Source organism: Micromonospora sp. NPDC049497, from assembly GCF_044465805.1.
Lineage (GTDB): Bacteria > Actinomycetota > Actinomycetes > Mycobacteriales > Micromonosporaceae > Micromonospora.
This window is the reverse complement of record NZ_JBITMC010000003.1, coordinates 172656-230326: the sequence shown is the minus strand read 5'-3', so window position 1 is coordinate 230326 and position 57671 is coordinate 172656. Positions and strand designations below refer to the sequence as shown.

Sequence of the window (57671 nt, the reverse complement as noted above, 5' to 3'; positions counted from 1 at the left end):
GGCGGATCACCTCGATCTGGTGCTCGACGTAGTAGCGGATGAACTGGGCCAGGTTCAGCGTGCGCGGCACGCCGTCGACAAGCGCCAGCATGTTGGCGCCGAACGTCTCCTGGAGCTGGGTGTGCTTGTAGAGGTTGTTCAGCACCACCTTGGCGACCGCGTCGCGCTTGAGCACGAGCACGATCCGCATGCCGGTACGGCCGGAGGACTCGTCGCGGATGTCGGCGATGCCGGCGAGCTTGCCCTCCTTGATCAGCTCAGCGATGCGCTCGGCCAGGTTGTCCGGGTTGACCTGGTAGGGCAGCTCGCTGACCACCAGTGCCGGACGGCCGCGCTTGTCCTCCTCGACCTCCACCACGGCGCGCATCCGGATCGAGCCGCGCCCGGTGCGGTACGCGTCCTGGATGGCCTGCTGCCCCACGATCAGGCCGTAGGTCGGGAAGTCGGGGCCCTTGACGATCTCCAGCAGCGCTTCGAGGGTGGTGGCCTCGTCGACCTCCGGGTTCTCCAGGCACCACTGCACGGCCGCGCCGATCTCGCGCAGGTTGTGCGGCGGGATCTTGGTGGCCATGCCGACCGCGATGCCCTCGGAGCCGTTGATCAGCAGGTTGGGGATCCGCGACGGCAGGATGGTGGGCTCCTTGGCCCGGCCGTCGTAGTTGTCCTGGAGATCGACGGTGTCCTCGTCGATGTCCCGCAGCATCTCCATGGCCAGCGGGTCGAGCTTGCACTCGGTGTTGTGGCTGACGAAACCGTCGGAGACGAACGAGTGGTCCTCGGTGTCCACCCGGATGCTGTAGACCGGCTGCACGCCGGCGTCGGCCAGCTCAGCCACCTCGGCGTAGTAGAACCGGCCGTCGACCAGCGGCTCGACCACGTCGAGCACCTCGGTGTTCGTGATCCGGGCCGCGATCTCGTCGCGGTCCCGCTCCCAGCGCTCGATCCGGTCGACGTTGTGCCGGCGCAGCCAGTCCCGCTCGGTCCAGCGCGTCGCGCCGTGCTCCCGGATGAAGTCACCGACCAGCGGCACGTGGTCACCGGAGAGCGCCGTGCTGGTCGCCGGCACCGCGGCCAGCTCCGACTCCAACTTCGCCTGCTTGCGGCCGAGGAAGCCGACGTGGGCGGCGAAGATCCGGGCGTCGCGGCGGTTGGTCACCACGACCTTGATCTCGCCGTTGTCGTACCGGCACTGCCGGCTGACCACGCCGAACTCCAGCAGGAGCTGCTGCACCTCGCGGGCCAGCCGCTCACTACGCGTGGAGTACGAGATCTGGATGGTGTTGCGCGGCAGCAGCGAGGACGAGCCGTCGCCCTCGAACAGCGCCTGGAGGAACGCCCGCTTGACCGCTGCCGGCCCCTGCCAGATGAACTCGGGGACGAACTTGGCCGCGCTGCGCGCCCCGACCATCTCGCCGAGGACGCTGGCCCGCAGAGCGGTGAGCTCCTGCACGTCGAGTTCGTGCAGCGTGCTGCCGGAGGCGATCACGCGCTCGCTGACGTACCGGGAGCCACCGACGGCCAGGTCGTAGGCGGCAAGGACACGGACGAAGAACTCCCGGTCGACGGTGTTGAAGCCCGCCCGCGTCTCTGAGACCCAGCCCTCGCTGACGAAGGCGCCCGCGAGCACCGCCGCCTCCACGTGCTCCAGCATCGGGTAGCCGATCTCGTCCGGCACCGTGCGCTGGAGGACCACCCGGTCACCCGGGGAGATCTCGGCGAGCAGCTTCCACAGCAGGGTCGGCACGCCGGCCACGTCCACCAGGCAGAGCACCGGGTGATTGTGGGTGCCGGTCAGCTCGTACCCCTCGCGGGTGCGCAGCCGCAGCGTCGGGTGCTCGCCGGAGTGGAAGAACCTGGAGGCGCGGACCAGGTCGCCGTTGCGGTCGCGGACCTTGAGCTCGATATCGGTCTCGCTGCTCGGCGCGGCGTCCGGCACGATGTCGCCGACCCGCACGCTGCCATCGGCGGCACGAATCCGGACATCTCCGGTCAGGCAGTAGCGCATGGCGGCAGCCGGGTCATTACCCGGCGAGCCGAAGTTGCCGTTGCCGTCGACCAGCGGGTAGCGCAGCGACCATGGCTGCGCCATCCGGACCAGCGCGTCGTAGATGGCCGAGTCGCCGTGCGGGTGGAACTGACCCATCACGTCGCCGACCACGCGGGAGCACTTCACGTAGCCGCGGTCCGGCCGGTACCCCGAGTCGAACATCGCGTAGAGGATCTTGCGGTGGACCGGCTTGAGCCCGTCCCGCACGTCCGGCAGCGCCCGCCCGACGATGACGCTCATCGCGTAGTCGAGGTAGGAGCGCTGCATCTCCACCTCGAGCCCGACCGGTTCGATCCGGTCGTGCGCGACGACGGCGGCGAGGGTCTCGGGAACCTCGGGTTCGTTCGGTGTGGACTCGGGGGTATCGGTCACTGTTAACCCTTATCAGACTCAGAGTCGGTTTCGTGCTGTGGATAACCGCTGTGGATAACGGCCGCGCTGTGGATAACTCTGTGGATCGGCGGGCCGCCCGGTGGATGATGACCGGGCCGGCCGCCAGCGTCCGTCAGATGTCCAGGAAGCGGACGTCCTTGGCGTTGCGCTGGATGAACGACCGGCGCGCCTCGACGTCCTCACCCATCAGCACGCTGAACAACTCGTCGGCGGTCGCCGCGTCGTCGAGGGTGACCTGACGCAGCGTACGCGTCGCCGGGTTCATCGTGGTTTCCCACAGCTCGGGGTAGTTCATCTCGCCGAGACCCTTGAACCGCTGGATGTCGTCCGGCCGGGCGTTCGGCTTCTTCTGCTGGCGCAGCGCGATCAGCCCGTCGCGCTCCCGGTCGGAGTACGCGTACTGCGCGTCGTCGCCCTTCTTGTTCCACTTGATCTTGTAGAGCGGCGGGGCGGCCAGGTAGACGTGGCCCAGCTCGACCAGCGGCCGCATGAAGCGGAACAGCAGGGTGAGCAGCAGCGTCTGGATGTGCTGGCCGTCGACGTCGGCGTCGGCCATCAGCACCACCTTGTGGTAGCGCAGCTTCTCCATGTCGAAGTCGTCGTGGATGCCGGTGCCCAGCGCGGTGATGAGCGCCTGGACCTCGTTGTTCTTCAGCACCCGGTCGATCCGGGCCTTCTCCACGTTGAGGATCTTGCCGCGGATCGGCAGGATCGCCTGGGTGCGCGGGTCGCGTCCCTGCTTGGCCGAGCCGCCGGCCGAGTCGCCCTCGACGATGAACACCTCGGACTCGCGCGGGTCGGTGGACTGGCAGTCGGCCAGCTTGCCCGGCATCGACCCGGACTCCAGCAGCGACTTGCGGCGGGCGAGCTTGCGCGCCTGCTGGGCGGCGATCCGGGCGCGGGCGGCCTGGGACGCCTTGGTGATGATGGTCTTCGCCTCGGCCGGGTTCCGGTCCAGCCAGTCGACCAGCCACTCGTTGCAGACCCGCTGGACGAAGCTCTTCACCGGGGTGTTGCCGAGCTTGGTCTTCGTCTGGCCCTCGAACTGCGGGTTGGTCAGCTTCACCGAGATGATCGCGGCCAGGCCCTCGCGGATGTCCTCGCCGGAGAGCTTCTCGTCGCCCTTGAGCAGCTTCTTGTCGGCGCCGTAGCGGTTGATGACGCTGGTCAGCGCGGCCCGGAAGCCCTCCTCGTGGGTGCCGCCCTCGTGCGTGTTGATCGTGTTGGCGAAGGTGTAGACCGACTCGCCGTAGGACTCGTTCCACTGCATGGCGATCTCGACCGCCATGCCCTCCTCCACGTCCTCGGCGTCGAACTGGACCACCGTCTTGTGGATCGGGTTCTTGGAGGCGTTGAGGTGCCGGACGAAGTCGGCGATGCCGTCCTTGTAGAGGAAGGTCACCTCGCGCGGCTTGCCCTCCACGCCCTCCGGGACCCGCTCGTCGAGGAGATGGATGCTCAGACCGCGGTTGAGGAAGGCCATCTCCTGCAGGCGCCGGTAGATGGTCTGGAAGTCGAAGTCGACGGTCTCGAAGATAGCCGGATCCGGCCAGAAGGAGACCGCAGAGCCGGTGCGGTCGGTGGTCTCGCCCTTGTCCAGCGGGGACGGCTTGGAGTTCGTGTACTGCTGCCGCCAGACGTGGCCGGACTTGTGGATCTCCACCGCCATCCGGGTGGAGAGGGCGTTCACCACGGAGACGCCGACACCGTGCAGGCCGCCGGAGACCGCGTACGCCTTGCCGTCGAACTTGCCGCCCGCGTGCAGCACGGTCAACGCGACCTCGACCCCCGGCTTCTTCAGCTTGGGGTGGATGTCGACGGGGAAGCCACGGCCGTTGTCGGTGACCCGGACACCGCCGTCGGCCAGCAGCACCACGTCGATGGTGTCGCAGTGCCCGGCCAGCGCCTCGTCCACCGCGTTGTCCACGACCTCCTGCACGAGGTGGTGCAGACCGCGCTCGCCGGTCGACCCGATGTACATACCCGGCCGCTTCCGGACCGCCTCCAGACCTTCGAGGACGGTGATCGACTCGGCGCCGTACTCCTGCTTGTCCTGCGCTGCCACCCTCGGCCACTTTCTCGCGCCGTGGCACGCCTCACGGCGTGCCGGGCGCGGGTTCGGCGGACAGGACGCGACGTCGGCGCGCGGACCGGCACCGGGGACAAGCCGGGGTACGGGTCGAACGCGCCGGTCGCCGCGGTTGCCCGCGGATCGCGATCGGCTCGACCCGACGTGGACAATGATCACGGGCCCGCACCGGGCCCGGGTTTCGTCGCACCGCACCGGGTCTTCGTCTCTCCGTCAATCTTACTGTGCGCGAACGACAGAACCACCACTCGGCACCCCTGCGAGGCGTCTGAGACCTCCGTAGCCGGCCGAACGTCGCCGTCCGCGACTCCCCCTACACGCCACGGCCCGATCGGCGGCGCGACCGGCCGAAGACCGCGCGTTGCTTCGCACCACGTCCGGGGTACGGTCACGGCGCGACCGGAACCGGCCTTGATCTTTGGCGGTCTGAACCGGACGATCGACCCGATCTACCCGACACGGCTTGAGAGGTGACGCCAGATGGGGCTGGACAACGTCGCGGTGCACTGGCCGCGGACCGGCCGCTTCTACGATCCGGTCGCGCCGGCCGAGTTCGTCGACTTCGGCGAGATCGTGGACATGCCCCGGATCTCGGCGCCGACCGCGGCGCTCGCCGAGCTGATCGCGAAGACCGGAACGGTGCGGGCGACCGCGTACACCGAGCTGGTCGACCTGCTGCTGGGCCTGGAGGGTGTGCTCTACGCCACGGACGCCGCCGCGGAGGACGAGGACCCGGTGATCGACCCGGACGGGTGCGCCTGGATCGCCGGGGGGATCGAGCGGTTCGTGGCCGGGCACCGCCAGCACGGCGAGACCGTGACCTTCGAGTCGGTCAGCGAGGTGCTGCGCGGCCTGCTCGCCGACGGTCGCCTCGCCGAGCAGCAGCTCCGGTGGCTCGACAGCCGGCTCGACGCGCTGCGCGACGACGCCGGCGCGTCACCGCAGTGGAACTACACCTGCCCCGAGCTGAGCGTGCTGGCCGCGTTCTACCGGCGCTGCGCCGACCGGGGGTTCGCCGTCTACGCCGAGTCCGAGGCGCCCCGGCGGGCCGGTCAGCCGTAGGTGTCGCGAGGCCCGCGGCCGCGTACCCGCCGGGGGCCCCGGGACCACGACGGCGCCGCCGGGCCGTGGATGTGCAGCCGGCGCACGACGTTGTGACCCACCTCGCGGCCGATCTGCTGGAGCAGCGACCCGGCGAGCAGGCGCAGCTGGGTCGCCCAGGCCGTGGAGCGGGCCTCCACGGTCAGCTCGCCGTCCTCCAGCTTCACCGGCCGGCTGTGCTGCGCCACCTCCGACCCCACGACCTTCTCCCACGCGCCGAAGACCCGGGCCTCGGCGGCGGGCTGCTGCCAGCCGCGCGCCTTCATGAGCCGGTCGAGCACCGCGCCGAGCGGCTGCGGATCGCGCGGGTCCGGTCCGGGCCCGGAGTAGCCGCGCAGCCGCCGCTCGGCGCCACCGCCCTCGCCGCCGGTCCCGCCGCGCCGCCGGCTCTTCGCCGTCGACTCCCGCCGGGCCTTCGCCGCGTCGAGCACCGCCCGTGCCAGTTGCGGCCCGGAGGCGCCCTCCGCCGGTCCACCGGCCGCACCCGCGTCGCCCTTCGACCCACCGGAGGCCCCGTCGCCGGGTTGCGGTCCGCCGGCTCCACGCCCGGTCCCGGACGCGGCGTCCGCGCCGCTTCCGGCCGCCCGTGGCGCACGGCCCGTCGTCCCACCGGCTCCCGAGGAGGTACGCGCACCGCGCGCCCCACCCCCGGTCACCCGGCCCGAGGCGGGCGACCGCTCCGGGTCCCCCGCAGCGCCCGGTCGACGCGGTTCATCCGGCACGACGCACCGTCCCCTCACCGACCGCGTACCGGGCACCCCGCAGGCGGGTCGGCACGTCCTCGTCGACCGCGCAGGTGACGAGCAGTTGACTGGCCCCGCCGACCAGGTCGGCGAGACGTTCCCGGCGGCCGGCGTCCAGCTCGGCGAACACGTCGTCGAGCACCAGCACCGGCTCGATGCCGTCGGCGCGCAGCAGGTCGTACCCCGCCAGCCGCAGGGCCAGCGCGTACGACCAGGACTCGCCGTGGCTCGCGTACCCCTTGGCGGGCAGCGGGCCGAGCGTGAGGGTGAGGTCGTCGCGGTGCGGACCGACCAGCGTGGTGCCCCGCTCGACCTCGGATGAGCGGGCCTCGGCCAGCGCGGCGGTGAGCGCCTCGGCCAGCGCGGCCCGGTCGGTGGTCGGCTCCGTCAGCTCCACTGAGGGCCGGTAGGTGATCCCCGCCGCGCCCCTGCCGGCGGCCACCGCGTCGTAGGCCTTCGTCACGTGCGGGCCGAGCGCGGCGACCAGCTCCAGCCGGCCGGCGAGCAGCTCGGCGCCGTGCCGGGCGAGGTGGGTGTCCCACACCGCCAGGGTGGACAGGTCGCCGCCGCGCGAGCCGCCGGTCTTGCGGGCCAGGTACGCGGTGCGCAGCAGGGCGTTGCGCTGCTTGACCACCCGCTCGTAGTCGGCGCGCACCCCGGCGTACCGGGGCTGGCGGCTGACCAGGAGGTCGTCGAGGTAGCGGCGACGCTCGGCGGGGTCGCCCCGGACGAGTTCCAGGTCCTCGGGTGCGAACAGCACCAGCCGCAGGGCACCGAGCACGTCGCGGGCCCGGCGGGCGGGAGACCGCCCCAGCCGGGCCCGGTTGGCCTTGCCGGGGACGATCTCCAGCTCCACCAGGAGTTCCCGGCCCTCGTGCACCACCGCGCAGCGGATCACCGCGGAGGTGGCGCCCATCCGTACCAGCGGGGCGTCGGTGGCGACCCGGTGCGAGTCCAGGGTCGCCACGTAGCCCAGCGCCTCGACGAGGTTCGTCTTGCCGACACCGTTGGGGCCGGTCAGGACGTTCGCCCCCGGCTCCAGGTCCACGGCGACCCGCTCGTACGAGCGGAAGTCGACCAGTTCGAGCCGGCGGACGTACACAGGCTGTGGATACCGGTCAGCGCTTGTGGACGGCGTGCCCGCCGAACTGCTGGCGCAGCGCGGCCACGGCCTTCATCGCCGGCGAGTCGTCCTGGCGGGAGGCGAACCGGGCGAAGAGGGAGGCGGTGATGACGTTGAGCGGCACGGCGAGCCGGACGGCCTCGTCGACGGTCCACCGGCCCTCGCCGGTGTCCTCGGTGTAGCCGCTCAGCTCGGCCAGCTCCGGGTCCTCGTCGAGGGCCAGGTCGAGCAGGTCGAGCAGCCAGGACCGGACGACGGTGCCCTCGCGCCACGACTTGAAGACGCCCGGGACGTTGGTGACCAGCTCGGACTTGGCGAGCAGCTCGTACCCCTCGGCGTAGGCGTGCATCAGGCCGTACTCGATGCCGTTGTGCACCATCTTGGCGTAGTGGCCGGCACCCACCGGGCCGGCGTGGACGAAGCCGAACTCACCGGCCGGCTTCAGCGCCTCGAAGATCGGCATCAGCCGCTCGACGTGCTCCTGCGCGCCGCCGACCATGAGCGCGTAACCGTTCTGCCGGCCCCAGACGCCGCCGGACACGCCGACGTCGAGGTAACCGATGCCCTGCTCGTTGAGGCGCTCGGCACGGGGGGCGTCGTCGCTGAAGCGCGAGTTGCCGCCGTCGATGATGATGTCGCCGGCGCCGAGCACGCCGGCCAGCTCGTCGATGGTCGCGTCGGTGACCCCGGCGGGGACCATGACCCAGACGGCCCGCGGCGACTCCAGCTTCTCCGCCAGCTCCGCCAGGCTGGCCACGTCGCTGACCTGAGCGTTGTGGTCGAAGCCGACGACTTCGTGCCCGGCGGCGCGCAACCGCTCGCGCATGTTGCCGCCCATCCGGCCGAGCCCTACCAGGCCGAGCTGCATCTGTCCCTACCTCCGTGCGTTCGGGTCTTCTCGGGCGCGATCAGCGGGAGACGCGGATCGGCATGATGAGGTACCGGTACCCGGGCAGGACCTCGCCATCCTCGCCGGCGGGTGAAATCACCGCCGGCTTGAAGGCATCGACGAACTGGAGCACGGCGAACTGGGCCCCCAGGTTCGCGAGGCCGTCGATCAGGTACTGCGGGTTGAAGCCGATCGTCAGCGGGTCACCCGTGAAGGTGGCCTCCATGGCCTCGCTGGCGCGCGCCTCCTCGGTGCCACCGGCCTCGACCACCAGGCCGTCGGCGCTGAAGCTGAGCAGCACCGGGGTGGCCCGCTCGGCCACCAGGGCGACCCGCTTGACGACCTCGATCAGCGTGCTGACCGGCACCCGCGCCTCGGCGTTGTGGGAGGCGGGGAAGAGTGAGCGCACCGGCGGGTAGTTGGCGCCGTCGAGCAGCCTGCTGGTGGTGCGGCGGGTGCCACCGGCGAAGCCGATCATGCCCTCGCCGGCACCGCCCTGGGACAGCGCCATGGTGACGTGGCCGCCGATCGGGCCGAGCGCCTTGGCGGTGTCGTTCAGGGTCCGGGCCGGCACGAGGGCGTTGAGGCTGATCTCCGGGTCGTCCGGGTTCCACTCCATCTCGCGCAGGGCGAGCCGGTAGCGGTCGGTGGCGAGCATGGCCATCGTGCTGCCGGAAAGTTCGATGCGGACACCGGTCATCATCGGCAGCGTCTCGTCCCGGCCGGCGGCGATCGCGACCTGGGCGACGGCGGCGGCGAAGGCGGCGGCGTCGACGGTGCCGGCGCTCTCCGGCATGTCGGGCAGGGACGGGTAGTCCTCCACCGGCATGGTCGGCAGGGTGAAGCGCGCGCTGCCGCAGACCAGTTCGAGGTGGGCGCCGACCGCGGCGATGTCGACCGGCTTGGCCGGCAGCGCCTTGGTGATCTCGGCGAGCAGCCGGCCGGAGACGAGGGCGGCGCCGTCGGCGTCGCCCTGCACCTCGACGCTGACCTGGCTGGAAACCTCGTAGTCAAAGCCGGAGACCTGGAGGTTGCCGTCGGTGACGCGCAGCATCACGCCGGCGAGCACCGGTACGGATGGCCGGTTGGGCAGGCTCTTCGCGGTCCAGGCCACGGCCTCGGCGAGCGCGTCACGCTCTACTCGGAACTTCATCAATGCCTCCGCGTCGACGTCAGCGACAACTCTCTCATGCCGACCGCTGCCTACCGTCCCGCCTGACCGGCGGGTACCCATCGCACCTTAGGGCGCGTGGGCATCGGCTGTGCGCCCGACCCCGTGGATCCAGGTGCCGGGGCGACCGCCGACGGCGGTGTCCGGCCCGATCCACAGGAAGTCCAACGGTGGTGATTGGTTTTTGTTCTTCTTAGAAGAGATAACCCATCGTCTTCATCGCACCTGTGCAAACTGTGGAGAACCGCCGTCTGCGCAGGTCAGACAGGTTATCCACCGGTGGTTTCCCTGTGGAGAACCGGGGGTACAACTCGTGCCCCGGTCCACAGCCCGCCGTCGTCCCCAGGCTGTCCACCGTTGTCCACCGGTTGTCCACCGGTAATCCACCGACTTTCTCCCCAGGTCTGTGGACACGTGGAAGCGGCTCGATGACCCTTATCCCCAGAACCTTCAACAGCTTGCCCACAGGCGGACCGTCGTCGGTGGACAACGGCGTGGTTGTCCCCAGGCGTCCACAGCTTCGTCCCCAGGGTTTCTCCACAACCTGTGGGTAACTGTCGGGGGGACGGACCGTAGTTGTCCACCGGCTGTGGACAACGAGTTGTGGACAACGACCCGGGCGGTGGACGGACACGGCCTCGATCCTGTGGCCTACACCATGTCGAGGGTCAAGCCGCAGGACTGTGGAGAACCGTCGGGCGGCCGTTCCGGGTACCCCCCGACGGGTCCGCAGACGCCGAACGCCCGGCCGGTGGTCCGGCCGGGCGTCGTTCGTCACGGTGGTCCGCTCAGGTGGTCTGCTCAGGTGGTCTGCTTGATCCGGTTGGTGAGTTCCGCGATCTGGTTGTAGAGCGACCGGCGCTCGGCCATCTGCTGGCGGATCTTCCGGTCGGCGTGCATGACGGTGGTGTGGTCCCGGCCGCCGAAGGCCTGGCCGATCCGGGGCAGCGACAGGTCGGTCAGCTCGCGGCACAGGTACATGGCCACCTGGCGGGCGTTGACGAGCACCCGGGACCGGGAGTGGCCGCGCAGGTCCTCCAGGCTCACGCCGAAGTACTCGGAGGTGGAGACCATGATCTGGTCGGCGGTGATCTCCGGGCCGGCGCCGTCCGGGATGAAGTCCCGCAGCACCTCCTCCGCCAGCGACAGCTCGACGGTGGACCGGGTGAGACTGGCGAACGCGGTCACCCGGATGAGGGCGCCCTCCAGTTCCCGGATCGAGTTCGACACCCGCGAGGCGATGAACTCCAGCACGTCCGGCGGGGCGTACAGCCGCTCCTGCGCCGCCTTCTTCTGCAGGATCGCGATCCGGGTCTCCAGGTCCGGCGGCTGGATGTCGGCCAGCAGGCCCCACTCGAACCGGGTCCGCAGCCGGTCCTCCAGCGTCGCCAGCTGCTTCGGCGACCGGTCGGAGGTGATCACGATCTGCTTGTTGGCGTTGTGCAGCGTGTTGAAGGTGTGGAAGAACTCCTCCTGGGTCCGCTCCCGGTTCTCCAGGAACTGGATGTCGTCGATCAGGAGGATGTCGACGTCCCGGTAGCGGCGCTGGAACGCGCTGATCTTGTCGTCCCGCAGCGAGTTGATGAAGTCGTTCGTGAACTCCTCGGTCGACACGTACCGCACCGAGCGGGCGTTGCCCAACGTCGTCGCGTAGTGACCGATGGCGTGCAGCAGGTGGGTCTTGCCCAGACCGGAGCTGCCGTAGATGAAGAGCGGGTTGTACGCCTTCGCCGGCGACTCGGCCACCGCCACGCTCGCCGCGTGCGCGAACCGGTTCGACGAGCCGATGACGAACGTCTCGAACATGTACTTCGGGTTGAGCCGGTTGCCGCCGCCGTCGGCGCCCGCCCGGCGGTCGTCCCGGCCGCCCGGCCGGTGATCCGCGCCACCCCGGCCCGGGCCGCTGTCCGTAGCACCGTCGCGGGGCATGGTCCGGATCACGTGCTGGTCCCGGGGGGACACCGAATCCTCGCGGTAGCGGGCGTCGAAGCCCCGGCTCTCGCCGAGCGGCGGGTCCAGGCGGGCGGCCGGCTCCTCGAGGTCCCGCCGATCCGGGCCACGCCGACCGGCGGGCCGGTCCGGTCGCGGGGGTTCGGCGAAGGCGGTGCTGAACAGCGGCTCCTGACCGCCCCGGCCGCCCGGGTCCGACCGGTGCCCGTCGTCACGTGCGTGCGGGATCTCCGCCAGGTGGTCGGCCCGACGCTCGGGCTGAGCCTGCTCCGGGATCAGGGGAAGCTGCTGCCGCCCGTCGCCGGTGTCCGGCCGCTCGTCGAAGGAGTTCGCTCCTGGACCCGCGGCGTAGTCGACCGGTCCGCCGGCGTAGTCGACCGGTCCGCTCTCGGGCGCCGGCTCGGGGGCACTGCGGTAGACGGTGCCGGCCGGGCGGCCGGAGCCGTCCTCCGCCACGCGCACCGTGACCGCCACCTGTATCGGCCGGCCCAACCGGCGGGTCAACGCCTCGGTGATCGCCGGACGCAGTCGCGACTCGATGACGTCGCGCGTGAACGCGTCCGGGACGGAGAGCAGAGCGGTGTCCTCGACGATGGCGCGCAGCCGGGTCAACCGGAGGTACGCCCGCTGCTGCGCGGAGATGATCTCGTCGGCGAGCTCGTCGGTCGTCGCCGTCCACACCTCGGCAAGGTCGGTCGTACCGGCCACCGTCGTGCCACCCCCTCGCCTCTGCTCCCGGACGCCGTCCGTCTTCCCGGTCGGCCGTCCCGGGCCCGCCGCGTTGGAGCGGGTGGAACATCACCCCACCCGGACGGCTGACCGGTCCTCGTCCACAAGTTATCCACAGCCTGTGTACGCACCGATTGTGGCTGCCCGCCTGACGCGGGTCGGACCTGCCCCCCTACCTGAACGGGCGCTGAAGCGGGTTCACCGTGCCGAACGATCCACTACCCTGTCCGGTCTTGCCCCATCGGCGAAGACCGCACCTGCCGACGCCGACCGCAATCGGGCACGGTAGCAGCGTTGTCACCGCACCATCAACCGCCGACGCGCAGGCGCCCTTGTCGGCATCAGCGAAAACGGCCGCTTCGGTCGTGCCGCCGGTCCGATGTTCGACCTGGTGGGAGTGTTTGACGGTCGTTGCACCCCTGCGTAGGCTGGAGCGGCTGCTCTCTCGCCCTCTGCTAGGGTGATGGATGCTTGCTGTCCGCGGTCGCGTCCCCGCCTCACCGAGGTCTCGCGTCGCCGGGCAGCACCGATCGGGGGCCACCGCCGAGGTGGCCTGGACCACCACACGACCCCGGCGAGCCCCTCGCCCGGGGCGTACGAAAACGGAGAGCCTGACGTGAGCAAGCGCACCTACCAGCCGAACAACCGCCGGCGCGCGAAGACCCACGGCTTCCGGCTGCGCATGCGCACCCGTGCCGGCCGCGCCATCCTCTCGACCCGTCGCGCCAAGGGTCGCACCCGCCTGGCGGCCTGAGGCCGTCCGGGCAGATCCGGGGACGTGGGCAGTCGTGCTGGCGGCCGCGCAACGCCTGCGGCGCAGCACTGACTTCGCCGCAGCGGTCCGTGGTGGCCGACGCGTCGGCCGTGGCGCGGTCGTCGTCCATCTGACCCTGCCGGCGGCACCCGGCCAGCCAGACCTGTCGGAGCCGGCGCGGAGTGACGTGGAGCAAGCCTCCGCGTCCAGCCGCGCCGGCTTCGTCGTGTCCAAGGCCGTCGGGAACGCGGTGGTCCGCAACCGGGTCCGCCGTCGACTGCGGCATCTGGTCCGGGAGCGGCTCACCGAGCTGCCCGCCGGCAGCACCCTCGTCGTCCGTGCCCTGCCCGCCGCAGCGGACGCACCGTACGCCCGGCTCGCGGGCGACCTCGACGCGGCGCTCGCCGCCGCGCGGACGCCCCGGGGACGGCGGTCGCGGTGAGCGCGCCGCACGAGGTTCCGCCCCCGGTGACAACCGGTGCCCGGGTGCTGACCGGCCCCATCATCGCGTACCGTCGGTGGATAAGTCCGGCTCTGCCGGCCCGCTGTCGGTTCTACCCGTCGTGCAGTGCGTACGCCCTCGAGGCGGTGGCCCGCCACGGCGCGTTCCGGGGAGCCGGCCTGACGGTCCGGCGGTTGTTGCGCTGCCACCCCTTCCACCCAGGTGGATTCGACCCGGTGCCGGAGCCGGGCGGTCGCCGCCGTGCCGATGTGACTGGAGCCTGAGTGTTTAGTCTCGACTGGATCTACTACGCGATTTCGTGGATCCTGCTGGCCTGGCATGGGGCCTGGGACCGCATCGGGGTGCCGGACGGCGCGGTGCTCGGGACGAACTGGGCGTGGATCCTCGCCATCATCTTCCTGGTGGTCACCGTCCGGGTGATCCTGTTCCCGGTCTTCGTCAAGCAGATCAAGTCGCAGCGGGCGATGCAGGCGCTCCAGCCGCAGGTGAAGGCCCTGCAGGAGAAGCACAAGGGTGACCGGGAGACGCTCCAGAAGGAGATGATGGAGCTCTACCGGAAGGAAAAGGCCAACCCGCTCATGGGCTGCCTTCCGATGTTCCTCCAGATCCCGGTCTTCCTGGGCCTCTTCCACGTGCTCCGCCGGCTCGACCCGGCGAAGGAGAACAAGACCCTCTACGGCTGGACGGTCGACCAGTTCAACAGCGCCTCGCAGGCGAAGATCTTCACCGCGCCGATCGCCGGCAAGTTCGGCTCCACCGCCGAGGAACTGGCGCGACTCGACGCCGACGGCACCACGGTGAAGGTCATGGCCGGCATCCTGGTGCTGGTCATGATGGGCACCACCTACCTGACCAGCCGCCAGATGATCCTCAAGACCGGCTGGGCCGAGGACCCGCAGCAGCGGATGATCCAGCGCCTGATGCTCTACGGCATCCCCCTGTCGCTGCTGATCTCCGGCGCGATCTTCCCGATCGGTGTGATCATCTACTGGGTCACGAACAACCTCTTCACTCTCGCCCAGCAGCAGTGGGTGCTGCGCAAGTTCCCACCGCCGCCGAGCGTTACCGCCAAGTCCGGCACCTCGGCCCGCACCCCGGTCCAGCCCGCCAAGACCGGCGGCCTGCTCAGCCGCAACAAGCCGGCCGCCCAGGTGCCGGCCAAGCCGATCGCGCCGAAGGTCGCCGGGCCGAAGCCGGGCGCCAAGCCGGTCAACCCGAAGAAGGGCCGCCCCGCCAAGCGGCAGGGCTGACCCTCCGGGCCGTCGTCGGGTGACCGGCGGCGGCCCGTTCCGCACCGTGCTGCCGCCGTACGGCCGGCGCCGGGGCGGAACCACCGCGCGCGGCGCGGACACGGGCGAAACTGCCCGTACAGACGTGCCCGTGGGCACCGGCGACCTCCCGCCGGCCACGGGAGACCAGCGGACCCGACGGTCCGGCCGAGCGACTACGGAGATGACACCGTGACCGACACCAGCACCCCCCGCGCCGACGACTCCCTGGACGCCGAGGAGACCGAGGCGATCGGGGCGACTGTGGCGACCGGCGACGACGACGCCGACGAGACCGAGGAGACCGGCACCACCGGCACGGAGAAGAAGGCCGCCGGCGAGAGCGAGCTGTTCCGGCAGAGCGAGATCGCGGCCGACTACGTCGAGGGGCTGCTCGACATCCTCGACTACGACGGCGACATCGACGAGCTGGTCTCCGGTGGTCGTCCGGTCGTCGAGGTGGTCGGCGCGCGCCTGCAGAACCTGGTCGGTCAGCGCGGTGCGACCCTGGAGGCCCTTCAGGAGCTGGCGCGTCTCGCTGTCTTCCGGCAGACCGGCTCCCCGAGCCGGCTGCTGCTCGACGTCGGCGGCTACCGGGCCAACCGCCGCAAGGAGTTGGCCGCCGTCGCGCGCAACGCCGTCGAGAAGGTCAAGGAGCACGGCGAGCCCGTCCGCCTGGAGCCGATGTCCGCGTTCGAGCGCAAGTGCGTGCACGACGTGGTGAACGCGATGAGCGGCGTGGAGAGCGAGTCCGAGGGCGTCGAGCCGAACCGGCGCATCATCGTCCGGCCGGCGGACTGACCGGGTGACCCACGACGACACCACGGCCGGTGCCGTGGCCGGCCCGGGCGGCACGCCGTCCGGGCCGTCGCCTGTCCGTGCCTCCTCCGACGAGGAAACGGCCGCGCCGGCCCGCACACCGTCCCCGGAGGACGCCGTCCTTCCGCCCGACCTGGCCGAGGCCGCGCGCACGCTCTTCGGCGACCGGCTGGACCTGGCCGCCGCGTACGCGGAACTGCTCGCCACCGACGGAGTGGTGCGTGGCCTGATCGGTCCGCGGGAGGCTCCCCGGATCTGGGACCGGCACCTGCTCAACTGTGCGGCCGTGGCGGAACGGATTCCACAGGGCGCGACCGTGCTCGACGTCGGGTCGGGCGCGGGCCTGCCCGGCCTGGTGCTCGCGATCGCCCGTCCCGATCTGACGGTGACTCTCATCGAACCGCTGGCCCGTCGTACCTCCTTCCTCATCGAGACGGTGGAGCGGCTGGGCCTGGCAAAGATGGTCCGGGTGTTCCGGGGCCGTGCGGACGAGGCGGCCAGCGGTGCGAGCGGTGCCGCCCCGCTGACCGGGGACGTCGTGACCGCCCGTGCGGTCGCACCCTTGGATCGGCTCTCCACCTGGTGCCTGCCGCTGGCCGTCCGCGGTGGACGGTTGATCGCGCTCAAGGGCGCTTCGGTGGCCGAGGAGATCGCCGAGCACGCTGGCACGGTGACGCGGCTCGGCGGCGGTACGCCGGAGATCCACCGCTGCGGCGAGGGCATCATCGACCCACCCACGACCGTCGTCGAGATCGTGCGGGAACGCATGGTCGCGCCGGTGCGGCCCAAGGCGCCGAAGCGCTCGCGTGGCGGGCGGTCCCGGCGCCGCTGACGTCTGCACCTCGTCTGCCCTGTCCTGCCCCACTGTTGAGTCGTTGAATCGGTACGGGGTGGACCGAAGGATGAGAACCCGACGTGGACCGGCCACGCCCGTGCGCCGTAGGCTGGCCGCGCGTCGATAGTGTGGAGCGGGTGGCGACGGACGTTCATCGGATCCCGCCCGCTCCCGCCGGACCGTACGCTCGTCAGGCGCGAGCGCACATGCGTCCGGTTGACGGGGTGCGGACCGACCATCCGAAGCGGGCAGGGATGACAGGTGCATGACGACGGCAGGTACGACGATCCACGCGTGACCGGATCAGCGAGCGATCCTGTTTCACGTGAAACCGACCACCCGAGTTGGCCGCGCGAGGTGCCGAGCGACGCGTCGACCCGGCCGGCGGACTGCGATCCGGTGGCTCGCCGGGAGCCGCCGGCAACCGGCGTGGCGCGGCCCGTCTCCGGCTCGGCACCGGCGCCCGCCGTCCGGAACGCGCCCGACGACGGCGGGGCGGTCCCTGCTCGTTTCGAAGTGGCCGTACCGCACCAGCCGACGCCCGCCGGCGTACCGGACGCGGCACCCGACCCCGTGCCCGTGACCGACACAACCACGACCCCACCCGGTTCCTACGGGCGTGTCGCAACCGAGGACGCGTACGTTTCACGTGAAACCCCGACGCGCGAAGAGGATGACCCACCGTTGGCTATGGAGGCGATGCGCGCCGTGCAGATCCTGAATCCGAGTGGCGAGGTGACGATGCCTCGGCCCGAGCGGACGCGGGTGATGTGCGTCGCGAACCAGAAGGGCGGAGTGGGCAAGACCACCACGACGGTGAACCTGGCAGTGGCGTTGGCCCTGCACGGCAACCGTGTACTGGTGGTCGACCTGGACCCTCAGGGCAACGCCTCCACGGGGCTGAACGTTCCGCACCACACCGGCGTGCCGGACGTCTACGACTGCCTCATCAACAGCGAGCCGCTGGAGGAGGTGGCCCAGGCGGTAGAAGGCATCCCGAACCTCTGGTGCGTGCCGGCCACCATCGACCTCGCCGGCGCGGAGATCGAGCTGGTCTCGGTGGTCGCCCGCGAGTCCCGGCTCTCCCGCGCGATCACCGGCTACCCGGGGCACTTCGACTACGTCTTCATCGACTGCCCGCCCTCGCTCGGCCTGCTGACGGTCAACGCTCTCGTGGCCGCGCAGGAGGTGCTGATCCCCATCCAGTGCGAGTACTACGCGCTGGAGGGCCTGAACCAGCTCATCAGCAACATCAACCTGGTCCGGCAGCACCTCAACCCGCGACTCGAGGTGTCCACGATCCTGCTCACCATGTACGACCGGCGGACCCGCCTGGCGGACGCCGTCGAGCAGGACGTCCGGAACCACTTCGGCGACAAGGTCCTCCGGGCGGTCATCCCCCGCAACGTCCGGGTGTCCGAGGCACCCAGCTACGGCCAGTCGGTGATGACCTACGATCCCGGTTCGCGGGGTGCCACGAGTTACTTCGAGGCCGCGCAGGAGATCGCCGAGCGGGGCGTCAAGGAGCCGGTGGGCCGGAATGCGTAGTGGGGACGAGGCGCGGGGAGGCGTGGCATGAAGAACCGTCCACGGGGCGGTCTGGGGCGGGGCCTGGGGGCGCTCATCCCGACCGGACCGCCACCGACCGCCGGCACCGGCGTGGTCGACCCCGCCGACGGGCCTGCTTTCGACACGTCGGCCTCGCCGATCCCGGCGACGCCCGCTCCGGACGTGTCCGCGACCGCGGTCACCGTCGGCAGCGGCCTGAGCCCGGTTCCCGGTGCGCGGTTCGCCGAGATCCCGGTCGACTCGATCGTGCCGAACCCGAAGCAGCCCCGGCAGGTCTTCGACGAGGACGCCCTGGAGGAGCTCAAGACTTCCATTCAGGAGGTCGGCTTCCTCCAGCCGATCGTCGTCCGCCAACTCGACGACGAGAAGTTCGAACTCGTCATGGGCGAGCGGCGCTGGCGGGCCGCCCAGGCGGTCGGGCGGGAGAACATCCCGGCGATCGTCCGGGACACCCGCGATGACGCCATGCTGCGGGACGCACTTCTGGAGAACATCCACCGGGCCAACCTGAACCCGCTGGAGGAGGCCGCCGCGTACCAGCAACTGCTGGACGAGTTCGGCGCCACCCATGAGGAACTGGCCCGGCGGATCGGCCGGAGCCGGCCGCAGATCTCCAACACCATCCGGTTGCTCAACCTGCCCCCGCAGGTGCAGCGGCGGGTCGCTGCGGGCGTGCTCTCCGCCGGCCACGCCCGGGCCCTCCTCAGCCTCGACGAGTCGGACGCCCAGGAGCAGTTGGCCCTCCGCATCGTCGCGGAAGGGCTCTCGGTACGGGCGACCGAGGAAATCGTGGCCCTGTCGCTGAGCGACGGCTCGTCGAAGAAGGAGGCGGCGCGGCGGCGACCGAAGCCGCATGCTCCCGCGCTCACCGACCTCGCCGACCGGCTCTCCGACCGGTTCGACACCCGGGTCAAGGTGGACATCGGCCGGAGCAAGGGGAAGATCACGATTGAGTTCGCCACGGTCGACGACCTGGAGCGGATCGTCGGCATCATCGGAGTCGAGCAGGAGGAGTCCGCGGAGGAGTGACGCCCTCGGACGCCTACGCCGGCCGCGTGATCCCTTCCGGGAGCACGCGGCCGGTTCGTTTGCGGCCCCACAGGGCGGGGTCTGGTGCCCTGGTCCGGGTCGGTGGCTGCTGCAACGGCCGCCGCCGGGGGTCCACGGCGTGGTCCGGCCCTCGCACCGGCCTCGCTCTGGCTTCCACGTGACGACGCCGATCGGGCCTCCGCCCGCACGCCCGCCAGGAAGCCCCAGGCCGCGATCGGAACGTGGGAGGGCGGAGTTGCCCCGCCCCGCCTGGTTCGTGCCACCACGGGCACCACAGACGGGTTAGGGATCTGATGGTTTCGCCGATCGCTCCTGACCGGTCCCCGGCTCCCCGGCGGCCGGGGGTGCCGCTCCCCGGCCGTGGCGCCGCCGTGCGCCGGCTCGACCGCACCGGTCGTGGCGCTGTCGAGGTGAGTCGCCCAGGACATCACCGCCACGCGGCGGCGGATGGTGGGCGTTACCGGCGACGGCGAGCCGTTTCCACCCGCCGGCCGGCGGCACCGCGACGCGGCGGCGGATGGTCGGGGTCACCGGCGACGGCGAGCCGTTCCCACCCGCCGGCCGGCGCCACCGGGACGCGGTTGAGCGCGATTCATCGGCGACATCAGCTCGACAGGCCGCCGTCGGAGTGCCTACGCCGGCGGCGTCGCGTCCGGTCGCCGACCGCGTGCTGGGACGCGGCGGCGACCGGCGCGAGTTAGCGCGCCTTTGTGACGGCAGCCCGGGACGGTCGCCACGGACGGCCGCCCGCGATGGCCGCCCGGCACGGCCGCCCGGCGGATGCGGTGTTGGCGTCTTACCGGACATGCTCTCCCTGGACCGCCGGTCCCCGTTTCACGTGAAACGGGGAAGTAGGGGAAGCAGGGGAAGGATCCCTTCCCCTGTCGGAGCCGATGCCTTGAGTTCCCGCCGCGGTGTAGGCGTGTCTGCGCCGTCAGGGAGGTCGAGATCAGCTCCACGAGGAAAGCCGATGCGAGCCTTCCCAGCGCCTACCGTCGTGCCGCAGGTTGCGGCTGCAGGGCAGCAGAGGACGCGACTTCCGAGGTTGGGTTTCACGTGAAACAGAGATCAGGAAGCCCTCGGCCCCAACCAAGTCGACGGTGGCGGGTCGACCTCTCCGGCGAACCCAAAAGTTATCCACACCCGTTGTCCACAGGCAGCACCCGTTTCACGTGAAACAACGCGTGAAACAGGCCGCTGACCTGTGGATTACGCGGTGTGGCGGGTGTCTCAGCAGCCTGTGGATATCGCTGTTGAGGAGGGTTGTCGGGTGATCCGGGAAGCGGCGGGGGCCGATGAATCGGGTAGGGACAGTGGCCCCGGGAACGACTAGGGTCAGCGTCGTGCACGACACCCCTCCCTCAGTCCCGGACTTCACCCAGTGGCCGTCCTTTCCGTTCGAAGGTGACCTTCGGGTCAAGAAGCTCAACGATCCGGTCCCGGTCGAGCCGCCCCGCAAGGGTGAGGGTCACCGGGAATGCACCGCTTGCAACGCTCCCGACGACGCGTACATCTGGGTGGGCGAGCGGTGGCGGGTCCGCGCGATGGACCGGCCGACCGGCCTGCCCATGGTGCTGATCCTCGAATCCCGCTCACATCTCGACCTGGGCGACCTGCCCAATCTGCTGGCCGCCGAACTCGGGGTCATGACGGTACGGCTCGAACGGGCCATCCGGTCCCTCGACGGGGTCGGCCGGGTACACGTGAACCGTTGGGGTGACGGGTCGGCGCACCTGCACATGTGGTTCCTGGCCCGGCCGTACGGTCAGCTCCAGCTGCGGGGGACGTTCCTGTCCCTGTGGGACTCCATCCTGCCGCCGATCTCCGAGGCCAGGTGGCGGGAGAACCTGGCGATGGTGGCCGCCTGGCTGGCCGAGTTCGGCGGTCGGCCGCTCGCCGAACCGCCGCGCATCCAGTGGCAGGCCCCGTCGAGCCTCGCGGCGGCGGCAGCGGCCCCGGCCGTGCCGGCCGACGAGGAGGAGCCCGTGTCCGTGATCGAATCCGACGAGGAGACACCCCTGCCGCCGCCGGGCGAGGAGCCCCTGGCGTCGTCGGACGACAAGACACCCCTGCCGACCACCGACGGCATCGTCACGGCTGCCGCAGAGGTCGATCGCACGGCGGACTGAGGGAGAAGAGCAAGGACCGGGAGGTCGCCGCTCTCAGCGGCGGCGGGCAGCCGCCCGGGTCACCAGGGAGCCGATGACGCGGCCGAAGTCCAGGCCGGCCGCCTGCACCGCCAGCGGCAGCAGCGAGGTCTCGGTCATCCCCGGCGACACGTTCACCTCCAGGACGTGCGGCTGACCGGCCGGGTCGACGATGAGATCGACCCGGCTGAGGTCCCGCAGCCCCAGAGCCGTGTGTGCGGCGAGGGCGACCTCGGCGACCGTGTCGGCCACCGCCGGATCCAGCCGCGCCGGGGTGTGCCAGGTGGTCCGGCCGGCGGTGTAGCGGGCGGCGTAGTCGTACACCCCGTTGCGCGGCACGATCTCCACCGCCGGGAGCGCGCGCGGGCCGTCGCCCAGGTCGACCACGGAGACCGCCACGTCCATGCCCGGCACGTAGCGCTCGACGAGCGCCGTCGAGTCGTACGCGAAACAACCCACCATCGCGGCCGGCAGCGCCGCCGCGTCCCGGACCACGGCGGCGCCCAGACCCGACCCGCCCTGCGTGGGCTTCACCATGAGCGGGAGGCCCAGCCGGTCGGCGATGCGGTCGAGAACCGCGACGGCGCCCAACTCGGAGAAGCGGTCGTGCGGCAGGGCGACCCAGTCCGGGGTCGGGATGCCGGCCTCCCGCAGCACCGCCTTGGCGGAGGGCTTGTCCCACGCGAGACGGGACGCGCGGGCGTCGCAGCCGACGTACGGGACGTCGCAGAGGTCGAGGACCCCGCGCAGCGATCCGTCCTCGCCGGTGGCACCGTGCAGGGCGATCACGACGGCGTCGGGCGGGTCGGCGGCCAGCGCCGGCAGCAGAGCCACATCGGCGTCGCGCAGTTCGGCCTCGACGCCGACGGCCCGCAGGGCGTCGAGCACCCGACGGCCCGACCTCAGCGAGACGTCCCGCTCGTAGGAGAGGCCACCGGCGAGGACAACGACGCGCAAATCGGTGGTGACGGTGGGATCGGTCACGACGGAACGGTCGGCAGCGGTGGGACCCATGCCGGAATCATGCCAAGTCGGGACCGGGGGCGTCCGAGCCGGCCCGGCCGCGCCGCACACCGGGACGGCCCACCGCCCCGAACACCCGCCGCATGGCGATGTCCTGCTCCATCACCCCGGCCAGCCGGCGTACGCCCTCACGGATCCGCTCCGGCGACGGGAACGAGAAGTTGAGCCGCATGTTGCCGGTGCCGGAGCCGTCGGCGTAGAAGCCGGTGCCCGGCACGTACGCGACGCGGGCGTTGATCGCCCGGGGCATCATCGCCTTCGAGTCAAGCCCGTCGGGCAGGGTCGCCCACACGAAGAGGCCACCGGCGGGGGTGGTCCACGTGGTGCCGTCCGGCATCAGGTCGGCCATCGCGTCGAGCAACGCGTCGCGCCGCTCCCGGTAGACCTCGCGGTACACCTTGAGCTGCTGCCGCCACGGCATGGTGGCCAGGTAGGTGGCGACGGCGGCCTGCGCGTAGCCGCTCGGGCAGAGGATCTGCGCCTCGCTGGCGATCACCAGCTTGTCGCGGACCGCGTGCGGGGCGAGGATCCAGCCCACCCGCAGGCCCGGCGCGAAGGTCTTGGAGAACGTGCTGAGGTAGAAGACCCCGTCGCGGCGCCGCGCGCGCAGCGGCGCCGGCGCGTCACCCTCGAAACCCAGCTGACCGTACGGGTCGTCCTCGACCACCAGCAGGCCGGCGCGCTCGCAGATGTCGAGCACCCGCTCCCGCCGCTCGTCGGTCAGCGTCACGCCGGTCGGGTTCTGGTAGGTCGGGATGGTGTAGAGGAACTTCACCCGGCGGCCGGCCCGCGCCTGCTCGGCGATCGCCGCCTCCAGCGCCTCGGGGACCAGCCCGTCGTCGTCCATAGCGACGTGCACCACCTGGGCCTGGGCGGCCTGGAACACCCCGAGCGCGCCGACGTAGGTCGGCCCCTCGGCGAGCACCACGTCACCCGGGTCGAGGAAGAGCCGGGCCACCAGGTCGAGGGCCTGCTGACCGCCGACGGTCACCACCACGTCCTCCGGGGAGGCGCCGCACGCGGCGTCGATCCCGGAGAGCGCCATCACCTCGCAGATCCGTTCGCGCAGCTCCGGTGTGCCCTGGCCGATGCCGTACTGGAGGGTGGTGGCACCGTGCTCGGAGCCGAGCCGGCCGAGCATCTCACCGACCGCGTCCAGCGGCAGGGCCGCGATGTATGGGGCGCCACCGGCGAGGGAGACCACCTCCGGCCGGCTGGCGACCGCGAAGAGGGCGCGGATCTCCGAGGCGGTCATGCCCCGCACACGACGGGCGTACCGGTCGGTGTAGTCGTCGAGCGTCGTGCCGGTCATGACATCACCTCGATGGCTGCTCGGGTGGTTCCCGCCCCGGGGTACCCGGGACACCGGCGACCATGGGCGGCTCGGGGCGCCGACTGTCGATACTAGTCGCCCCGGACCGGCTGGTCGCGGTGCCGGCGTCGGCCGTCCACATGCCGGACCGGGTCCCGCCGACGGGTGGGGTTTCGCGCGTCCCCTCCCGTCGCGTCCGATCGCGGCGTACGATCGCTCGTCGGGGGCAGGGATCGCGGCGGTGTCGTTCCATGCCGGTCTCACCCCGAGCCTAATGTGGGGATGCGCCAATGTCGCGACGTCTGGTCAGCTTGACCCTCGACACCCTGGAGGACCTGCCCCGTCCGTGCCGGCAGTGTGTCTACTGGGAGCTCGACCCGGTCTCGGCGGACCGCGCCTGTCAGGCCGGTGACCCGGGCCTGGAGAAGGAGGCCTGGGTCTCGCAGACGCTGCTGGAGTGGGGGTCCTGCGGCAAGCTCGTCTACGTCGACGGGATGCCGGCCGGTTTCGTCATGTACGCCCCGCCGGCCTACGTGCCCCGCTCGATGGCCTTCCCCACCTCCCCGGTCTCCCCGGACGCGGCACTGCTGATGACGGCCAACGTGGTCCCCGCCTTCGCCGGCGGAGGGCTGGGCCGGATGCTGGTGCAGGGTGTCGCCCGGGACCTCACCAAGCGCGGCATCAAGGCGATCGAGGCGTTCGGTGACGCCAAGTTCGGTGACGCGGCCGACCCGACCGGCACCTGCGTCGCTCCCGCCGACTTCTTCCTCTCCGTGGGCTTCAAGACAGTCCGGCCGCACCCGCGTTTCCCCCGGCTGCGGCTGGAGCTGAGGACCGCGCTGAGCTGGAAGTCCGACGTCGAGTACGCGCTGGAGAAGCTGCTCGGCTCGATGAGCCCGGAGACGCTCCTCCGCCCGGTCCGCCCGGCGCCCGCGACCCGCTCCACAACGGGGTGAGGGGCGCGGTCAGTCGACCACCGTGCCGGCGGCGACCACGGCCCGCAGTTCGCTGACGTCGATCGAGCCGGTCGGCACGTCCCGCTCGATCGGGAAGTACATCCGCTGGACGGCGGCGACGACGGCCTCGGCCAGGGTGTCCCGGAACCGGGGGTCGACCAGTCGTGCCCGGTCGTCGGGCGAGGTGAGGTACCCGATCTCGACGCGTACCGCCGGCATGCGGGTCAGTCGCAGCAGGTCCCACGCCTTGGCGTGCGTACGGCAGTCGCGCAGCCCGGTACGCGCCACGATCTCCCGTTGCACCAGCCCCGCCAGCCGTTCACCGGTCGCCGAGGTGACCCCGTTGTCGGTGCCGTAGTGGTACGTGGCGACGCCCTCGGCCGCCGGGTTGGCGTGCCCGTCGCAGTGCAGGGAGATGAAGACGTCGGCGCCGAGCGAGTTGGCGAGGTGGGCCCGCTCCACGTCCGGCAGGCAGGCGCGCTGCGCCGGTCCCCGGGTGAGCTGCACCCGCACCCCGGAGGCGGCGAGCCGCCCCTCCAGCCGGCTGGCCAGGTCGTACACCAGGTCCGCCTCGGTCCACCGGAGCGGGCCGTCGGGCACCACCACACCCGGGTCGGTCCCACCGTGGCCGGGGTCGACGACGACGGTCCGGCCGACGAGCGTCGGACCGGACTGGCGGATGGCGTCGGACTCGCGCAGCCACTGCGGCCGGCCGCCGACGACCTTGCGGCCGAGGCGGCGTAGCGCGTTCATCGTGTGCGGCCCGCAGGTGCCGTCCGGGGTCAGCCCGACCTCCCGCTGGAACTGGGCGACCGCGCGGGAGGTCCGTACGCCGTAGATGGCGTCCGCGCGGCCCACGTCGTACCCCATCTCCAGGAGGCGCTCCTGGAGCGAACGGACGTCCTCGCCGGTGAGCGGCTCGGGCACCGCGTGGTAGAGCGTGCGGGCGCCGAGCCGCCAGCGGGCGGCGTCGAGTGCGCGCCAGGTCTCCGCGCCGACCCGGCCGTCGACGCTGAGCCCCCGAGACTGCTGGAAGGCCCGGACGGCGCGTTCGGTGTGCGCGTCGAAGTCGTCGGCGTCGGGCGCGGCCGCCGGCCCGAGCAGGTCGAGGGCGGAGAGCACCGTACGGATCTCGGTGACCGCGGGTCCACGGTCACCGGGTCGGATCGGACGCACGCACGACCCCCTCTGCACGGATGCTGGCTGGCCGGGCGGCCCCAGGCTTGAGGTTATGCGCTCGGTGGCCGTGAGGTGGGCGCGCCGGAAAAATGACGTCGACCCCGCACCCGGCGGACCGGGTACGGGGTCGACGTGGAGACGTCCGGGCAGCTCAGAGCGCGGATTCGATGAGCTTGACCAGCTCGCCCTTCGGCTTGGCGCCGGCGATGGACTGCACCGGCTCGCCGTTCTTGAAGACGGTGAGGGTCGGCACCGACATCACCCGGTAGGTGCGCGCGGTCTCCGGGTTCTCGTCGATGTTGAGCTTGACGATGGTGACCTGGTCACCCATCTCGCCGGCGATCTCCTCCAGCAGCGGAGAGACCTTCCGGCACGGGCCACACCATTCAGCCCAGAAGTCCACCAGAACCGGCTTGTCGGACTTGAGAACCTCGCTGGCGAAGCTGGCGTCGGTGACCGCCTTGGTTGCTCCCACTATGACCCTCCTTGGGGATGTGTAACTGTTGGTCAGCCCTGCAGCGTGGCGATGAAGCGCTCGGCGTCCAGCGCGGCCGCGCAACCGGTGCCCGCGGCGGTGATCGCCTGCCGGTAGGTGTGGTCGACCACGTCACCGGCGGCGAAGACACCGGGGATGCTGGTCCGCGTGCTGGGCGCGTCGACCTTCACGTACCCCTCGTCGTCGAGGTCCACCTGCCCACGGAAGAGCTCGCTGCGCGGGTCGTGACCGATGGCCACGAAGACGCCGGTGACGTCGAGGACCCTCGACTCGCCGGTGTGCACGTTGCGGACCCGTACGCCGGAGACCTTGCCGTCGGAGCCGAGGACCTCCTCGACCACGGTGTTCCACTCCACCTTGATCTTCTCGTTGCCCATCGCCCGCTCGGCCATGATCTTGCTGGCCCGGAACGAGTCGCGGCGGTGGAGGATGGTCACCGACTCGGCGAAGCGGGTGAGGAAGCTGGCCTCCTCCATCGCCGAGTCGCCGCCGCCGACGACCACGATGTGCTGGTTACGGAAGAAGAAGCCGTCACAGGTCGCGCAGGACGAGACGCCGTGGCCGAGGTACTCCTGCTCGCCGGGAACGCCCAGCGGCCGCCAGGCCGAGCCGGTGGAGAGGATGACGGCCTTCGACCGGTACGCGGTCTCGCCCACCCAGACGGTGCTCAGCGCGTCGGAGCCGGTCTCGCCCGTGTCCTTCAGCTCGACCCGGGTCACGTCGTCGGTGAGGAACTCCGCGCCGAACCGCTCGGCCTGCTTGCGCATGTTGTCCATCAGCTCGGGGCCGAGGATGCCGTCGGCGAAGCCGGGGAAGTTCTCCACCTCGGTGGTGGTCATCAGGGCGCCACCGGACTGCACGCCCTCGATGACGAGCGGCTTGAGGTTGGCGCGCGCGGCATAGACCGCCGCCGTGTAACCGGCCGGCCCGGAGCCGATGATGATCAGGTTGCGGACCTCGTCCACTGCCGTCTCCCGAAGTGTGTGTTCGGCCCCGGCGCGCGCACCGGTGCCGATCCGATGCCGACGCCTCGCGCGGGTGCCGGCAGCCTGATGTGCAAAACGTCATCGTACGAACCGGGGATTCCCGAGCCGGTCATCCGGTGGGTCACGTCACGTGGACGGCCAAAGGCCCGGTGACCGTGTTTTCACCCTACCCGCGTACGGAAGCGCGCGTCCGAGCCGGACCCCGGGACGCCGCACTCCGGACCGCTCACCCAGGACCACTTCGCACCGGCGGCATCCGTGAAGCGCACCACCAGCGCCGCCTCGCCCTGGAAGCGGGCGTAGTCGACCAGCTCCACCACGAGCGGGGCGCTGCCGTGCTCGGCGGTGATCGCGGCGAGGCAGGCGCCGAGCGCCGCGGGATCGTCCAGCCGGTAGAGCGAGGCCGGACCGGCGACCCGACCCTTGTCGGTCTGCGCGCCCGGTCGGTCGTCCGGGGCCACGCTGGCCAACGAGCGGCTCTGGGTGAAGGACGGGGCGGCCAGCACCTCGGGCGCGTACTCGGTTCCGCTGCGTTGCGGTGGCCCGACCGTCCGGAACGCCGAGCCGCCAGCGGGGGCGGCCGCCTCCGGGTGGACGGCGTCCGACGTCGCGATGTTGCCACCGTCGCGCCCGGCCACCTGCTGGAGACCGAGCCCGACCACCGCGAGCGACGCCGCGGCCAGCGCGATCGGCCCGGCGACCCGCGTCCAGCGCCGCTGCCGTCGCCCCGGACCGGTCGCCGTGTCCCGATCCGGAACGGGTCCGGGTACGCCCGCCGGGCGTCGCCCGCCGAGCGGCTGTGCCGGCACCGGGTTCCCGATCGTGCCGCGGACGTGTCGGCCGGTACCGTCGCGCCCACCGGAAACGGCGTCGACCGGCTCGGCCACGTCGGCGGCGTCACCGTCGGAGCCGGCGTGCGCGAGGACGGCGGAGAGCCGGTCGGTCACGTCCGGTGGCATCGCCACCGCCGCCACCCCCCACGCTGCCAGGTCGGCCCGAACGTCCGCGACGGCCGGGGCGAGCAGGGCGTACGCCTCGGCCCAGGCGGGCACCTCATCGACCAGTCGGGCGACGGTCGCCTCGTCCGGGGTGCCGTCCAGCGCCCCGCCGACATAGTCGGCGAGCAGGTCGTGGTCGACCTCGCGGAACTCCCCGGTCGTCACGCGTCCTCCTGTCTGGCGTCCCGCCGGGACCGCCCCGACCCCGATCCGACGTTGCCGGAGGGCTGCGGGTTCCCGGGCGTGACGGCCGGCACGGTCGCCTCGGTCGTCACCGCGCCGGTCGGCGCCTCCCGGTCGGGGGCGGACCGGGGCCGCAGGTGACCCAGCGACCGGGCCAGCCGTGCCCGGCCCCGGGCGCACCGGCTCTTGACCGTCCCCTCGGCCACGCCCAGGATCAGCGCCGCCTCGGCGACCGGATACCCCTGCACGTCGACGAGAATGAGCGCGGCCCGCTGCTCGACCGGTAGCGCCGCGAGAGCGTCCCGGACGACCAGCGCGGTGTCGTGGTCCGGTGCCGGTGCGGCGGGCTCCACCCCGCCGGTCGCGGAGCCCGACGCGGCATCGTGGGCGCCGTCCGGCAGCGGCACGGTCCGGTGCGTCCGCCGGCGCCGGATGCGGTCCAGGCAGGCGTTCACCACGATCCGGTGCAGCCAGGTGGTCACCGCCGAGTCGCCCCGGAACCGACCGGCCGCGCGGTGGGCCGACAGCAGCGCGTCCTGGAGCGCGTCGGCGGCCTCCTCGCGGTCGCCGACGGTACGCAGGGCCACCGCCCAGAGCCGGTCCCGGTGCCGGCGGAACAGCTCGGCGAACGCGTCCCGGTCACCGGCCACGTGGGCGTGCAGCAGGTCGAGGTCGGTCGGGTCCTCCGACGACGGGACCGGTGCGCCGCTCGTGCCGCCCACCGGTCCGGTCTTCCGCCCGCCGTCCACGCTCACCACCGCGTCCTGCGGAAGCGGTGGCCGGGACGGGCTGGCCGGATCACGACCCCTGGACCGTGATTTCCTCGACGTCGATCTGGTAGCCCCGGTCGTTCGAGGGCAACTCGGTGATCCACACCAGGAGGTAGCGGTACTTCTGGTCGGCGTTGAAGCCGTCGAAGTTCATCGTGGTGCCGGACTGCGAGCCCTCGAACGGCTGGCCGATCTGCGTGCGCTGGTAGCTCGTCACCAGAGCCTCGTCGCCGGCGGAGGTGGACGGGTGCGTCGTGGTGCCGGCGTACAGGACGGCGGACGTGCCCTGGGCGGACAGGTTGACCTGCACCGACTTGACGTTGTGCGGTGCACCCAGGTCCAGCCAGACGCCCATGCCGGCCTTGCGGTTGCCGAACTTGGCCGTGGTGTAGGTGTCGGTGCCCCAGACCTTGTCCGGGTCTCCGTCGATCACCTTGTCGGCGTCGTCCAGCTCGTCCCGGACCTTGCTGTCGGGGTCGATGATCCGGGCTTCCCGCACGGTCAGCTTGCGCACGGCGGTCGCCGCCGGGGTGGCCTCCCCGTTGGCCGGCGGGTTGGAACTCGGTGCCGCGACCGGGTTGGTGCCGGGGCTCTTGTCGTCCCCGCCCAGCACACTGATGCCGATCAGGAGGCCCACCAGGGCGACCGCCAGCAGACCCGCGATGCCGATGGCGACCTTCCGCCCGCCGGCCACGGCCAGCGGCGACGGCTCGTCCTCCGTGTCGGCGGCGAACCGCAGCGGCCCGGCGCTGTCCAGGTAGTGGTCGTCGGCGGGGACGTCCAGCCGGCCCAACTCCGCGGCGAGCACGTCGGACGGCGGCGGGGCGATCTCCACGTCGAGCAGGTCCATGGTCAGGTCGTCGAGGTACGCCGGCACGCCGGCCCGGACCTGTCGGGGAGCGGCCAGCACCCCGGCGGCGTCCCGGACGGAGTCCGGGATCGACGCGCGGCCGTGACCGGCGGTGGCACCGTGCAGCGGCACCTCGGTGTGCGGCCAGTGACCGGTCAGCGCGAAGTAGAGGACACCACCGACCGCGCGGACGTCGATGTCCTGGCTGTCGGCGCCGTCGGTGCGCGCGTCGGCCAGGACCACCCGGCCCTCGTCGCTGATCATGACGGTGCCGGGGTGGACGTTGCCGTGCACCATTCCGGTGGCGTGGACGGCGGCGAGGGCGCTGGCCACGGCGTTGCCGATGGCGGTGGCCCGGGCCGGGTCCAGCGGTCCGTCGGCGACCAGCTCCCGCAGGGACTGCCCGTCGACCCACTCGCGCACCACGTACGCCCGCTCGTCCTCGTCGATCGCGTCGTAGACGCCGACGAGGTTGGGGTGGATGACACGGCTGGCCGCGACGGCGGCCTGGAGCATCTCGGTGGCGGAGTCGCCACCCGGGTAGCGCAGCACGACGGCGACCGGACGGCGAAGTATGACGTCGACGCCCCGCCAGACCAGTCGGCCCGCGCTGTCGTTGTTGATGTGCTCGACCAGCTCGTACCGCTCGGCGAGGACTTCACCGGCCGTGGGAGCACCGAAGGTCATGACCGGCGGAGCGCTCTCCTCCGCCTCCTGACCCTCGCCGACCTGGGTCACCCGTCCTCCCTCGGTGATCGTGTCGATCGATGGACCCCTGCTGCTGGGCATGTGGCTTCCCGCTCTGCCTTCCAAGGAACCAGCCGACCGGTGTCGGCGCGAGCGCCGGCGCCTGCCGTACCCGTTGACAGCGACCTTACCCGTGCCGGCCGTCTCACCGACATGTCATCTTCCCGCCGCCCCCGGCAGAGCTGCCGGTTGTCGATGGCCTGGTCCCGTTACGACCCTTGTCAACCACGTTGCTGGCACATGTACCAGCCAATCTAGAGGTTGACCGCACGTGGTCGCCGGAGGGGCCGGACCGGTACGGGCCACCGGCGCCCACGCTTCCGGGGTTCCCGCCGACCGGCCCCCCACCCTCAGCCGTCCGGTTGGTTATCCACAGGCCGACAGGGTTGCTGAGCGGCGGATTGCCGAGTTATCCACAGCCGCATCCCCAGCCTGGTGATCCTCGTTCACTCAGCGTGGGGTCCATCCCCGGCCCGGGCCGGGAGGGGTCAGCGGCCGAGTCGACTGCGGACCATGCCGACCACCTCGGTGATCTCGCGGATCCGCAGCACCATGGCCAGGCCGAGGTACGTCCCGCCGATGACCGCGCCGCCCACGACCAACTGGACGACCGCCTCCAGGCGGGTCGGCGTGTCGTCCCCGGGCAGGAGCCTGACCACGAGCAGGCCGACCAGCGCCGCGCCCAGCGCGGCGACCGCGACCCGGCCGAGGGTCCGCACGATGCCGCCGAGTCCGATGCGTCCCACCCGGGGGCGCAGCAGCCAGGCGGAGGCGATGGCGGCGGCGAGGTACGACACCGCGTTGCCGATCATCATCCCGGACGCGGCGAAGCTCGGGGAGAAGGCGGCGAACAGGACGATCTGCACGCCGGCCCGCAGGGCCACCACCGGGATGTTCACCAGGGCCGGCGTACGGGTGTCGGGGAGTGCGTAGAAGGCGAAGGTGAAGAGCTGGCTCACCGCGAACGGCACCAGCGCGACCGCGGCGAAGAACAGCACCGGGGCGGTCGCCCGCGCGTCGCTGTCGGTGAAGGCGCCGTACCGGAAGAGGGTGAAGGCGATCGGGCTGGCCAGCACCGCATAGCAGACCGCGATCGGCGCGAGCACCGCCGACACGGTCCGGGTGCCCCGGGACAGGTCGGCCGCCAGGTCGGCGTGCCGGCCGTCGGCGGCGGCGGCGCTCATCCGGGGCATCAGCGCGGTGATGATCGAGACCGCGATGATGCCGTGCGCCATCATCAGCAGCAGGAAGACGTTGTTGTAGATGAGCGGGCCGGCGTTGCCCTTACCGGCCCGGCTCAGCAGGTTGAACACGACGATCAGGCCGAGCTGGCTGACCGCCACGTAGCAGAACATCCAGGCGCCCAGCCGGCCCAGCTCGCCCAACCCGAGCGCCCGGAAGTCGAACCGGAACCGCCACCGGAAACCGACCTTGCGCAGCGCCGGGAGCAGGCCGGCGGCCTGGACGGCGACGCCGAGCAGGGTGCCGCCGCCGATCAGCAGGATGCGGCCCGGTGTCATCTCGCCCGGATCGATCGTGTCGGTCGTGAAGATCGCGATGTAGAGGCCGGCGGTCGCGATGACGACGATGTTGTTGAGGATCGGCGCCCACATCGGCGCGGCGAAGTGGCCACGGGTGTTGAGCACCGCGCTGATCAACGCGGACAGGCCGGTGAAGAAGATCATCGGCAGCATGAGGTAGGCCAGTCTGGTGACCAGCCTCTGGTAGTCCTGGCTCGACTCGTCGCTGGCGTACAACCAGGTCAGCACCGGAGCGATGGCCACCGCCACGAGCGCCGCCGCGCCGAGGGCGAGCACCGCCAGGGTCAGCAGCCGCTGCGTGTACGCCTGGCCGCCGTCGCCGTCGAACTTGCGCCGGCGTACCAGCACCGGGATCAGGACGCTGGTGAGGATGCCGCCGAGCAGGAACTCGTACACCATTCCGGGCAGGATCTGCGCGGTGGTGTACGCGTCACCGACCGCCGAGCCGAGCGCCGCGGTGATCGCCAGGGTGCGCAGGAACCCCGTACCCCGGCTCACCAGGCTGCCGGCCGCCATCACCGCGCTGTTCGTCGCGGCGCTGGCCTCGCCCACCTGCTCCTGCGGCGGCGCGGCCGACTCCATCGCCGGCTGGTTGAGCGGTTCGGCGGAGATGAAGGTGGCGCCGTCCGACGGCTCGCGACCGCCCGGGTCGTCGCCCCCCTGTGCGGCGTTCGCGCTGCGGTAGAGCCCGCCGCTCATCGTCTCGCCTCCCGGGTATGTCGAAGCCGGGCACCGCCCCGCACGCCCAAACCATAGTCAACCTCGACCTCTTACCCGCGCCCGGCGGACCAGTTCCCGTACCGGCCCGATAGGCTGGCGATCCCATGTCCGAAGCCTCCGCACCTCACGCCGCCGACCGTCGCGACCTCACCGCCGCGCAGCGCAACGCCGTCGCCGAACTCCTCCGGGTCTCCCCGGTCGCCGACGAGCTGGGCCGCCGGTTCGCGAAGGCCGGTCACGAGCTGCACCTGGTGGGCGGTTCGGTCCGCGACGCGCTGCTCGGCCGGCTCGGCGACGACCTGGACTTCTGCACCGACGCGCACCCGGACGAGACGCTGCGCGTCGTCCGGGGCTGGGCCGAGTCGATCTGGGAGACCGGGCGGGAGTTCGGCACCATCGGCCTCCAGCGCGACGGGCTGCGGCTGGAGATCACCACCTTCCGGGCGGAGTCGTACGACCAGGTCACCCGCAACCCGGTTGTCGAGTACGGGACCGACCTGTCCGAGGACCTGAAGCGGCGGGATTTCACGATCAACGCGATGGCGGTGAGCCTGCCCGACCACCGGTTCACCGACCCGCACGGCGGCCTCGCCGACCTGGCGGCCAAGGTGATCCGTACGCCCGGGACACCGCGGGAGTCGTTCGGTGACGACCCGCTGCGGATGCTGCGGGCCGCGCGGTTCGCGGCGCAGCTGCGCTTCGCCGTGCATCCCGACGTGCACACGGCGATGAGCAGGATGGCCGCCGACCTGGACCGGATCACCGCCGAGCGGATCCGCGACGAGTTCACCAAGCTGCTGTGCGGCGCGGACCCGATCACCGGTCTGCGGCTGCTGGTCGACACCGGGCTGGCCGAAAGGTTCCTGCCCGAGCTGACCGGGCTGAAGCTGGAGATCGACGAGCACGCCCAGCACAAGGACGTCTACGAGCACACCCTGACCGTGGTGAGCAACGCCGTCTCGTACGAGGAGGACGGCCCGGACTTCGTCCTGCGGATGGCCGCGCTGATGCACGACGTGGGCAAGCCCGCCACCAAGTCGGTCGGCCCGGACGGGCGGGTCAGCTTCCACCACCACGAGGTGGTCGGGGCCCGGATGACGAAGAACCGGATGAAGGCGATGCGCTACTCCAAGGAGATCACCTCGCAGGTGGTCGGCCTGGTCGCGCTGCATCTGCGCTTCTACGGGTACGGGCGGGGCGAATGGACCGACTCGGCGGTCCGCCGGTACGTGGCCGACGCCGGTGACCTGCTGCCCCGGGTGCACAAGCTGACCCGCTCGGACTGCACCACCCGCAACCGGCGCAAGGCGGCCCAGCTCGCGGCCGACTACGACGCCCTGGAGGAGCGGATCGCCCGGATCGCGGCCGAGGAGGACCTCGCCCGGGTCCGTCCCGACCTGGACGGCAACGCGATCATGGAACTGCTCGGCGTGCCGCCGGGACCGGTGGTGGGCCGGGCCTGGAAGCACCTGAAGGAACTCCGCCTGGAACGCGGCCCACTGGACCGGGAAGAGGCCGAGGCGGAACTGCTGCGGTGGGCCCGCGAGCAGGACCTCTGACCCATCGCACGACGGCGCCCGCCGGACCGCTGAACAAGCGATCCGGCGGGCGCTTCGTCATCGTCAGCCGGGCGGGCCCGACCGGGGGAAGGATCAGTTGGCCTGCTCCACCGCCGTACCGGCCACCGGGCGGCCGCCGTCCCGGGAGGCTGACAGCCGGCCCAGCAGCCCGGCCAGGTCGATGCCGGTGAGGTCGCTGCCCAACTGGAGCCCCTGCGCCACGTTGCCGGCCACCGACTTCGTCAGCGACGACGCGCCGTCGGTCGAGATGACGGTCATCTTGTCGATCGCGCCGATCGGGGCGCTGGCCGCCTCGACCACCTGCGGCAGCACCTTGACCAGCAGGTCGAGCACCGCCGCCTCCCCGTACGCCGCGAACGCCTCGGCCTTGCGCGCCATCGCGTCCGCCTCCGCCTCACCCTTGGCCAGGATGGCCGCGGCCTCGGCCTGCCCCTCCCGCTCGACCGCCTCGGCGATCGCGGACCGGCGCCGCTGCTCGGCCTCGCCCTCCTTGGCGCCCTCGATGGCGTTGGCCTCGGCGAGTGCCGCGCGCCGGGCCCGCTCGCCCTCACCGGTGAGGCGGGACTGCTCGGCGGCGGCCTGGGCGGCCGCGATGACCGCCTGGCGCTGCGCGTCGGCGTTCAGTACCGCCGCGTTGCGGGCCGCCTCGGCCTCCTGCTCCACCTTGTAGCGGGCCGCGTCCGCCGGCTTGCGCACCTCGGTGTCCAGCTGGCGCTGCTTCAGCTCGGCGTTGCGCTCGGCCACCTTCTGCTGCTCGGAGAGGATCGCCTGGTCCCGCTCGGCCTGCGCGAGCGGCCCGGCCGCCGCCGACTTCGCCTTGGCCGCGTCGATCTCCGCCTGGATGCCGGCCTGCTTGAGCGACAGGTTCCGGTTGGCCTCGGCGATCGCCTCCTCGGCGAGCAGCCGCTCCTGTTCGGCCTGCTGACGGGCGCGGGCCTCGGCGATGGCCGCGTCCTTGAGCACCCGGGCCGCCTCGGGGCGACCGAGATCCTGGAGGTAGGACCCCTCGGCCAGGATGTCCTGGAGCTGGAAGGTGTCGAGCACGAGGCCCTGGTTGGTCATCGAGTGCTCGGCCTCCTCGGCCACCGCGCTGGCGAACGCCGCCCGGTCCCGGATGACCTCCTCGACGGTGAGCCGGCCGACGATCGAGCGCAGCGCGCCGGCCAGCACCTCCCGGGTGAAGTTGTCGATCTCGTCCTGCTGGTGCAGGAACCGCTGGGCGGCGGCGCGGATCGCGTCCTCGGTGCCGCCCACCTTGACGATCGCCACGCCGTGCAGGTCGGTGCGGATGCCCTGCTTGCTGACCGCCCCCCGGATGCCCACGTCGATGCGCCGGCTGGACAGGTCGAGCGACTGGAGCTTCTGCACCACCGGCAGCACGAACACCGACGCGCCCAGCACCACCTTCTGGCCGGACATGTCGGTCGACCGGCCGCCGTCGGCGGTCTGCGTCGTACGGCCCTTGCGGCCGGTGACGATGAAGGCCTCGTTGGGCCCGGCGACCTTGATCCGGGACAGCACGAAGAACACCAGGACGAGGAACAGGAGGACCGCGCCGCCGATGGCGATGACGAGGAACATGGGCAGTGCCTTCTCTCAGGCGTCGGGAGGGGTTCAGTAGGTCTCGACGTGGACGCTGGTCTCGCTGAGCGCCTCGACCACGAAGATCCGGGCACCCACCGGGATCGGCCGGTCGGCACGGGCGTTGAGCTTCACCGGCGTGCCGGCGACGCGTACCCGGACCTCGCCGTAACCGTCGACGGGCACCGGTGTCACGACCAGGCCGAGCGCGCCGACCAGGTCGTTGCGGGTGGGTGTGGGGTCGGTCCGCATGTCGCGGGCCGCCCGGCTCAGGCGGGCCGCGATCCACGCGGTGGGCACGGCCGCGAGGACACCCCCGGCCGCGGCCAGCGCCACCAGGCCGGGCGTACGCGCACCGAGCAGCTCGTTGACGATGGCGCCGCCGAAGCCGAACGCCCCGACGAACCCGGCGACCGCCTCGGTCGAAACGGGCCCGTCGAGATCCGGTTGTCCGAGGTGGAAGAGCTCGGTTCCGAGCAGGGCGAGGGCCAGTACCGCGACCCCCACCACCCCGATGATGAGAAAGATCAGTGTCCCCGTGGCCACGATCCGCACGGTATCGACGTGGGGCAACACCGGTGGGTGACCGTACGGGCACTCACCGGGAGAAAGGACCGCTCAGCGCGGCGCGATGGTGAGGACCATGTTCGCCCCGAGCGCGCGGGGCAGCGCCTGCCTTGTCAGGGGTCGGCCCTCGGGGTCGGTCAGCACCATCTCGTTGGCCCTGACGTCGCGGTACAGCAGCCGGTCGTCGCTGATCCACGCCGCGTCGTCCGCCGGAGCGACGCCCACGATCCGGCCGGTCGCGACCTCGGCGATCTTCGGGCCGTCCTGTCCCTTGACGACCACCAGGCGGCCGTCCGGAGACCACGCCCAGGGACCGGCGGGGTCGCCGGGGACCGGTACGAAGCGGGTCGGGCGCCCGTCGTCGGGTGAGAAGAACTGCACGCCACGGCGGGCGTGCGGTTGCGCCTCGGAGCGGGGTGCGCCCCGATCCGTCTGCTGCAGCGCCACCTCCCGGCCGTCCCGTGCCCAGGTGAAGTAGCAGTAGTCGGTGCAGAGGTAGCGGGTCGTGTCCACCGGGAACGTCCGGTACGCGCCGGTGCGGACGGTCAGCACCCCCATCGAGAACCGCCCGGTCTCCTTGTCGAGGATCGTCACGACGATCCGTTGACCGTCGGGGGACCAGTGGGGGGTCATGATGTGCTCGCCCGTGGTCACCCACCGCACCTTGTCACCGCGCACGTCGAGGAGGCCGGTCACACCGGTGCGGTCGTAGTCGACGACGGCCGCCGTGTCGCCCTGCGGCGCCGTCCACATCTCGTCGTACCGGTCTTTGCCGACGTACCGGTTCCGTGTGCGGTCCAGGGCGTACGCCGTCTCCGCAGGCGAGCCGGTGGAGGTGGCACCGGCCAGCACCCAGCCGCCGGGCAGCGTCAGGCGGGTCCGGGTCCAGTCCCCGTCCGGCGGCGGCATGACGGAGACGGTCGGGGTCGGGGCCGGCGCGACGGGGGCGTTCCATCCGGCCGTGTCCGCCGGAGGATCCGGGCGCAGCACGAGGAACGGCACGGCCAGGACGGCGAGCGCGAGGAGAGCCGCGCCGCCCGCGGCAGCACGACGCCGCCGGCGGAGCTGCCGGCCCCGCCGGAGGGCACGACCGGCGAGATCCGGTACGGCCCGCGCCTCGCCGGCGAGTTCGCGGACGGCGGCCCGCAGGGCTTCGTCCCCGGTCGCGTTCATCGGGCCTCCTCCGTGATCCGACCGTCGAAGGCGGGCACGAGTTCACGCAGCCGGGACAGGGCCTTCGACGTCTGGCTCGCGACCGTGCCGGTGTGGCAGCCCAGCAGTGCGGCGGTCTGCTCGACGCTCAGGTCCTCCAGATATCGCAGGGTCAGCACGGCCCGCTGGCGTGGCGGCAGCGCCCGCATCGCGTCGCGGAGCAGCAGCCGCAGGTCGGCATCCTGCCCACTGTCCCGGACGCCGGCCCGCTCGGGCAGGACGGCGACGGGTACCTCCGGCCGGCGGGCCCGCCGGCGCCAGCCGGAGACCTGGTCGTGGTAGAGGATCCGCCGGACATAGGGCTCGGCGTCACCCCGGATCCGGGTCCAGCGCGCGTACGCCTTGGCGAGCGCGCTCTGGAGCAGGTCCTCCGCGCCGTGCTGGTTGCCCGTGAGGGCGTACGCGACGCGCAGCAGGGCGCCACCCCGTTCGTTGACGAACGAGGTGAACTCCCGGTCGGTTCCCTCCGTCACCGTCCACCTCCGACAACTCAGACGCTCGGACGTCCGGAATCCTTGCCCATGGGCGAGATCTAGTCATTGACAAGTTCGGCCGGGTCACGCAATCTTGTCATTGACAAGACGGAGGTGTCCCCATGTCTTCGGCAACCCTGACCACGGCCGGCATCCTGCTGGTCACCGTGGTGACCATCGCGTACGGCGGGCTGACCCTGCTCATGCACCTGGCCCGGCGCAAGGCCGGTTACCTGGACAACCCGGTACGTCGCGGCCTGTGGACGGCCGGGCACGCCCACGCCGGGGTGCTGGTGCTCTTCGCGCTCGCCGTGCTGCCGTACGTCGACCAGGCCGACGCGTCCGACGGCACCCGTACCCTCATCCGGACCCTGCTGGTAGCCGCGCCGATCCTGATGCCGCTCGGGTTCTTCCTGTCGGTCGTCCGACCGTCCGACACGAAGCCCAACAGGCTGATCTGGCTCACCGTCGTCGGTGGCGCGAGCCTGAGCGCCGGCTCCCTGCTGCTCGGGATCACCCTGCTCTGAGCGCCCGTCCGATCGGCGACAATGGGTGCATGCGTTGGACTGTGCTGGAGTCGCCGATCGGTGAGTTCTCGGTGGCCACCGACGAAGCGGCGGTGCGTGGGGCGCACTTCGGCCGGGTCGAGGGAGCCGCCGACGAGCCGATGGACGCGGTGTCGGCACAGGCGGCGGCAGAGCTGCGGGCCTACTTCGCGGGTGACCTGACCGACTTCTCCGTGCCGCTCGGAGCGCCGCGCGGCTCCGACTTCGAGCGGGCGGTGTGGGCGGCGATGACCCGAATCCCGTACGGGGAGACGCTCACGTACGGCGAGGTGGCCCGTGAGGTGGGTGACCCGGGAGCCGCGCGGGCCGTCGGGGTGGCCTGCAACCGCAACCCGATCCCGGTGCTGGTGCCCTGCCACCGGATCGTCGGGGCCGGCGGGAAGCTGGTCGGCTTCGGCGGTGGCCTGGACCGCAAGGTCAAGCTGCTGGAACTGGAGGCCGGGGTGGCCCTGAGGCGCGCCTGGTCGGGCGGTTGACGTGCGGACGGACGAGTTATACAACTCTGGTATGGCCTTCACCCTGAACCTGAAGCCCGAGGTCGAGCAGCGCCTCAAGGAACTCGCCGAGGCGGAGCACCGCTCGATGCACAAGACGGTCGAGGTGGCGGTTCAGGCGTACCTGGATCGGCACGAGCGCGACGAGTGGACCCGTCAGGCCGCCCAGCGGGTTCGTGAGCGTAACGCCGAGTTCTACGAGATGTTGGGCGACCGGTGACCCGGTCCTGGCCGGATGCGGAGGACCTGCTGCTCCTGCTCGCTGGTAGCACAGCGTCCCGAACGATCGTGCGCGACGGTGGGATCCTCTTCGCCTCGGCCGCGCGGCCCCACGCCCATCTGTTGCAGGGTCGGGTCTATCCGACACCGCTGGACCAGGCGGCGGCTCTCCTGCACGCGATCATGGTCTGGCGTCCGCTGGACATGTGGAACGCCAGTCTCGCCTGGACGGCAGCGGACGTCCGCCTGGAACGTTCCGGGTTCGTCCTGAACATGCCGGCGAAGGAACGTATGGCGCTGACCGACGCGCTGACCAGTGGCGAGGTCGACTCCGCCGAGGAGTTGGCGCTGCGGCTGTCGCCGTACCTGGAGATGTCGGCCTGAACCGACGTCGAAGGCCGGGTCCCACGCGGGACCCGGCCTTCGACGATGCTGCGGCGCGTCAGCGCTCGATGTCGCCCTTGATGAAGGACTCGACGGCGGCGTGCGCGTCGTGGTCGGCGTACTGCACCGGCGGGGACTTCATGAAGTACGACGAGGCCGACAGGATCGGGCCACCGATCTTGCGGTCGAGCGCGATCTTCGCGGCGCGGACCGCGTCGATGATGACGCCGGCCGAGTTCGGCGAGTCCCACACCTCGAGCTTGAGCTCGGCGTTGAGGGGGGTGTCACCGAACGAGCGACCCTCCAGGCGGATGTACGCCCACTTGCGGTCGTCCAGCCACGGCACGTGGTCCGACGGACCGATGTGCACGTCGCTCTTGCTCATCTCGTGCGGGATCTGGGAGGTCACCGACTGGGTCTTCGAGATCTTCTTCGAGACCAGGCGGTTGCGCTCCAGCATGTTCATGAAGTCCATGTTGCCGCCGAAGTTGAGCTGGTACGTGCGCAGCAGCTCGACACCGCGGTCCTCGAAGAGCTTCGCCAGCGCGCGGTGCACGATGGTGGCGCCGACCTGGCTCTTGATGTCGTCACCGACGATCGGCAGGCCCGCGTCCTCGAACTTCTTCGCCCACTCGGGGTCGGAGGCGATGAAGACCGGCAGGGCGTTGACGAACGCGCAGCCGGCGTCGATCGCGGCCTGGGCGTAGAACTTGTCGGCCTGCTCCGAGCCCACCGGCAGGTAGGAGACGACGACGTCGACCTGCGCGTCGCGCAGCGCCTGCGCCACGTCGACCGGCGTGGCGTCGGACTCCTCGACGATCTCGCGGTAGTACTGGCCGAGGCCGTCGAAGGTCGGGCCGCGCTGCACGGTCACGCCGGTCGGCGGTACGTCGCAGAGCTTGATGGTGTTGTTCTCGCTGGCGACGATCGCCTCCGCGAGGTCCATGCCCACCTTCTTGGCGTCGACATCGAACGCCGCGACGAACTGCACGTCCGAGACGTGATAGTCGCCGAAGGTGACGTGCATGAGACCCGGGACCCGGTCGTTGGGGTCGGCGGTCCGGTAGTACTCGACGCCCTGCACGAGGGACGAGGCGCAGTTACCCACACCGACGATGGCGACGCGGACGGAGCCCATAGCGTCTGCCTCCTTCTTCTCTGTCACGGCCGCTCATTCCTGGTCTCTCCAGGCGGAGGCGGGCTGGTGTTGTCTCGTCGGCCACCGGCCGTCCCGGGTTGCGGGACTGTCGGGGCACGGCCGGAGCGCTCGTTGGCGATGAGCTCCTCCAGCCAGCGGACCTCGCGCTCACAGGCGTCCAAGCCGTGGCGCTGCAGTTCCAGGGTGTACGCGTCGAGGCGCTCGGCCGCGCGGCCGAGCACGTCGCGAAGCCCTTCGCGACGCTCCTCTATCTTTCGGCGGCGACCCTCCAGAATGCGGAGGCGGGTCGCCTGGTCGGTCCGGGCGAAGAACGCGAAGTGCACGCCGAAGCCCGTGTCGTCGTACGTCTCGGGTCCCGCCTGTGCAATCAGTTGCGCGAAGCGTTCCTTGCCCTCCGCGGTGATTGTGTAGACCACCCGGCCTCGCCGGCTGGTCAGTGCGGGAACCTCCTCGGCAGTGGCGGGCGTCTCGGCGGCCTCGGCGATCCACCCCGCCGCCTGCAACCTGCGCAGGGTCGGATAGAGCGAGCCGTAGCTGATGGCCGCCCGGATCGCGCCGAGCTTGGCGGTGAGCTCCTTGCGCAGCTCGTAGCCGTGCATCGGAGCCTCCTGCAGCAGGCCCAGGATGGCGAGTTCGAGCACTGGCCATCCTTCCTTTACCCTGTGCGCGGAGTGCTAACCGCCGCGATGTATCGGACCGATACATCGCACGCTAGCGGATCACGGTGATCAGGGCAAACCCCGGTTCCGGGGTCTTCCGATCACGCATCGTGACCATGGTCGCCTCACCGAACGAGACCGCGTACCCTTTCCCGCATGCGTACGCAGCGCCAGGTCGTCGACTACTCGCTCCAGAAGCGAGCGGTGCTGCGTGAGCTCCTCGCCGGCCGGGTCGGCACCTACGACGTCTGCGACGCCTCGCCGTACCTGAAGAACGCTGCGCGGTTCCACGGCGAGCCGACCGACCAGCGGTGTCCGATCTGTCGGAGCGAGAACCTGACGCACGTCCACTACATTTACGGGGACGAACTCAGGCAGTCCGCGGGCCAGGCCCGGACCGTGGCGGAGTTGCCCGTGTTGGCAATGACGCTGCGTGAGTTCCAGGTCTTCGTGGTGGAGGTGTGCCTCGGCTGTGACTGGAACCATCTCGTCGAGCAGTACCTGCTCGGGCGGGACGGGCTGGCCGAGGACGGGCCGGACCAGGGCGTGGCGAGCGGCACGGCCGCCTCGGCGGCGTCCGTCGGACGGCGAAGGCGAGAGGCTCAACGGTGATCCCAGCTCGATCGGCTGATCCCGGCCGGCGTACGCACGCCCGGGTCGACCGACGGCTCGTTGGTCTGATTAGCCCGATTGATTCAGAACTGACACCTATGCTCCGGCACGTCGATGCGGCAGTGACAGGTGTCTCAACTCACGGCAACCCGGTGGCCGCGCAACCGCGCTCCACCGCGACCGGCAGGGTGTGAGGAATGAACTCGTACGGCGATCCCAGTTCCCCGCGTGGGCGGGCCCAGATTCCGGGCCAGCACGGTGACCCCGGGCAGGCCGACGACGCGTACCGCCGCTCCGGTGGCGACGGGCACGGAAACGGCTGGTCGGCGGCTTCGGAGGGGGCCGGCCGTGCCTCGGTCGCGCCCCGCGCCGCCTCCGGCGGCCGCGCCTCCGTCGGCGGCTCCGCCTCGGTGCCCGCCCGGGGCGCCGCCGGTTCCGCTTCGGTCGGTCGCGCCGGTCCGGGTCGCGCGTCCGTGCCGGTCTCCCCGGCACCCGGTGCCGCAGCTGGTCGGGCGGGCGCGGGTCGCGCGTCGGTGCCGGTGTCCCCGGCACCGGGTGGACCGGCCGGTCGGGCCACGGTCGGTGCCGCCGCGGTGGGCGCCGCCTCCGTCGGTGCCGCGTCCGCCGGTCGGGCGAGCGTCGGGTCGGCGGCGGTCGGCGGTCGGGCCTCGGTGGCCCGGGCCGCCGTCTCGCCCGCCTTCGGTGGCCCCGGTGGGCCCGGTGGGCCGACCGGCCCCGGTCGCGGTGCGCGTGGCGCTGGCGACCCGAACGCGGTCGCCCGGGCGAAGAAGCGCAAGCGCGTCAACATGCTGATCGCCGGGTTCGCCGTGTTCATCATGCTCGCCGGCATGGGCGTCGTCGGCTTCACGTACTACTCGACGACCGTGGTGCTGCCGAACGAGATCCCGCTGCCGCTCTCCACCACCGTCTACACGTCGGACGGCAAGACCCCGGTGGCGAAGCTGGGCAACGAGAACCGCATCTTCGTCACCATCGACCAGATCCCCCCGCACGTGCGCGACGCGGTCGCCGCCGCCGAGGACAGGAACTTCTACCGGCACTCCGGCGTCGACTACAAGGGCATCGCCCGGGCCGCGTGGAACAACCTCTCCGGCGGCGACAAGCAGGGCGCGTCGACGATCACCCAGCAGTACGCCCGCAACGCGTTCGAGAACCTCAAGGACGACAGTTACGGACGGAAGGTGAAGGAGGCGATCCTCGCCTCCAAGCTGACCGACGAGCAGTCCAAAGAAGAAATCATGCAGAACTACCTCAACGTGATCTACTTCGGGCGCGGCGCGTACGGCATCGAGGCGGCGGCGAACACCTACTTCAACAAGCCGGCGAAGAACCTGACGCCCGCCGAGGGCGCGGTGCTCGCCGCGCTGATCAAGCAGCCGGTGCCCAGCCCCACCCACAAGGGCTACGACCCGGCGGTCAACCCGCAGGAGGCCCAGGACCGCTGGAACTACGTCATCAACGGCATGGTCGAGGAGGGCTGGCTGGACGCCCCCGGCCGGCCGGCGCGCCCGACCGCGTACCCGAAGGTCCTTGCACCCAAGGACAGCAACGGCTTCGGTGTGAAGTCGCCGCGCGGCAACGTGATCAACTATGTCCGGCAGGAGATGGAGCAGTGGGGCATCTGCTCCGACTCCGGCGCGGCCGGCAAGCCCACCTGCGTGGACGAACTGCGCGAGGGTGGTTACCGGATCACGACCACCATCAACCCGAAGATGCAGGCCGCGCTGGAGGCAGCCGCCCAGCCGGACCGCAAGGGCTCGGTCCTCGAGGGCCAGCCGAAGAACCTGATGTCGGCGGCGGTCTCGATCGAGCCGAAGACCGGTCGGGTGCTCGCCTACTACGGCGGTGACAGCGGCGCCGACTTCGACTACGCCGGCAAGAACACCAACGCCAACGGCGACATCGTCGGTGGCCATCCGCCGGGCTCGTCGTTCAAGGTCTACACCCTCGCCGCGGCGATCGACGCCGACATCTCGGTGAAGTCGCGCTGGGACGCGACCCCGTTCAAGCCCGAGGGGTACGCCACGGAGATCCAGAACGCCGGTCGCGACGTGACCAAGACGTGCAACAAGTCCTGCACGCTGGAGGAATCGACGATCAAGTCGTACAACGTGCCGTTCTTCCACGTGGCCGAGGAGATCGGCGCGCACAAGGTCGTCGAGATGGCCAAGAAGGCCGGCGTCAGCACCATGTGGACGGTCGACCCGCCCAAGCCGTACAACCTGGTCAAGGAAGACTCCAAGGACCTGGCTCCGAGCAAGTTCGACCGGGTGGTCGGGTTCGGTCAGTACCCGATCACCGTGCTCGACCACGCCAACGGCCTGGCCACGCTGGCGAACGACGGCGTGTACAACAAGGCCCACTTCGTCCTCAAGGTCGAGAAGCAGAACAAGGAGACCGGCAAGTGGGACAAGGTGCCGGGGACCGGTGAGAAGCTCAAGGGACAGCAGCGGATCAAGGCCGAGGTGGCCCGCGAGGTGACCGCCGTGCTCAAGCAGATTCCGGAGAAGAACGGCGCCTCGCTGGACGGGCACGACGCCGCCGGCAAGACCGGTACCTGGGAGCACAACGGCACTCCACGTAACGCGCACGCCTGGATGGTCGGCTACGACAAGCACGTCGCCACCGCGGTCTGGATCGGCAGCCGGGACACGAAGAAGCCGCAGATCATCGACAAGAACGGCAAGGACATCGGCGGCAGCAGCTTCCCGGCGAAGCTCTGGAAGCGCTACATGGACGCGGCGCTGGACGGCAAGGAGAAGTACGACCTGCCCAGCATCGCCGGCATCGGCGACGACAAGGCCGGCAACGGCGAGGCCCCCGCGCCGCCGCCCCCGCCGCCGGGCGGCCAGCCGGGGCAGCAGCCCAACTGCGGGCCACTGGACCTGTTCTGCCCGGGCGGTAACGGCAACAACAACGGTGGTGGCAACAACGGCGGCCAGGTCCCGACCGAGCCGACCGATCCCGGAGGGGGCGGCGGCGGAGAGGGCATCCTGCCCAGCATCACACCCCGGATACGGGACTGATCGACGAACGCCGCCGGCGGCCGGAGCAGCAGCTTCGGCCGCCGGCGGCTTTTCGCGTACCGCGATGTTCGCGTCGGGACGGGACGCGGACCCCCGGCGTACGGCAGGATGCACCCTCATGAGCACGAAGCCGACGCGCGGCATCGACGACGCCGGTGCCCCCGACCACCCGTCCCGGTCCGACGACTTCGTCCGTGGGGTGTCCGGGGTGATCGGTGGCCCGCTGGGTGACCACGCGGTCGCCCTCGACCGGCCCGCCGGCCTCCAGCGGCGGTTCTGGACGGCCACCCGGATCGTCCTGGCCCTGGTCTGCCTGACCCTCGCCCTGCACTGGGTGCAGAAGTCGCCCTGCCAGGACGGCGCCTGGCAGAACAATGTGCAGTACACCCGGTTCTGCTACACCGACGTGCTGGCGCTCTACTACGCCGAGGGCCTCAACGAGGGCAAGGTCCCCTACCGCGACCACCCGGTCGAGTACCCGGTGCTCACCGGGTACTTCATGGGCGCGCTCGGCCTGCCGGTGCACGCCCTCGGGACCGACGACCCGTCGCTCAACCAGGGCCAGTGGTTCTACAACCTCAACGCCCTGGTCCTCGGTGCGCTCGCGGTGGCGACCGTCGCCGTGCTCCTCGCGCTGCGCCGCCGACGACCATGGGACGCCGCACTCTTCGCCCTCGCACCCGCGCTGCTGCTCACCGCCACCGTCAACTGGGACCTCCTCGCCATCGGGCTCGCCGCGTTCGGGTTGTTCGCCTGGGCGCGCAGAAGACCCCTCGTGGCCGGTCTGCTGCTCGGTCTGGCCGGTGCGGCGAAGATGTGGCCGCTGTTCATCCTCGGCCCGATCCTGGTGCTGGCCCTGCGGGCCGGCCGGATGCGCGCCGCCCTGACCGCCGTCGGCGCCGCCGTGGTGTCACTGGTCCTGGTGAACCTGCACGCCGCCGTGAACTACCGGGAGAACTGGGACCGCTTCTTCGAGCTGAACACCGAGCGGCCGATCGACTGGGGCACCCTCTGGTACATCGGCCGCTACCTCGACGGGAAGACGGGCGGCACGGCCCCCGGGGACCTCGGGCCCTTCGAATGGCTCAATGCCAACATCACGGCGCTCAACAACCTGTCGTACGCCCTGTTCGGGCTGGCCTGCCTCGGCGTGGCCGCGCTGGCGCTGCGGGCGCCGCGCCGCCCGCGCCTCGCCCAGCTCGCGTTCCTGGTGGTGGCCGCGTTCCTGATCTTCAGCAAGGTGTGGTCGCAGCAGTTCGTGCTCTGGCTGCTGCCGCTGGTGGTGCTCGCCCGCCCGAAGTGGGGGGCGTTCCTCGCCTGGCAGGTCGCCGAGATCTGCTACTTCGCGGCCTTCTACGGGGAACTGCTCGGCGCGGCGACCAGCCGTCCGGTCTTCCCCGAGGGCGTCTTCGTGCTGGCCGCGACGCTCCGGCTCGGCACCGTGGTGGTGCTCTGCGTGCTGGTCGTGCGGGAGATCCTGCACCCCGAGGACGACGCGGTACGCGCCACGTACGACGACGACCCGGACGGCGGTGTGCTCGACGGCGCACCGGACGTGGGCTGGCTCCGGCGATGGCGTGATCGCGCCACCGCCGGAGAGCCGGCGCCCGCGCCGGTCACCGCCCAGCCGGCTCAGAGCCGGTAGACGACCACCTCACCGATCTCCTCGCGGGTGATGCCCAACCCGTCGACCGGCGCGTCGATGCTGATCTCCCACGGCGTGCCGGCGACCTGGTCGCGCATCACCAGCACCTGGCGGACACCGAGGATGCGCAGGTAGTCGACGCTGGTCTGGTCGGGGAAGGCGATCGTCACCCGGCGCACGTCCTCGAGCCGGTCCGGGGTGAAGCCGCTGCCGCCGTTCACGATGTCCTGGAAGTGGGTGGTGGACCAGAGCATCACCGGCTGGTCGAGGTTCTGACTGCTCGGCAGCACCAGCAGCGGACCGTCCACGGCGCGCATGGCGGCGGGCTGGGCCGGCACCACGGGGTGCGGCGTGGCGTTGAGCCCCTCGGCGACGACCAGCAGCAGCGGCACCAGCGTGGCCAGCCGCAGCCACGGGCTCGGCCAGGAGGGGATGCGTTCGGCGGAGATCTCCCGGACCCGCTGGGAGAACGCGCTCACCGCGCCGGCCGCCAGCAGACCGAGGAACAGGGTCGTCCACAGCATCAGCCGTCCCGGCGTGCGCAGGCCGTTCCACCCGGGCAGGTGCTCGAAGAGCGGCACGTAGGTGAACGTGCCGTCGAAGAACTGCGTACCCATGGAGAGCACCATGCTCACCAGGACACCGGCGAGGAGCAGCAGCCGGTGTCGCAGCCGCCACACCGAGAAGAACAGGCCACCGGCGGCGAGCGCGTACAGGACGTAGCCGGGGAGCAGGGTCATCTCCGGGTGCCACGGCAGTGCCGCCCGCGCCCCCTCGTGCAGCCCGCCCCACACCCTCGACTCGGCCGGCGCGGTGAGGAACCCGCTGGCCGGGGGCGAGAACAGGTCGATGTCGCCGACCGTGCGTTGCGCCTGCGGGTGCAGCTCCGCGACCTTGAAGTACGGGATTGCCAGCAGCACGCCGACGCCCGCGAAGAGCGCCCCGCCGACCAGGTCCGCGGTCAGCAGCCGGACACCGAACGGCCGCTGCACCGGCCGGACGACCCACCGCCGCAGGCACCACGTCACGGCCGCGACCAGCACGGTCCCACCCAGGAAGTACGCGAACGGCAGGCCGATGCCGAAGCCCAGGCTGAGCTGCCAGGCGGCCACCAACCAGCCGGTGTAGACCCACCCGTCGTGGCGGCGCTCCGGCCGGTAGCCGTGGCGCAGCGACCAGCCGTGCCCCCGGGCCAGCATCGCCAGGGCGAGCGGGATGCCGCCGTTGGAGACCACGTGCAGGTGGCCGGCCTGGGCGAGCAGCCAGGGCGCGTAGGCGTAGCTCACCCCGGCGACCGCCGCGCCGATCCGGCCCGCGCCCAGTTGGCGCGCCAGGGCGTACGCCCCGAGCGTGGCCAGGGCGTGTGCCAGCACGAACATGATGTTGTACCGGAGTACGGCCGCCTCGGGGCCGCTGCCGATCATGCCGGCCGGGGCGTACCCGAGCAGGGTGTCGGAGAAGGCGAAGCTCCACGGCTCCGGGAAGAACGCGTTGGACTGCCACAGGTTGGCGGGGTTGGTCAGCAGAATGTGCCCCGACCAGGCCATCTGCCAGGCCTGGAGGCTCGGGTCCCAGTAGTCCTGCGGCAGCGTGTAGAGCGGGTACCGCAGCGTCGGCCACGTCATCAGCACGGCCAGCACCAGCGCGCCGAGGCTCGCCAACGTCCACTCGTGCGTCAGCACCCGGCCGACGTGCCGCGCCACCTGTCGCGGTCGCGTCGGTACCGGCTCCGGAGCGGGCGCGAAGGCGGCGAAGGGGTCGTCCTTCTCCGTACCGTCGCCGGTCTTCGTGGTGGCCCTGGCCTTGCCGGTCTCTCCGGCCCCGCTCTCGTCCGCCTTCACGGTCCCGGCCTTGCCGGCGTCGCCCGCGCTGGCCCCGGCCTTGCCGGCGTCGTTCCCGGTGGTGGGCTCTGACCCAGGCTTCGCGCCGGGCTTCGCGGCAGCTTTCCCGCCCCCGGTCGCGTCGGCCCGCGTCGCGGCTCCGGGCCGGTCGGTGGTGGCGTCGGCGTCCGGGGAGGCGTCGGTGTTCTCGGAGCCGGTGTTCTCGGAGTCGGTCTTCCCGGCGTCGGGCGTCCCGGTTGCGGAGGTCTTGCGGCGGCCGGGCTGCGGTCCGCCGGACGCGGACTGGTCGGTGGTCATGCCGTGCGGATCTCCGCACCGAGCCGCTCGCGGAGGAAGGCGATGTCGGCGCCCTGCCCGTCGACCCCGCCCGGGGTCTCCACGACGACCGGTGCGTCCGCCGCGCGGATCACCGCCACCACCAGGTCCGGGTCGATCGTGCCGCCGTCGAGGTTGTCGTGCCGGTCCTGACCCGAGTTGAACGCGCCCTTGGAGTTGTTGGCGTGCACCAGGTCGATTCGGCCGGTGACCGCCTTGACCCGGTCGACGAGACCCAGCAGGTCCTCACCGCCGGCGTGGGCGTGGCACGTGTCGAGGCAGAAGCCCACCTCGTGGTCGCCCAGGGCGTCCCACAGCCGGGCGAGGGCGTCGAGCCGCCGGGCGCACGCGTTGTCGCCGCCGGCGGTGTTCTCGATCAGGATCGGTACGCCGAAGCCGCCCGAGTCGGCGGCGTACGCGAAGGTCTTGCGCCAGTTGTCGAACCCGACCGCCGGGTCGTCCCCGGCGTTGACGTGCCCGCCGTGCACGATGAGCCCCTTGGCGCCGATGGCGGCGGCCGCCTGGGCGTGCGCCAGCAGAAGCTTGCGGCTGGGAATCCGGATCCGGTTGTTCAACGTGGCCACGTTGATGACGTACGGCGCGTGGACGTACAGGTCGACCTCGGCGGCCCGCAGCAGGTCCGCGTCCGCACGGGGTTTCGGGGCCTTCCACCCCTGCGGGTCGGAGAGGAAGAACTGCACGGCCTCGGCCGCTCTGGCGCTCGCCTCCGCCAGTGGGTCGGACGAATCGACGTGTGCTCCGATACGCATGCAGGGGAGCCTACGTCGCGTCCCCGACGAAAGGGTCGAGGGCGGCGCGACCGCCGAGGGGATCCGTCACCGGCGAGGGCCCGCGCTCGTTGAGGAGGTGGGATCGACGGTCAGCCGTACCGGGATGGTCGCGGGCTCGCCCGTTTGCACGGGACGGTGGACCGAGCCACGAGACGGCCCCCCGCCGCGCGGCCCGGCGCGGCGGGGTCGGCCCCGCCGGACACGGACGCGGAAAAACTTTGTCTGCGATTTTCCGGTTTCTCCGACAAGGTGACAAGAGTCGGGATAGTGTCGAATCACAACATGATAAAGCTCCGCGGGGCGTCCTCGGTCCAACCTCATCGGTGTGGTCGTTCCTCCCCAGGTCCCACCCAAGGAATGCGGACGGGACGCCCCGCGGCCTCGTGACACGGGGGCTCGCATCGACAGCGACGTCGAGGCGGGCCCCCGTCGCCGCGCGTTCCGGGCACCACCTCGTCGCCCGTCCCGGTCCGGACGCCCACCTGCGCGGGCATGATCGTCCGGACCGGGTATTCTGGTCCGGTTGTCCGCGTCCGGCCGGGTCCCCCCGACAACCGGCGCGGGCCACGACGCACGACCTCCTGCCACGGAAGGACCGTGGCCGCCTAGCCCACAGGAGGTGAGCACGTCTTGCGTCATTACGAGATCATGGTGATCCTCGACTCCAGCCTCGAGGAACGCACCGTCGCCCCGTCGCTCGACACGTACCTGAACGTGATCCGGACCGCGGGTGGCTCGGTCGAGAAGACCGATGTGTGGGGCCGCCGGCGCCTCGCGTACGAGATCAACAAGAAGGCCGAGGGCATCTACGCCGTCATCGACCTGCAGGCGACGCCTGCGGCGGTGGCCGAGCTGGACCGTCAGCTGCGGCTCAACGAGTCCGTGCTGCGCACCAAGGTCATCCGGCCGGAGATGCGCTAAGCGTCCGAGATGCGCTGAGCATCCAAACCCCGGTTCGCCCGGATCAGCCTCATCGGCACTGTCACACGGCTCTGAGAGTCTGTACGGCGGAACGATGAGTGCGCGAGGAGATGGTCATGGCAGGAGACACCACCATCACGGTCATCGGCAATCTGACCGATGACCCCGAGTTGCGGTTCACCCCGTCCGGTGCGGCGGTCGCCAAGTTCCGGGTCGCTTCGACGCCCCGGTTCATGGACAAGACCACCAACGAATGGAAGGACGGCGAGCCGCTCTTCCTGGCCTGCACCGTGTGGCGGCAGGCGGCGGAGCACGTCGCCGAGTCGCTCCAGCGGGGCGCCCGCGTGATCGTCTCGGGTCGACTGCGTCAGCGGTCGTACGAGACCCGCGAGGGTGAGAAGCGCACCGTCATCGAGCTCGAGGTCGACGAGATCGGCCCGTCGCTGCGCTACGCCACGGCGAAGGTGCAGAAGATGTCGCGCTCCGGTGGCGGCGGCGGTGGCTTCGGCTCCGGTGGTGGCGGCGGCGCTCAGGGTGGCGGCGGAGGCAACTTCGACGACCCCTGGGCCTCGGCTGCGCCGGCTCCCTCGCGCGGTGGTTCGGGCGGCAACTTTGACGAGGAGCCCCCGTTCTAATGGCGCCGAGCGCCCGCGATCGCAAACCAGGAGCAAGGTCAATGGCCAAGGCTGCGGCACTTCGCAAGCCGAAGAAGAAGGTGAACCCGCTCGACAAGGACGGGATCACCTACATCGATTACAAGGACACCGCCCTGCTGCGGAAGTTCATCTCCGACCGCGGCAAGATCCGCGCTCGGCGGGTGACCGGCGTGACCTCGCAGCAGCAGCGGCAGATCGCCCGTGCGGTCAAGAACGCCCGTGAGATGGCGCTCCTGCCGTACACCGCCACGGCCCGCTGAGAGGAGGCACCGACATGAAGATCATCCTGACTCAGGAGGTGTCCGGCCTCGGGACCCCCGGCGACATCGTCGAGGTGAAGAACGGCTACGGCCGTAACTACCTGCTCCCGCAGGGCTTCGCCATCACGTGGACCAAGGGTGCGGAGAAGCAGGTCACCTCCATCAAGCGGGCCCGTTCCGCGCGGGAGATCCGCGACCTCGGGCACGCCAACGAGGTCAAGGGCCAGCTCGAGGGCCTCAAGGTCAGCCTGAAGGCCCGCGCCGGCGACGGTGGCCGGCTCTTCGGCTCGGTCACCCCGGCCGAGGTCGTCGACGCCGTCAAGGCGGCCGGTGGCCCCGCGCTCGACCGCCGTCGGCTGGAGCTGCCCGGTCACATCAAGTCGACCGGCACCTACCCGGTGAAGATCAAGCTGCACCCCGAGGTGTCCGCCACGTTCGACCTCAACGTCGTTCAGGGCTGACACCCACCAGCACCACCGACAGGGCCCGCACCACATGGTGCGGGCCCTGTTCGCTGTTCCGTGTACGCCGTGCCGGACCCGTCCGGCGTGCGGGATCTCCGGAGCCCGTCAGCCGATCGGCTGGCCCGTCACCGCGCTGATCATCACCGTGGACAGCCCACCGCCCACCACCGCCGCCGCCAACGCCACGGTCACCGACCGCCATGTCGTACCGACCCGACGCAGCAGCAGCGCGACCACCAGGCTGCTCGCCAACGCCAGTCCCAGCCGCGGCATCGCCTCCGCCAGCGAGCCCAGCGCCCGCGACCGCGGTGAATCGCAGCCCCCACCACTGATGTCGGTGACGCAACCCGCCGGCGCCTGACCGTCCAGCGTCAGCAACCACACGAACACGACCATCGCCGGCAACAGGTAACAGGCGGCGGTGTACAGCAACGGCCGCCACGGCCCACCCGGATCGGGGTCGAGCAGGTCCTCCTCCAGACGGCGGGACCACGTGCCCGTACCCACCGACTCGATCCGCCGGCGTACCGCGCCGGCCGACGCCCCGCGCGCGGGACCCGCCGGCTCCCCGCGGGGACGCGGCGACGTACGCGGACGGGGAGCGGTGTAGGCGACAACCGGCGAACGCGGAGCCGACGCGGGCGGATCCATCCACCGCGGATCGTCACCGGCCAGCCGCGTGCCCGACCAGAAGCCCTCGCCCTGACCGTCCCGATCGGACCCGCCCCGCGTGCCGCCACCGCCCGAGCGAGGCGAGACGCCCCGGTCCCACCCGACGTCGTCGACGTGCCGGTCCCACTGACCGGTGGCGTCCGGCTGGTACCACTGGCCGGTGTCGTCAGGTCGGTCCCACTGGCCCGTGTCGTCGGCCCGGTCCCAGCGGGACGCGCCCACCGAACCGTCCCAGCGGTCGACCTCACCGGTCGACTGCCACGCGTACACACCGGAGGCGTCCCACGGGTCCACCGCCGGCACATCCGCCTCGGTCTCCGGCTCGACGGACCGGCGCGCCTCCCGGTCCCAGGGATCCACCGCCGGACGCGACTCCGCCCCCCGGCGGCTCCTCCGCGTCGGGCGCTCCACCTCACCGACCTCGCCGGTCACCTCGCCGGCGTCCTCCAGTCCCGACCAGACCACCTGCGGCCGGCGCGAGGGCGACCGCCGGGGACGGCTCTGCGGACCCGCGACCCCGGACACCGGATCGTCGTCGGCCCGCCGGCTGCCCACGTATCCCTGCTCCTGGGGGCGGTCGAACGTCCACTCGCGGGTGTGGTCCGACTCCGGCGCGGCACCGATCGCGGGAACCTCACGCCAACTCGTCTCGCTGGGCCGCCGCCAGGTGCTCGTCGTCTCGGTGCTCCGACCCCCCGACCACGGCCGCTCCGCCTCGTAGTCGTCCTCGTCGTCGTCCGGGGCCGCGTGCCGGCCGCCACCGTCCGCGCTGCGTACGCCGGACTCCAGGGCCCACCGCGGAAGGTACGCCTCGACGGGCTCCTGCTGGCCGCGTTCGATCGCCCGCCGACGGCTCGGGGTGCGGTAACCATCGGACCCGTACCGGTCTGCCGGACGCGGATCGGCGGGATAGTCCCAGGGAGCGACCGTTTGTCGCTCGCGCGGACCATCCTCTCCGCGTCCCCAGTCCAGGTGTCTCACGGCCGGAGCGTGACCCTTCTCAACCGAAAGCGCAATCCGCTGTGCAGGTGTAGCCGTTGGGGGAGATAGTACGGGACGAATGAGGCCACAGTCTGACCAAAATATTCTCCTCCACAGGGTGGGGACAACGTTTTCCCAGGTCAGAGCCATGGTCGGGCAGAATTCCCCAACCGTTGTCCACAACCTGTGCACACGCTGCGCACATGCACGCCCACCCGCGTCCACAGGTTGTCCCGAGGCTCGTCCACCGGTGCTGTTGAGGGGCTGACCTCGGTTTCCGTATGGTTGGCCACCGACCGGCCGCGCGATGACCCCCGATCGACCGGCAGGTCGGAGTGTCGTACCCGGCGGTGAAGCTTGGGACGAGGATCCGACGGCGTGGAGGGGGGACCGTGTCGGTCACCGACGACATGCGCGCGGAGCCGCGCTCCGGCGGGCAGCAGCAGGGCGCGCCGGCGCAGCGCGACGGCCAGTTCGACAAGACCCCACCGCAGGACGTCGCCGCCGAACAGTGCGTGCTCGGCGGCATGCTGCTCTCCAAGGACGCCATCGCCGACGTCGTCGAGATCCTCAAGACCAACGACTTCTACCGGCCGGTGCACGCCACGATCTTCGACACGATCCTGGAGATCTACGGGCGCGGCGAGCCGGCCGACTCGATCACCGTGGCCGCCGCGCTCGCCGACTCCGGCGACCTGGTGCGGATCGGCGGTGCCCCCTACCTGCACACCCTCATCGCGAGCGTTCCCACCGCCGCCAACGCCGCCTACTACGCCCGGATCGTGAGCGAGCGCGCCGTGCTGCGCCGCCTGGTCGAGGCCGGCACGAAGATCGTGCAGCTCGGCTACGGCACGAACAGCGGCGGCAGCCGCGACGTCGACGACGTCGTCGACCTCGCCCAGCAGGCCGTGTACGACGTCACGGAGCGCCGGGTCAGCGAGGACTTCGCGGTGCTCGCCGACATGCTCCAGCCGACGCTCGACGAGATCGAGGCGGTCGGCGCGCAGGGCGGCATGATGACCGGTGTACCCACCGGGTTCACCGACCTGGACCGACTGCTCAACGGTCTGCACGCCGGCCAGCTCATCATCGTGGCCGGCCGGCCGGGCCTTGGAAAGGCGCTCGCCCTCGACACGCCGCTCCCCACCCCCGACGGCTGGACCACGATGGGCGAGGTCACGGTCGGCGACCGCCTGCTGGCGGCCGACGGCACGCCGACCTCGGTCACCGCAGCCTTCGACGTCATGTACGGCCGGCCCTGCTACGAGGTGGAGTTCTCCGACGGCAGCGTGATCGTCGCGGATGCGGATCACCTGTGGAAGACCACGACGCGGGCGAGCCGCCGCCAGACCGGGCAGCAGTCCCGCCGGTACTGGCCGGAACCGTCGCTGGCGAAGGTCCGCGCGGCCCATGCCTCCGTCGGTGCGGACCCGGACCGCCTGGTCACCCTCGCGCAGACCCTCGAGCAGGTCGGTGACGAGTTCCGGAACGTCCTGCACACCGTCGCGCGGCAGGTCGGTGCCAACGGACGGATCAGCCGACCGGTCACGAGGGCCGGCAAGACCCGGAACTGGACGGCCCCCGGCTATCCGGCAGGCCCGCTGCTGACCGGCCTGCTCGACCGCGCCGAGCGGCAGGGCAACGCCGGCGTCCGCGTCCGGCACGACGGCGTGGTGACCACCGCCGAGATCGCGGCGACCCTGCGTACCGACACGGCGGACCAGCGGCTGAACCACGCGGTGGAGAACTGCGCGCCGCTCCAGTTGCCGGAGCGCGACCTGCCGGTGCCGCCCTACACCCTCGGCGTGTGGCTGGGCGACGGACACACCGGGGCGAGCCGGTTCACCACGGCCGATCCGGAAATGGTCGCCCACGTCGAACTCGACGGGTTCGTCGTCCGGCCGAGCGGACCCATGGTCTACACCATCCTGCTGCCGGAGCCGGCCGCATCTGGGGACCGCACCTGCGTCACGTGCGGCCGGTCGACCCGCGCCCTGCGCGAGAACCTGGCCGTCCGGCGGTGTGCCGAGTGCCGGGCGTCGGACGGCTCCTTCCTGGCGCTGCTGCGCCGGGCCGGCGTGGCGAAGGAAAAGCACATCCCGCCGGCCTACCTGCGTGGCTCCGAGGCGCAGCGTCGTGCCCTGCTGGCGGGTCTGATGGACACCGACGGAACGGTCGCTCCCGCCGGGAACCTTCAGTACACCTCCACGTCGCGTCGCCTCGCTGAGGACGTCCGGGAACTCGTGGTCAGCCTCGGTTACCGGTGCACTGTCACCGAGAAGAAGGTTCGTGGGCGCACCGAAGCGACGTCGACCGCGTACACCCTGAACTTCTCGACGCCGGAGCCGGTCTTCCGGCTGGAACGGAAGCGGGCGGCCCACGCCGCGCGTCGGCGTACCGCCTCGGTCGTGCGTACGACGTCGCGGTTCATCGTGGCCGTCCGGCCGGTTCCCAGCGTGCCGGTCCGCTGCGTGACCGTCGACAACGCGGAGCACCTCTACCTCGCGGGTCGGACGATGATTCCGACCCACAACAGCACCGCGAGCATGGACTTTGCCCGAAATGCGGCCATCCGCGCCAACCAGGCGGCGGCGATCTTCTCGCTCGAAATGAGCAAGGTGGAGATTGTCATGCGCCTGCTCTCCGCCGAGGCCCGGGTGCCACTGCACGTCCTCCGCAGCGGCCAACTCTCCGACGACGACTGGACCAAGCTGGCCCGCTGCATGGGTGAGATCAGCGAGGCGCCGCTCTTCGTGGACGACACACCGAGCATGAACCTCATGGAGATCCGGGCCAAGGCGCGCCGCCTGAAGCAGCGGCACGACCTGAAGCTCATCGTCGTCGACTATCTCCAGCTGATGACCTCGCCGAAGCGCACCGAGAGCCGGCAGCAGGAGGTCGCGGACCTGTCCCGTGGCCTGAAGCTGCTGGCCAAGGAGGTCGAGTGCCCGGTCATCGCGGTGAGTCAGCTGAACCGTGGCCCGGAGCAGCGCACCGACAAGCGCCCCCAACTGTCCGATCTGCGCGAAAGTGGATCAATTGAGCAGGATGCGGACGTTGTCATCCTTCTGCACCGGGACGACTACTACGACAAGGAGTCGCCTCGCGCGGGGGAGGCGGACTTCATAATCGCTAAGCATCGGAATGGACCCACGGACACGGTGACGGTAGCGGCCCAGCTTCACCTGTCTCGGTTCGTGGACATGGCGATCGTATGAGGGACGCCTCTCCTCGTTTGTCCTCGGCGCAGATCGAGGAGGCCGTGCGACGGGCGGCCTGCGGGGAGAGCCTCACCGGGATCGCGGAAACGTACGGCGTTAGTAGGCAGGCTATCCGCGGACTACTACGGCGGCGAGGCGTGCCTGCGCGTTGCCGCAGTTCAGGCTCGTGGGAAGTCGCCGCCTGCTCGATGCTTTCGTCGCATTCCTGAGGAGCCATGGAATCGACGGCCTCTCGGTGCGGCCCCACAAGGCGATCTTTACGGTCGGAACAACCTGTCGGCCAGCCGAAAGGATCGTGGCCTTGCTGTATGCAGACGCCCCTGTCGCGCTGCCCCGGAAGGCGGCCATCGCGGCGGCCATTTTTGATGACCGTGCCACTCTTGATAGGGGATAGGCGGTCGAGAATTCCCACGCGATGTGACTCCGTGCAAGAACTTCCCGGCCTGGTGC

General features: G+C 71.2%; 49 protein-coding genes (1 of these 49 only partly in view). 24 read left to right on the top strand and 25 right to left on the bottom strand.

Going from position 1 to position 57671, the window contains the following annotated elements:
* Together gyrA and gyrB are read right to left on the bottom strand one after the other, a co-directional pair.
* A protein-coding gene (gene gyrA, locus ACIBR0_RS06645; RefSeq protein WP_396713021.1) for an intein-containing DNA gyrase subunit A crosses the window boundary here: on the bottom strand, positions 1–2419 show its 5' portion. The gene continues 1361 nt to the left of window position 1, outside the view; the window shows 2419 of its 3780 coding nt (coding positions 1–2419); it begins with the start codon at positions 2417–2419; the stop codon falls past the left edge of the window.
* Between the two features lie 133 nt (positions 2420–2552).
* Positions 2553–4505 (bottom strand): DNA topoisomerase (ATP-hydrolyzing) subunit B, encoded by a 1953-nt coding sequence (gene gyrB, locus ACIBR0_RS06640; RefSeq protein ID WP_357036567.1) that lies wholly within the window; start codon positions 4503–4505, stop codon positions 2553–2555.
* Positions 4506–5009: 504 nt separating this feature from the next.
* Here gyrB and ACIBR0_RS06635 point away from each other — a divergent pair.
* On the top strand, positions 5010–5591 hold the full coding sequence (locus tag ACIBR0_RS06635; RefSeq protein ID WP_396713020.1) for a hypothetical protein: 582 nt from the start codon (positions 5010–5012) through the stop codon (positions 5589–5591).
* On the opposite strand, the gene ACIBR0_RS06630 is transcribed toward ACIBR0_RS06635, so the two are convergent.
* The 5 genes from ACIBR0_RS06630 to dnaA form a co-directional block, all read right to left on the bottom strand.
* The gene (locus ACIBR0_RS06630; RefSeq protein WP_396713264.1) at positions 5582–6286 is read right to left on the bottom strand and encodes a DUF721 domain-containing protein; all 705 of its coding nucleotides are present in this window, start codon (positions 6284–6286) and stop codon (positions 5582–5584) included. The two genes, ACIBR0_RS06635 and ACIBR0_RS06630, sit on opposite strands and share 10 nt — an antisense overlap.
* Before the next feature lie 55 nt (positions 6287–6341).
* Entirely contained in the window at positions 6342–7475 is a 1134-nt protein-coding gene (gene recF / locus ACIBR0_RS06625; RefSeq protein ID WP_396713019.1) for a DNA replication/repair protein RecF, read from the bottom strand.
* Positions 7476–7491: 16 nt separating this feature from the next.
* Positions 7492–8364 carry a phosphogluconate dehydrogenase (NAD(+)-dependent, decarboxylating) gene (gnd, locus tag ACIBR0_RS06620; RefSeq protein WP_357028344.1) on the bottom strand — a complete coding sequence of 291 codons (873 nt, stop codon included), beginning with the start codon at positions 8362–8364 and terminating at the stop codon, positions 7492–7494.
* A 40-nt stretch (positions 8365–8404) separates the two neighbouring features.
* A complete protein-coding gene (dnaN, locus tag ACIBR0_RS06615) occupies positions 8405–9538 on the bottom strand; it encodes a DNA polymerase III subunit beta (protein ID WP_396713018.1) in 1134 nt (377 codons plus the stop codon).
* A gap of 819 nt (positions 9539–10357) precedes the next feature.
* Positions 10358–12214 (bottom strand): chromosomal replication initiator protein DnaA, encoded by a 1857-nt coding sequence (gene dnaA, locus ACIBR0_RS06610; protein ID WP_396713017.1) that lies wholly within the window; start codon positions 12212–12214, stop codon positions 10358–10360.
* 637 nt (positions 12215–12851) lie between these two features.
* On the opposite strand from dnaA, the gene rpmH reads away from it, so the two are divergent.
* The 9 genes from rpmH (at position 12852) to ACIBR0_RS06565 (ending at position 21122) form a co-directional block, all read left to right on the top strand.
* The gene (gene rpmH, locus ACIBR0_RS06605; protein ID WP_091061882.1) at positions 12852–12989 is read left to right on the top strand and encodes a 50S ribosomal protein L34; all 138 of its coding nucleotides are present in this window, start codon (positions 12852–12854) and stop codon (positions 12987–12989) included.
* A gap of 34 nt (positions 12990–13023) precedes the next feature.
* The gene (gene rnpA, locus ACIBR0_RS06600) at positions 13024–13431 is read left to right on the top strand and encodes a ribonuclease P protein component (protein WP_396713016.1); all 408 of its coding nucleotides are present in this window, start codon (positions 13024–13026) and stop codon (positions 13429–13431) included.
* A gap of 44 nt (positions 13432–13475) precedes the next feature.
* Positions 13476–13715 carry a membrane protein insertion efficiency factor YidD gene (gene yidD, locus ACIBR0_RS06595; RefSeq protein ID WP_207228049.1) on the top strand — a complete coding sequence of 80 codons (240 nt, stop codon included), beginning with the start codon at positions 13476–13478 and terminating at the stop codon, positions 13713–13715.
* Complete coding sequence (yidC, locus tag ACIBR0_RS06590; RefSeq protein ID WP_396713015.1) at positions 13716–14702, top strand: membrane protein insertase YidC; 987 nt, start codon at positions 13716–13718, stop codon at positions 14700–14702.
* 210 nt (positions 14703–14912) lie between these two features.
* Positions 14913–15521: a protein jag gene (locus ACIBR0_RS06585; protein ID WP_396713014.1), complete on the top strand. Its 609-nt coding sequence runs from the start codon at positions 14913–14915 to the stop codon at positions 15519–15521.
* A gap of 151 nt (positions 15522–15672) precedes the next feature.
* Positions 15673–16371, top strand: a complete 699-nt coding sequence (gene rsmG / locus ACIBR0_RS06580) for a 16S rRNA (guanine(527)-N(7))-methyltransferase RsmG (RefSeq protein WP_396713262.1) — start codon at positions 15673–15675, stop codon at positions 16369–16371.
* Positions 16372–16635: 264 nt separating this feature from the next.
* Complete coding sequence (locus tag ACIBR0_RS06575) at positions 16636–17922, top strand: AAA family ATPase (RefSeq protein WP_396713013.1); 1287 nt, start codon at positions 16636–16638, stop codon at positions 17920–17922.
* Positions 17923–17949: 27 nt separating this feature from the next.
* Positions 17950–18972, top strand: coding sequence for a ParB/RepB/Spo0J family partition protein (locus ACIBR0_RS06570; protein ID WP_396713012.1), 1023 nt, complete (start codon positions 17950–17952; stop codon positions 18970–18972).
* Positions 18973–20336: 1364 nt separating this feature from the next.
* Positions 20337–21122, top strand: a complete 786-nt coding sequence (locus ACIBR0_RS06565; protein ID WP_396713011.1) for a hypothetical protein — start codon at positions 20337–20339, stop codon at positions 21120–21122.
* A 33-nt stretch (positions 21123–21155) separates the two neighbouring features.
* On the opposite strand, the gene ACIBR0_RS06560 is transcribed toward ACIBR0_RS06565, so the two are convergent.
* Both ACIBR0_RS06560 and ACIBR0_RS06555 read right to left on the bottom strand, forming a co-directional pair.
* Positions 21156–22154, bottom strand: coding sequence for a D-alanine--D-alanine ligase (locus ACIBR0_RS06560; protein ID WP_396713010.1), 999 nt, complete (start codon positions 22152–22154; stop codon positions 21156–21158).
* A gap of 7 nt (positions 22155–22161) precedes the next feature.
* Positions 22162–23475: a PLP-dependent aminotransferase family protein gene (locus ACIBR0_RS06555; RefSeq protein WP_396713009.1), complete on the bottom strand. Its 1314-nt coding sequence runs from the start codon at positions 23473–23475 to the stop codon at positions 22162–22164.
* A 290-nt stretch (positions 23476–23765) separates the two neighbouring features.
* On the opposite strand from ACIBR0_RS06555, the gene ACIBR0_RS06550 reads away from it, so the two are divergent.
* Entirely contained in the window at positions 23766–24431 is a 666-nt protein-coding gene (locus tag ACIBR0_RS06550) for a GNAT family N-acetyltransferase (RefSeq protein ID WP_357028377.1), read from the top strand.
* Positions 24432–24440: 9 nt separating this feature from the next.
* Here the strand turns inward: ACIBR0_RS06550 and ACIBR0_RS06545 are convergent, their stop codons facing one another.
* The 7 genes from ACIBR0_RS06545 to murJ form a co-directional block, all read right to left on the bottom strand.
* On the bottom strand, positions 24441–25607 hold the full coding sequence (locus ACIBR0_RS06545) for an N-acetylmuramoyl-L-alanine amidase (RefSeq protein WP_396713008.1): 1167 nt from the start codon (positions 25605–25607) through the stop codon (positions 24441–24443).
* Between the two features lie 154 nt (positions 25608–25761).
* Positions 25762–26085: a thioredoxin gene (gene trxA / locus ACIBR0_RS06540; protein ID WP_357028384.1), complete on the bottom strand. Its 324-nt coding sequence runs from the start codon at positions 26083–26085 to the stop codon at positions 25762–25764.
* 32 nt (positions 26086–26117) lie between these two features.
* Positions 26118–27071 carry a thioredoxin-disulfide reductase gene (gene trxB / locus ACIBR0_RS06535; protein WP_396713007.1) on the bottom strand — a complete coding sequence of 318 codons (954 nt, stop codon included), beginning with the start codon at positions 27069–27071 and terminating at the stop codon, positions 26118–26120.
* 182 nt (positions 27072–27253) lie between these two features.
* Positions 27254–28255, bottom strand: coding sequence for a hypothetical protein (locus ACIBR0_RS06530; protein WP_396713006.1), 1002 nt, complete (start codon positions 28253–28255; stop codon positions 27254–27256).
* Complete coding sequence (gene sigM / locus ACIBR0_RS06525; RefSeq protein WP_396713260.1) at positions 28252–28995, bottom strand: RNA polymerase sigma factor SigM; 744 nt, start codon at positions 28993–28995, stop codon at positions 28252–28254. The genes ACIBR0_RS06530 and sigM overlap by 4 nt, the downstream gene beginning before the upstream one ends.
* A 76-nt stretch (positions 28996–29071) precedes the next feature.
* A complete protein-coding gene (locus tag ACIBR0_RS06520; RefSeq protein WP_396713005.1) occupies positions 29072–30682 on the bottom strand; it encodes a protein kinase family protein in 1611 nt (536 codons plus the stop codon).
* A gap of 446 nt (positions 30683–31128) precedes the next feature.
* On the bottom strand, positions 31129–32880 hold the full coding sequence (murJ, locus tag ACIBR0_RS06515) for a murein biosynthesis integral membrane protein MurJ (RefSeq protein WP_396713004.1): 1752 nt from the start codon (positions 32878–32880) through the stop codon (positions 31129–31131).
* Positions 32881–33005: 125 nt separating this feature from the next.
* Between murJ and ACIBR0_RS06510 the strand changes: the two genes are divergently transcribed.
* The gene (locus ACIBR0_RS06510) at positions 33006–34460 is read left to right on the top strand and encodes a CCA tRNA nucleotidyltransferase (RefSeq protein ID WP_396713003.1); all 1455 of its coding nucleotides are present in this window, start codon (positions 33006–33008) and stop codon (positions 34458–34460) included.
* Between the two features lie 93 nt (positions 34461–34553).
* Here the strand turns inward: ACIBR0_RS06510 and ACIBR0_RS06505 are convergent, their stop codons facing one another.
* Genes ACIBR0_RS06505 through ACIBR0_RS06490 form a run of 4 tightly spaced genes read right to left on the bottom strand, consistent with a single transcriptional unit; the run spans position 34554 to position 38314 of the window.
* On the bottom strand, positions 34554–36062 hold the full coding sequence (locus ACIBR0_RS06505; RefSeq protein ID WP_357028406.1) for an SPFH domain-containing protein: 1509 nt from the start codon (positions 36060–36062) through the stop codon (positions 34554–34556).
* 33 nt (positions 36063–36095) lie between these two features.
* Positions 36096–36638, bottom strand: coding sequence for a hypothetical protein (locus ACIBR0_RS06500; RefSeq protein ID WP_396713002.1), 543 nt, complete (start codon positions 36636–36638; stop codon positions 36096–36098).
* Between the two features lie 42 nt (positions 36639–36680).
* Positions 36681–37802, bottom strand: coding sequence for a TolB family protein (locus ACIBR0_RS06495; protein ID WP_396713001.1), 1122 nt, complete (start codon positions 37800–37802; stop codon positions 36681–36683).
* Positions 37799–38314, bottom strand: a complete 516-nt coding sequence (locus ACIBR0_RS06490) for a SigE family RNA polymerase sigma factor (RefSeq protein WP_396713000.1) — start codon at positions 38312–38314, stop codon at positions 37799–37801. The genes ACIBR0_RS06495 and ACIBR0_RS06490 overlap by 4 nt, the downstream gene beginning before the upstream one ends.
* 122 nt (positions 38315–38436) lie before the next feature.
* Between ACIBR0_RS06490 and ACIBR0_RS06485 the strand changes: the two genes are divergently transcribed.
* From ACIBR0_RS06485 to ACIBR0_RS06470, 4 genes are read left to right on the top strand one after another with little or no spacing between them, the layout of a single operon-like run.
* A complete protein-coding gene (locus ACIBR0_RS06485) occupies positions 38437–38841 on the top strand; it encodes a hypothetical protein (RefSeq protein ID WP_396712999.1) in 405 nt (134 codons plus the stop codon).
* Positions 38842–38870: 29 nt separating this feature from the next.
* Positions 38871–39356, top strand: a complete 486-nt coding sequence (locus ACIBR0_RS06480; protein ID WP_396712998.1) for a methylated-DNA--[protein]-cysteine S-methyltransferase — start codon at positions 38871–38873, stop codon at positions 39354–39356.
* A gap of 31 nt (positions 39357–39387) precedes the next feature.
* Positions 39388–39594: a ribbon-helix-helix domain-containing protein gene (locus tag ACIBR0_RS06475; protein WP_222955885.1), complete on the top strand. Its 207-nt coding sequence runs from the start codon at positions 39388–39390 to the stop codon at positions 39592–39594.
* Positions 39591–39977, top strand: a complete 387-nt coding sequence (locus ACIBR0_RS06470) for a hypothetical protein (RefSeq protein WP_396712997.1) — start codon at positions 39591–39593, stop codon at positions 39975–39977. Before ACIBR0_RS06475 ends, ACIBR0_RS06470 begins: the two co-directional genes overlap by 4 nt.
* A gap of 58 nt (positions 39978–40035) precedes the next feature.
* Here ACIBR0_RS06470 and ACIBR0_RS06465 read toward each other — a convergent pair whose 3' ends face one another.
* Together ACIBR0_RS06465 and ACIBR0_RS06460 are read right to left on the bottom strand one after the other, a co-directional pair.
* Positions 40036–41115, bottom strand: coding sequence for an inositol-3-phosphate synthase (locus tag ACIBR0_RS06465; RefSeq protein WP_357028427.1), 1080 nt, complete (start codon positions 41113–41115; stop codon positions 40036–40038).
* Between the two features lie 23 nt (positions 41116–41138).
* Positions 41139–41777: a PadR family transcriptional regulator gene (locus ACIBR0_RS06460; RefSeq protein ID WP_396712996.1), complete on the bottom strand. Its 639-nt coding sequence runs from the start codon at positions 41775–41777 to the stop codon at positions 41139–41141.
* A 174-nt stretch (positions 41778–41951) separates the two neighbouring features.
* Between ACIBR0_RS06460 and ACIBR0_RS06455 the strand changes: the two genes are divergently transcribed.
* The 3 genes from ACIBR0_RS06455 to ACIBR0_RS06445 all read left to right on the top strand — a co-directional run bounded on the left by ACIBR0_RS06455 (position 41952) and on the right by ACIBR0_RS06445 (position 47099).
* Positions 41952–42407, top strand: a complete 456-nt coding sequence (locus tag ACIBR0_RS06455) for a DUF5318 domain-containing protein (RefSeq protein ID WP_396712995.1) — start codon at positions 41952–41954, stop codon at positions 42405–42407.
* 197 nt (positions 42408–42604) lie between these two features.
* The gene (locus ACIBR0_RS06450) at positions 42605–45454 is read left to right on the top strand and encodes a transglycosylase domain-containing protein (protein WP_396712994.1); all 2850 of its coding nucleotides are present in this window, start codon (positions 42605–42607) and stop codon (positions 45452–45454) included.
* A gap of 118 nt (positions 45455–45572) precedes the next feature.
* Positions 45573–47099 carry a glycosyltransferase family 87 protein gene (locus ACIBR0_RS06445; RefSeq protein WP_396712993.1) on the top strand — a complete coding sequence of 509 codons (1527 nt, stop codon included), beginning with the start codon at positions 45573–45575 and terminating at the stop codon, positions 47097–47099.
* Here the strand turns inward: ACIBR0_RS06445 and ACIBR0_RS06440 are convergent.
* The gene (locus ACIBR0_RS06440) at positions 47087–49237 is read right to left on the bottom strand and encodes a hypothetical protein (RefSeq protein ID WP_396712992.1); all 2151 of its coding nucleotides are present in this window, start codon (positions 49235–49237) and stop codon (positions 47087–47089) included. The genes ACIBR0_RS06445 and ACIBR0_RS06440 overlap by 13 nt on opposite strands.
* A complete protein-coding gene (locus ACIBR0_RS06435) occupies positions 49234–50025 on the bottom strand; it encodes a deoxyribonuclease IV (RefSeq protein WP_396712991.1) in 792 nt (263 codons plus the stop codon). Before ACIBR0_RS06435 ends, ACIBR0_RS06440 begins: the two co-directional genes overlap by 4 nt.
* 651 nt (positions 50026–50676) lie before the next feature.
* Between ACIBR0_RS06435 and rpsF the strand changes: the two genes are divergently transcribed.
* The 4 genes from rpsF to rplI all read left to right on the top strand — a co-directional run bounded on the left by rpsF (position 50677) and on the right by rplI (position 52344).
* Positions 50677–50967, top strand: coding sequence for a 30S ribosomal protein S6 (gene rpsF / locus ACIBR0_RS06430; RefSeq protein WP_120683045.1), 291 nt, complete (start codon positions 50677–50679; stop codon positions 50965–50967).
* A gap of 98 nt (positions 50968–51065) precedes the next feature.
* Complete coding sequence (locus ACIBR0_RS06425; protein WP_396712990.1) at positions 51066–51602, top strand: single-stranded DNA-binding protein; 537 nt, start codon at positions 51066–51068, stop codon at positions 51600–51602.
* A gap of 41 nt (positions 51603–51643) precedes the next feature.
* On the top strand, positions 51644–51883 hold the full coding sequence (rpsR, locus tag ACIBR0_RS06420) for a 30S ribosomal protein S18 (RefSeq protein WP_007073789.1): 240 nt from the start codon (positions 51644–51646) through the stop codon (positions 51881–51883).
* Between the two features lie 14 nt (positions 51884–51897).
* Positions 51898–52344, top strand: a complete 447-nt coding sequence (rplI, locus tag ACIBR0_RS06415) for a 50S ribosomal protein L9 (RefSeq protein WP_357035055.1) — start codon at positions 51898–51900, stop codon at positions 52342–52344.
* 108 nt (positions 52345–52452) lie between these two features.
* Here rplI and ACIBR0_RS06410 read toward each other — a convergent pair whose 3' ends face one another.
* On the bottom strand, positions 52453–54000 hold the full coding sequence (locus ACIBR0_RS06410; RefSeq protein WP_396712989.1) for a hypothetical protein: 1548 nt from the start codon (positions 53998–54000) through the stop codon (positions 52453–52455).
* A 392-nt stretch (positions 54001–54392) separates the two neighbouring features.
* Here ACIBR0_RS06410 and dnaB point away from each other — a divergent pair, with 392 nt between their 5' ends.
* Positions 54393–57218 carry a replicative DNA helicase gene (gene dnaB, locus ACIBR0_RS06405; RefSeq protein ID WP_396712988.1) on the top strand — a complete coding sequence of 942 codons (2826 nt, stop codon included), beginning with the start codon at positions 54393–54395 and terminating at the stop codon, positions 57216–57218.
* Positions 57219–57671: the final 453 nt, after the last annotated feature.

Coding starts and splice junctions, on each gene's coding strand:
- gnd (WP_357028344.1), bottom strand. CDS start 8,364: ATGCAGCTCGGCCTGGTAGGGCTCGGCCGGATGGGCGGCAACATGCGC.
- ACIBR0_RS06520 (WP_396713005.1), bottom strand. CDS start 30,682: ATGCCCAGCAGCAGGGGTCCATCGATCGACACGATCACCGAGGGAGGA.
- ACIBR0_RS06435 (WP_396712991.1), bottom strand. CDS start 50,025: ATGCGTATCGGAGCACACGTCGATTCGTCCGACCCACTGGCGGAGGCG.
- ACIBR0_RS06560 (WP_396713010.1), bottom strand. CDS start 22,154: ATGGGTCCCACCGCTGCCGACCGTTCCGTCGTGACCGATCCCACCGTC.
- murJ (WP_396713004.1), bottom strand. CDS start 32,880: ATGAGCGGCGGGCTCTACCGCAGCGCGAACGCCGCACAGGGGGGCGAC.
- ACIBR0_RS06510 (WP_396713003.1), top strand. CDS start 33,006: ATGTCCGAAGCCTCCGCACCTCACGCCGCCGACCGTCGCGACCTCACC.
- ACIBR0_RS06465 (WP_357028427.1), bottom strand. CDS start 41,115: ATGGGCTCCGTCCGCGTCGCCATCGTCGGTGTGGGTAACTGCGCCTCG.
- ACIBR0_RS06455 (WP_396712995.1), top strand. CDS start 41,952: ATGCGTACGCAGCGCCAGGTCGTCGACTACTCGCTCCAGAAGCGAGCG.
- rpsR (WP_007073789.1), top strand. CDS start 51,644: ATGGCCAAGGCTGCGGCACTTCGCAAGCCGAAGAAGAAGGTGAACCCG.
- ACIBR0_RS06495 (WP_396713001.1), bottom strand. CDS start 37,802: ATGAACGCGACCGGGGACGAAGCCCTGCGGGCCGCCGTCCGCGAACTC.
- ACIBR0_RS06505 (WP_357028406.1), bottom strand. CDS start 36,062: ATGTTCCTCGTCATCGCCATCGGCGGCGCGGTCCTCCTGTTCCTCGTC.
- ACIBR0_RS06480 (WP_396712998.1), top strand. CDS start 38,871: ATGCGTTGGACTGTGCTGGAGTCGCCGATCGGTGAGTTCTCGGTGGCC.
- rplI (WP_357035055.1), top strand. CDS start 51,898: ATGAAGATCATCCTGACTCAGGAGGTGTCCGGCCTCGGGACCCCCGGC.
- ACIBR0_RS06550 (WP_357028377.1), top strand. CDS start 23,766: ATGTCGCGACGTCTGGTCAGCTTGACCCTCGACACCCTGGAGGACCTG.
- ACIBR0_RS06445 (WP_396712993.1), top strand. CDS start 45,573: ATGAGCACGAAGCCGACGCGCGGCATCGACGACGCCGGTGCCCCCGAC.
- ACIBR0_RS06555 (WP_396713009.1), bottom strand. CDS start 23,475: ATGACCGGCACGACGCTCGACGACTACACCGACCGGTACGCCCGTCGT.
- ACIBR0_RS06440 (WP_396712992.1), bottom strand. CDS start 49,237: ATGACCACCGACCAGTCCGCGTCCGGCGGACCGCAGCCCGGCCGCCGC.
- ACIBR0_RS06570 (WP_396713012.1), top strand. CDS start 17,950: ATGAAGAACCGTCCACGGGGCGGTCTGGGGCGGGGCCTGGGGGCGCTC.
- ACIBR0_RS06475 (WP_222955885.1), top strand. CDS start 39,388: ATGGCCTTCACCCTGAACCTGAAGCCCGAGGTCGAGCAGCGCCTCAAG.
- ACIBR0_RS06485 (WP_396712999.1), top strand. CDS start 38,437: ATGTCTTCGGCAACCCTGACCACGGCCGGCATCCTGCTGGTCACCGTG.
- ACIBR0_RS06635 (WP_396713020.1), top strand. CDS start 5,010: ATGGGGCTGGACAACGTCGCGGTGCACTGGCCGCGGACCGGCCGCTTC.
- ACIBR0_RS06450 (WP_396712994.1), top strand. CDS start 42,605: ATGAACTCGTACGGCGATCCCAGTTCCCCGCGTGGGCGGGCCCAGATT.
- dnaN (WP_396713018.1), bottom strand. CDS start 9,538: ATGAAGTTCCGAGTAGAGCGTGACGCGCTCGCCGAGGCCGTGGCCTGG.